Here is a 54501-nt window from a genome sequence, read left to right on the forward strand (position 1 = left end):
TAGACCAATTGATAAGAATGGGTTGTGAGTGTTGCACTTGATTTGACAATTCAGGCACTTTTTTGGTTCAGTAATTCCATGACCCGGTCGTACGACGCGTTCCCACGTTCCATCGTATTGAATAACATCCCAACCGCAAACATTGGCCAAACCATCATCCCTAAGTAAGTGATGAACGAGACCAAGTTACCGATCGTAATCACGTGATTGACCACGTAGAGGCCACCTAAAATAATGGTGGCTGCGTAAGAAACCGCAATGATAATGGTAATCGCCGGGTCAAAAAGTGAATCTAACGTATTAACGTGACGGTTGATTTTAATCGTTTGATCGATTTGTTCATTAAAATCATCCATATCCGCCTGTTCCTGGCCCAACGCTTTGATGACTTTGATCCCGCTGATACTCTCTTGCGCCTTGTTATTCAACCGTGAAAAGGCAGCCTGTGAGGATCGAAACGCCACGTGGATTTTCTTTCCAAGGTAGCGGGAAACAACGGCTAGTAATGGGAATGGGACTACCGCAATCAGCGTTAGTCGCCAATCGATCAACATCATCATCGCAATCAGCGTTGTGCCACCGGTAATAATGGAATCAGCAAATTGCAAAATTCCACCTCCAGCGACCCGCTCAATCGCCGTTAAGTCGTTGGTCGCGTGGGCCATCAAATCACCCGTCCGGTACTTTTGATAAAAAGTCGCGTCCATTTTCATAAAGTGCCAAAATAAACGCTCGCGTAACGTCCGTTCCAACCCAGCTGCACCGCCCCAAATCGCATTACGCCATAAGTAGCGGGCAAAGTACTGGCCAACCGCCGCAGCCGCAATAATCCCCAAATAGACCGTTAACGAGTGCGCCGTTAAGTTATGCTGGTTGATTCCGTCGACCACGTCACCAATAATACGTGGGGGAATAATGCCAATAATAGCAGTCAAGATTAGACCCAGAACTCCCGCCAAGTAGAGTTTCCACTCCCGGCGAAAGTACCAGCCTAGTTTCATAAATATACTCACTGCGCACCTCTCAATCATTTATTAAAATTAAATTAGACAACCATTAATAGTAACATACTTTTTAAATTATCCTCACTAATATGCTTGACCGCAAAAAAGGACCGGGCAGTCGCCCGATCCTTCATTACAGCTTGTAATTATTTGCCAGCTTTCATCTGAATTTCAGCTTCAGCGGGAACTTGAAGGTTCTTCTTTTTCAAGAAAACCATCGAAGCCCACAGTAGCACTAAACCTAAAATTGCAAAGATTGCGAGTACCCCAATCGATGACCAGTAGATTCCGTTACCCCAGCCACCCGTTAAGGATTGCCGGAACGCTTGAATCGAGTAAGTCAATGGCAAGAATGGATGAATTACGTTGAAGAAGTGGTTCGTAATTTCCATTGGGAAGGTCCCACCTGAGCCACCAAGTTGAAGCATCAGGAGAACCATCGCCAAGAACCGCCCTGGGTTATCTAGTAACATCGACAGGAACATGACAATGAACATGGAAGCCAACGCAATCATGATCGCCGTTAAGAAGTAACCGCCCATACTGATTGGCTTCAAGCCAACAATCAGTAAAGCAACACATTCTATGATGGCCATCAAGACAGCAACTGGTGCACCAACAGCGATTTTACTCAAGAACCACTGGGTTGGTGTCCCATCATCATCGGCAATCCGACGAATTGGGTAAGCAAAGTTGAAGACAATTGCCCCAACGTAAAGTGCTAACGACAAGACGTATGGTGCTAATGCGTGACCATAGTTTGGTACGTAGCTATAGTTAGAATGCGTTAAGTTTGAAGGTGCGGCAAACATATTCGCGTTAGAACTCGTCAACGGTGTGCCGTTGATCGTATCGGCACCACTTTGTAACGATTTTGCTAACGTTCCGTTTCCGTTCTTAACCTTCTTGTTACCGGCAAGCAACTTAGCCGAGTTTTGATCTAATTGGTCAGCACCATCGGCTAACTGTTTTACCCCACTGGTCAATTGACCAGTACTGCCTTGGAGGGTTTGCAAGCCGGTGTTTAATTGACCAGCACCATTATCTAGTTTTTGAACCCCAGTTACTAAGGCTGGAATCTGACCGTTCATTGTGTTCAAACCACCAGATAACTGTTGGACGCCGCCAACTAATGCTGGAACCTTGCCGTTCAACGTGACAAGACCGCCAGTAACTTGGCTAGAACCTGATAGCAATTGTTGAACACCACCAACTAATGCTGGGACCTGACCATTTAACGTTGTCAGCCCGGTCGTAACTTGTTTTGAACCATTTGCTAGCAAGCCAATTGATGAAACGAGAACGGGTACTTGACCGTTTAAATCGGAAGTCCCGGTAGCCAACTTAGATGCACCACCAGTTAATTGACTAGAGTTGTCCGTTAACTGCTTAGCACCGGCCGTTAACTGATTGATACCAGTGGTTAAAGCTGGTACTTGACCGTTCAACTGGGTTAACCCGCCTTGGAGTTCCCCCGCGCCAGCGTTCAACTTAGCAGAATTACCGTTTAGCTTAGTCGTTCCACTGGCAAGTCCAGCCGCACCATCAGCAACTTGTTGGGTTCCAGCTGTTAAGGCCGTTGTGTAACCCGATAACTTATCAATACCACTGGTCATCCCAGGAACTTGCGCATTCATCTGTGTCAAACCAGTGCTGAGATCAGACGTCCCCTTCTGTAATGCGGTTAACCCGTTTGTGACCTTGGTTGAACCCGCATCAAGGCTGGATACGCTCGTTGCCATCGTATTGACATTAGTAATCAATGCGTTGACCCCAGTTTCAAGTTCCTTGAAGCTAGCTAATAGGCTAGTTTGTGAACCAGTTGTCGCCGCAGTATTAGCTTTCATCATCGTTTGAATTTGACCCATCGTGGCTTTCAAATCCGTTGCGGCTTGCGTCTTAGCGGCGTCATTATTAGTTTGACCAACACCGGCTAAACTACCTTCCAGTGCCTTAACCTGCTTATCCGTCAAACCTTCAGAATCCTTTAAGCCTTCAATTTTAGCGTTGATTTGGCTCGTCAAATCGGTTGTGTTGGTCGTCGCCGTTAACGCGGTAACGTCCTTTTGTGCGGTGGCCATTAAGCCAGCCACTTTACTCGTATCCGTGGTATTCTGAGCGCTGGCCATCAATTTGTCGACGGATGCCAAGGCTGTTTCCATTTGGGCCATGCCAGTTTGTAATTCTTGAATCTGTTGCTGGCTTTCTTGGCTCGTGCTAGCCGCTGCCAACTTATTCAAGCCGTCAGAAACTTCGGCACTCCCACTTTTCAGTTGACCCAAATTCGTATTGATGTCGTTGGAACCAGCCGTCAGTTTGTTAACTGAATCTGGTAATGCGGCGGTCTGCTTCTTTAAATCTGAGACCCCAGCATTAATTCCTTGAGCACCAGTATTGGTTTGCTGAGCACCGGCATTTAATTTACCCGCGCCCGTGGTGGTTTGCGCAACCCCAGCCGTGTAATCTTTCAAACCACTAACTAATGCCGTTGAACCGGCCGTTAAGCGGGTCACACCAGAGGAAAGTTCCCCGGTCTTACTATTGATCGTCCGTAAACCGGTTGAAACCGTGTAAACACCGTTCGTGTAATCCACGATTCCGACTTTCAGTGCCTTAGCACCATCGGCTAATTGAACCACACCATCGGATAAGGCACCGGTTTTGCTGTTTAACGTGGTTAAGCCGTTGCTGACCTGTGTCGAGCCACTCGTTAATTGACTAACGCCGCTCGCTAACTGACCAGTTTTTCCATTTAATTGGCTGAGTCCCGTCGTAACTTGACCAGAACCATCCGTCAATTGACTGACGCCACTGGCTAACTGACCAGCACCGCTATTCAGTTGGTTAGCACCATTGGCGAGTTTGGAAACGCCACTTGCCAACGGGCCCGTTTGACCATTTAATTGATCTAAACCAACCTTCAAAGCGCTACCGCCGTTTGCCAGCTGCGCAATCCCGGCTGGTAATTGTTGAACCTTCGTGTTTAACTCAGTCGTCCCATTTTTTAACGTGTGAACGCCCGTCGTATAAGTTGTTAACCCATCTTGAAGTTCAACGCCACCATCTTTAAGCTTCGTGGCCCCATCCGCTGCTTTTTGGTAGCCTTTGCCGGCAGTCTTAACCTGTTTAAACATGGCTAAGGCGTAAGCTTTGGTTACTTCTGAACGGACATTAGCATTTAACTGAGTGGCCCCAGTATCACTAATGACCTTCCCAATGTAGTTCAGCGAAGCGTTGGTGGAGTAATGCAACTTCATCTTTTGCGGATTAGTGCTCGTGACCGTCGTCGCATGCTTCGAAAAATTGCTTGGAATCGTGACGACCATGTAGTACTTACGATCTTTCATCCCCTGTTTGGCTTTTTCCGCCGAAACGAAACGCCAACCGAGTTGTTTATTCTTTTTAATGTTGGTAACCATTTGTTCACCAACTGCAAGCCTTTTGCCTTGATAGTTAACTGGCTTATCGTTGTTAACAACAGCCACCGGTAAATGCTTGGTTTCCCCATAAGGATCCCAGACAGATGTCAGAAAGAAGACACTGTATAAAAACGGGATCAAAATCATAACTGAAACTGAAATCCATAAAATTTTGCTATGACGAATGGACTTCCATTCATCGCGAATCATTTTCACTGACCTGAAACCTTCCTTCAAAGTAATTAAACTGAATGTTGCTCAAGCGAGAACACCGTTGCTAGTGTTGCCCGAATCGTGGCTTGGGTACTTTCGGCTTGACCATCACGTCCGCTGTTACTCAACCATTGCACAATACTCATGACGACCCCACTTACCAGATACGCCGTTAGATCTGGATGTTGAGACTGGCGGATCGTGATAAACACCCGATCCGTTTCCTCCGTCTGCGCTAGGGTCACAAAACAATCATTAATGACCCGCTGTGAACGGCTATTGTCACCCTCTGGATTCGTTACTAACAAATGCCGTAATATCTGCGTGTGGGTGCCGATAAAACGGGCCATGATTGCCGAACCAGTTGCGTCCGTGCGCTCCGCGGCTAGTAACTCTTCTAAAGCGTGCATCACCATTTGGTAAAGTAAATCGAACTTATCAGTGTAGTACCGATAAAAACTACTGCGATGTATAAATGCCTGTGTACATATTTGTTCAACCGTAATTTGCGAGATTGAACGTTGCTCCAACAATTGGTACATCGCCCGCTGTAAATCTAGCTCCGTACGAATTGAAATTATAACCACTCCCCTTTTAAATTCTTATACTGAACGCAAAAATATAGTTCCCGTAAATCACCGTTACACCCGCGCTTCAACCATTAAGCTAGTGCTAGTCACAAAACTAGCGTCTTCAAATTAAGTTGACCGCCATGCGCTTCTGAATTCTTTTATTCGAATACACGAATGCTTATGTCGTAAAAACACCGCTGCACCTAGACGCAACGATTTTTCATAACGATTCAATTAGCGTAAGTACGGTTTTAACTCTAAATCAGCCTTCAACGTATGAATCAAATGTTCCACTTTGTTTAGCGGCGCATCAAAAGTAATGTGATAAAAGTTCCGCGTCCCTTGATGTTCTACCGAAACAAAATGATGATCCTTCAACGTCTTCAGTTGATGGGAAACTGCTGGTTGCGAGATATGCATGATCTTAGTCAACTCGCCCACGGTCAACCCGTGTGCATGTTTAGTTAGTTCAATCATAATCTGCTGCCGACGTTCATCCGCTAAAACTTCAAAAATCGGAATCGTTTCGCGGAATTCCTTGAGCGCTTCTTCACTGCTAACCATGTTTTACGGCCTCCCTATATTCTTTCATTCTAATATTTGAATGTATCAATGATAAACCATTTATTTTTCATTTGCAACACCCTTTTGTTAATGTCTGATTTCAATACAATTCCATAGTAATAGTCTTCACCACGAGGTAGAAAGCGGTCATACTAATGGTCTTTAATCTACTAGCTTTGGATAAAGTGAATGTAGTTTTACCCGGGCATCCTTGGTCGTAACTTGCCAATCTGCGGAGAGCTTCTTTTCATTCCGTTCGCGACACCAAGTTTCTAATTCTTGTCGTAACTTGCCAATTTCTGGAATGCGTCGGTTAAGACATTGTCGTGTTAATAAGTTCAAGCCAACTTCAGCTATATTTAGCCAACTACCATGTTTGGGTGTGTAATGAATCTCAAGTTTACTTGCTAGGTGTCGTGCTTCGGCTGGTTTAAATCGCCGGTACAATGATCCGAGTTTATGGATGTTTAAGTTATCCATCGCTAATACAATTTTTTCAGCCGTTGGATATAATGTATCAACCAACCACTTGATAACCTCCGCAAAGTCGCGTTAGGAATTTATTAAGGTAGGTCGTTTGTTTATCAGATAGTGTGATGTGGTCTCTAACTGGTCTAATGTTTGAAGTCATAGGAATATCCTTTTACTACAATATCGGCAGACTACCATCATGAAAGCTACGTCTCACTAGTACCAAGCGTAAAAAGATTTTAATTTATTCCCGCCAGCAATATTATTTTTAGCCAACATTACAAACGTTGTTTAACGAACACAACCATTTTTAATGTAAGCGTTTACACTACTGCCGTTTTCCTGTATATTTCAAGGTGTACAACTAATTAATCCATAACTAGGAGGATGCATTATGAGTGGTACCTGGGATGCACGTTACGCTGCTGAATTTTTTGGTACTTTAATGTTAGTTTTATTTGGGAACGGGGCGGTTGCCAACTCGTTTCTAAAAGCCACCACGGCTAATGGTGACGAAGGGCAAGCGAATGGGGGTTGGATCTTCATTGCGTTTGGCTTCGGCTTCGGGGTCATGCTACCAGCGATGATGTTCGGCGCCATTTCGGGTTGTCATATTAACCCGGCAATGACGATTGCCCAAGCCTTAGCAGGAATCTTTCCGTGGTCACATGTGGCCGGTTACTTATTCTGGCAGTTTGTCGGCGCGATCGTGGGGCAATTATTAATCGTGGCAATCTATGCCCCACATTACAAACGTACCGATGACGCGGGTCGAATCTTAGCGACCTTTGCGACTGGCGACGCGACTGATAGTAAGTTTAATGGCTTTGTCACTGAAACGATTGGGACGGGTTTCTTGGCATTCGGAGCAATGGGCCTTTACCGGGGCGTCTTTTTCCACAACAATGTGGATATTGCCAACATTGGAGTCGGGCTGTTAATCATGACAATGGTCATTGCTTTAGGTGGTGCCACCGGGCCAGCCTTGAACCCCGCTCGAGATCTGGGTCCACGGCTCGTTCACGCCATTTTGCCAATTACCCACAAAGGCTCTTCTCACTGGGACTACAGTTGGGTACCCGTGCTCGCACCAATTACCGGCGCCATTATCGGTGTTTTCACTTATAAAATTTTCTTTGGGTTATAGCATTTATTCAGGAACGACAAAAACCGCGATTACTCGCGGTTTTTCTTTGTCCTTAAATTAAGCTTCACGTTGCTTTGCTTCCGGCGCTGGCTGTTTCGCGGCATGCAACACTAATACCCGCTGACAAGCAATTTGATGAGTGTTGATTTGGACCGGTTGATCAAGTTGAGCTGGTTAGTCGTTCAATTATTGCTATTACCAAATGCGATTCACCAAAATACGATGGTACTCAACTATTCAGGTTACGCCCTGATTGCGCTAATTCTCATCATTTACCTTAGTTGATGCTTACCGGGGCGTTGTTCACCAACTGGACCGGTGCTTTATCGGGATCGATTTTGTCACCTTAATTGCCGTTAGTTTGCTTTTACTACTATAATCTAAGCCGCCCGCTCATCAGTCGGGCGGCTTTTTACGGCACAAAAAAACGTCCAACCACGCAGTTGGACGTCTCAAGGGTAATTAGTACTAACAATCAAACAAACGATTGGTTAGCAATAACGTGGTTGGGAGCCGACGTTATTGTATGGAAAAATCACAGGCACTTGGGAAGGAACCCGTTCATTCAGGTCTTTACAAACGCTACTTGTTAATATAATTGAGAAAAATAGCAATTAACGGCGGTTAAGCAACGTTTATGCTATCAGTATAGCGCCTATCCTATCGTTTACCAGTCTGCTTTGGCCCGGTTGTCTTGGAATAGGACAATTTTCATAGATTGTACCAGTCTTTCATTTAATTGTTCAAGTGCTTCTTAACGTACTTATAGCCGTAGCGGTAAAGCTCTTTTTCCACTTGCTTAGAAGTCGTCGGCTTTTTAGAATAATGCCGTGATTGAATAGTATTAGCACTGCTGTTCACTTTATCAGCCCCAGCAACTTGCATGGTACTATCAGCCTTGCCCCGGCCAGTCGCATAGTCAAAGCTGACCCCGGGCTCAACGTTCCAGATATACACGTTAAAGTTAACGCTGCCGTCAGTTGACACTGCTTGAGACCAATAGCCCCGTGGCATTAATTCGTCGCCCCGAAAGACCGTCGTCACTTTATAAATGACCTTCTTCCCTTGTTCCATGGCCGTACGCACCTGATCTTCATAAATCTGCATCGTCTTTTGGTTCGAGTACGCCGTTTGCGTTGCCAAGTTTTTAGGATTGTCCAAGCTACCATCCTCCCCTGAACGGTACTTCCCGGTATTGGTCAGGTTAAATGACAACGTGTAGGCAATCAGATGGCCACGGTTTTGCGGGTAAACCCGCTTCCCATTGACCTTGATCGGTTGGTTATGCCAACCAGTCGGACTCCACGTCTGCGCAGTCCGACCAGCTGACCGACCTAAGTTAGCTTTACTCAAATAAGCGGTATCCGTCGTGGTTCGGTTGAGCCGGTCCAAATTACCGTAGTCAATTTTGGAATTCTTCCATTGACTCGCTTTTAAGGTACTTTTCCCACTATTAACCTTAATGGCCGCTGCCCCACCAGACTGATAAGTCATTTTAGCTAACTGTTGATACGTTTGTTGCTGATTGCCAGCTGTCTTTGTCTCACCGGCAGTCGTTGCCGACTGACCTGATTCGGTATTAGTCGTGCTAGTGACCGTACTACAGCCACCCAGTAATAACCCTAAACTCATTACGCCCGCTGCCAACGCGCGTCGTGTCCATTTTCTCATGCTCTCTTCGCCCCATCTTTTTTAGAATACTCCTATATCATACCGTACTTTTGATAGGGGAACAAACGTTTTATTTTTTCTGAATTTTAAATTTAATCCGCCAAATTGGCCTAAAAAAAGGTAACCACCAAATGTAGTTACCTTTCTAATCATTCATTAAAGATTGAAAATTAAATTTAAAGATTGATTACTGTTGTATCAATATTTAGACTAGTACAGATTCACTACTTATGAGTGAGTCCGGTTATCAAAATAGTAAGACTGCTTTGAGTGCAGTCGGGTAGTCTTGGTGTGCTGTGTCGGCAAGATTGGCAGAAGTTTCTTATCTGCCAATCTTGCAGGGCGATTTAAAGACGCGAGTTATCGGCTTTGAATTGAGGGAGCAGACCGCACTTCGGCTGCGACCGTCCCCCATAGCACACCAGGGCTACCCGACGGAGCGGATAATTTAGGAATGACTGTCACTACTGTAACGGTGTTAATAACAGTTTTGGACTTTTCAACCTTTAAGCATTTATTATAAACGCTAGCTAGACCAGTCTTGTTGACCAATTTTTAACTAACATTATTTTATTGATTCAAATCATGACGGACACCCAGTGCTGACCACCAATGGTGCGCTGGCTTTGATTTTGGTGCACAAAAGCCCCAGATGTTAACGGCCAAACCAATGACTAATAAGACTAAGGCGACACCCATAATGTGGTGTAACCCAGTATGCAAAATCGTCCGCATGGCGGGCAATAGGTGCGCCGGCAACTTGCTAGCGCTGGTCGCGTCACTGAGCTCATTCATCATGTTCATCGTAATTTGTCCACCCGACTTAGCGACCCCCGTCGTTAACGCGTGGTTCAACACGATACTATAAATCGACGCCATAAACGTCTGACCAAGCATCCGAACTAATAAGCTAAACGACGTCGCAATCGGTACGTCTTGGTGGCGCGCCTGCTGCTGAACACTGACTTGCAATACGGTAAAACAAATTCCAATCCCGCATCCCTGAAACGCACTCGCCAACAATAAAAAGCCGTAGTTCGTCTGACGCCCAGCCAAAGCTAGTAGGCCACAGGCAATCAACATGCCCCCAAAGCCAATCATCACAACGGTTCGGGTCGACCACCGACGTTCCATGTTGCCACTCCACTGCGCCCCCAAGAAGTTCGTCACGGAACCAGGAATCTGAGTAACCCCCCCGATAACGGCCGTCGTTCCAAGGAGCCCCTGTGCCCACATTGGCACGTAGACGTTAAACCCAACGAAGAAACCGTAAATGAGGAAGAACATGACAAACGCCGCCAATAGGTACCGATTTTTAAAGAGTCGCAACGGAATAATCGGATCACTTGCCCGGCGTTCGACCATTGTTAGCGCAACTAGTAGGCTAATGGCGAGTAAAATAATCAATCCAATAATAGCGGCTGGTAGCTTGCCAATCATTTCAATGCCGACTAATAGACTCACGAGGCCACCGCTTAGTAAAACGGCGCCCAAGTAATCGACCTTATCCGTCGCGGGTTTAACAGCTGGTGCCCGGTATAGCCACTGAATAATGGCAATCGACGCCAACCCAATCGGCACGTTAATGTAAAATACCCAGTGCCAACCAAAGTTATCCACAATAAAGCCACCGACTAATGGGCCAATAATTGCAGCGGTACTAAAGCTGGCCGTCACGTAGCCAAAGACTTTTCCACGCTTGACCGGATCTTTGTAAATCTCAGCGTAGATGATATAGGGAATTGCGGTCATCCCGCCACTCCCAATCCCCATCACGGTCCGCGCCGCAATGAGAAAGATAATATTTGGTGCCAAACCTTCAAGGAGGGCACCGAGTACAAAAATCAACGTGGAAATTTGATAGGCAGACTTATTGCCAATTCGTTCCCCTAACTTACTCCAGAGTGGCGTCGTTACCGCACCACCCAATAGGAATACCGCAACGATCCACCCCATTAGCTGCAGCCCGTGCAGGTCACTAATGATGGCCGGCAACGCCGTACTAATAATGGTACTATCTAAACCGTTCATTGCGTTGGATAATAGCAACGCAATCGTTACGATCATAATGACTTTTTTCGACACCGAAATTCCTCCAAAATATGTAAAAACTGATTGTAAAATAAACACCTTCTTTTAGCCTACACTACTTTTCTGAAGGTGACCACGGTCTTTTCAGAAAAGGCCACAAAAAAACACCCCGTTCCGGCTGAAGGAACGGGGTGTCAAATCTAAAGCGTGTTTATTTTGTTGTTGTCGAGTGGCTAACTCAACAAATTGAGTATAAAACCTGAAACCCGTTACAGGTCAAGCACTTTTTACACGTAGCCATTCATTTTTATTCAAGGCGTACGCCATCACATGAATTAGTTCGCCAGTCGGTAACGTAAACGTTTGGAGTTCCCCTTCATCACGCATGCCTAATTTTGCCATCACTCGCCCAGAACGCGGGTTCACGCTCGCATAGTGCGCTTCGATGCGGGTCAGCCCTAGATTTTCAAATCCGTACGTCATCATTTTTTGACCGGCTTCTGCGACGTAGCCGTGGCCCCACGCTGCCGGGCTCAGTGCATACGTCAGTTCACCCGTTTGCGCATCGACGTGAAACTCGTAAAACCCGATTAATTGGTGATCCCGTTTACGTTCCAGTCCGAAGGTTGTCGTCGAATCTGCCAAGAAGTGAGTCTTAAAGGCATCGTCGAACTCAGCCGGCGTCTCAAGCGTGCGATAGCGCAAATAAGCCACCACTCGGGGGTCTAAAATCATCGCTTGCAACGCATCGTGATCACTGGCCCGAATTGGGCGAATCAATAAACGTTCCGTTTCAAATTGCATCTCAGTATCCTCTCTTAGTTCCACTTAATTTACTTTGTCAGTATAGTCATAAAATGGCAAATGTAAATTATTTTGCCTGTTTTCAATACGACTCGAATCGCAAAAAGAGGGGCTCAAGAAAAAATTCTCAAGCACCCTCTTTTTGCGATTTCAGGATTCCTTAACCGATGGACCCTTCCATTTCAAAACTAATCAAACGGTTTAATTCCACCGCGTATTCCATTGGTAACTGCTTCGTAAATGGTTCCACAAAGCCCATAATAATCATTTCAGTGGCCTTTTGTTCCGAAATCCCCCGACTCATCAAGTAATAGAGTTGGGCTTCTGAAACTTTAGACACCTTCGCTTCGTGTTCCATAGAGACATTACCATTCAAAATTTCATTATATGGAATCGTATCACTGGATGATAAGTCATCCATAATGATGGTGTCACATTCAACGTGGGCAAAGGACCCGTCGGAGTGGCGACCAAAGCGCACGGTCCCCCGATAATCAACTGCACCACCATCCTTAGCAATCGACTTTGAAACGATGGACGACGTCGTATTCTTCGCGTTATGGATCATCCGCGCCCCGGTATCCTGATCAACGTTTTGACCAGCCACCGCGATTGACAACATCGTGCCGTGAGCGCCCTGACCATTCAAATAGACGGATGGGTACTTCATCGTAATTTTAGAACCTAAATTACCGTCGACCCATTCCATCGTGGCATTTTCCATTGCTTGAGCGCGCTTCGTCTCCAAGCTGTACACGTTGTTCGACCAGTTTTGAATGGTCGTGTAACGGCAAGTCGCATTCGCTAAAACATTAACTTCAACGACCGCGGCGTGCAAACTGTCTGAATCGTAGTTGGGTGCGGTACAGCCTTCCACGTAATTAACGCTGGCCCCTTCGTCCACGATGATCAAAGTTCGTTCAAACTGGCCGGTGTTTTCCGCGTTAATCCGGAAGTATGACTGGATTGGCGTCGTAACCGTCACACCCTTTGGCACGTAAATAAACGTCCCACCAGACCAAACCGCACAGTTCAACGCAGCGTACTTGTTCGTGTCAGCCGGAACGAGTTTCCCAAACCACTTTTTAAAGAGTTCCGGGTACTTTTGAAGGGCGGTATCGGTATCCGTAAAGATGATTCCCGTCTTTTCAAACGTTTCTTGCATCCGGTGATAAACTACTTCGGACTCATACTGGGCACTTGAACCCGCGAGGTACTTACGTTCTGCTTCCGGTACCCCTAAGCGATCAAACGTCTGCTTGATTTTATCCGGCACATCATTCCAGTCACGGTACTTTTTGTCGGTCGCTTTCTGGAAATATTTCATGTGCACTAAATCCAGACCGCTCAAATCTGGCCCGACTTTAGGTTCTGGTAATTTCTGATAAATTTTATAAGCCTTTAACCGGTAATCTAACATCCACTGTGGTTCGTGTTTTTCGGCTGAAATCTGACGAACAATGTCTTCATTCAAGCCTTCCCCCGTTGAATAGACCGGCGTCACATCGTCGTGAAACCCGTATTCATAACTCTCCGTTCCAGCGGTAACTTCTTGGGCCTTATTTGGTTTTGTCATCAGCGTCATCCCCCATCGTTAATAATTGATCCGCGGCGTGCCACGCAAGCGTTGCACACTTGATGCGGGTCGGAAATTCGGCAACCGTTGCTAAGACCGCGGCGTCGCCGAGTGCATGCTGATCAGCATCATTCAACGAATCACCCGTAATCAAATCTGAAAAGTCGGTTAGCCGTTTTTGGGCTTCTGTAACGGTTTGCCCTTTTAAAACGTCGGTCATAATGCTAGCTGACGCCTGTGAAATGGTACACCCACTGCCCGTAAACATAATCTGATCAATAACGTCATCCTTAATCAGCATCTGAACATTGATTTCATCCCCACAAGTGGGATTATGCAGTGTGACCGTCTTCGCATTCGGAAGCGTCCCAAAGTGGTGTGGCGCCTGCGCATTCTCCAAGATCACGGTCTGGTAGAGGGCTTTTAGTCTTAATAAACTCATGATTCAAAGAACTCCTTTACCGATTCCAACGCCGTTAAGAGCCGATCCACGTCATCGGAATTATTATAGAGGCCGACACTCGCACGAACGGTCGCATTAACGTGCAAATAACGCATCAACGGTTGGGCACAGTGGTGACCCGCTCGAATTTCCACCCCAGCTAAGTCTAGTCCGGTCGCAATATCGTGCGCGTGAACGTTGTCGACATTAAACGCAACAACGGGGCCGTGTAATTCTGGTGACTCTGGCCCGTAGACGGTGATGCCCGGCATCGCAATCAGTCCAGTTAAGAGCTGCTTGGTCAGCCGCTGTTCAATCGCTTGCGCCGTGTCCAACCCGACACTCTGCAAGTAGGTCAGTGCAGCACCTAAGCCAATGACGCCACAAATATTCGGCGTCCCGGCTTCAAACCGTTCTGGAATTGCAGCAAATTCAGTTGTTTGCCAGTCAACATCACTGATCATCTCGCCACCAAATTGGGCGGGCGTTAATTGGGACAATAAGTCATATTTACCATATAACACGCCCACTCCGGTTGGACCATAGATTTTATGCGCTGAAAAGGCATAAAAATCCGCGTCGAGGTCCTGCACATCAACTGCCATGTGGGCAATTGATTGGGCACCATCGACAACCAAGATGGCGTTCTGAGCGTGGGCAATTTGGGCCAACTGCTTGATTGGGTTCGTCACACCTAAGACGTTTGACGCCTGTGCAACCGCCACCACTTTGGTCTTTGCCGTAATCTGTTTGCGCGCATCCGCTAGGTCTAACTGACCATCCGCCGTTAACCCAATGTACTTTAAGGTCGCACCCTTCCGGTGGGCCAACTGTTGCCACGGCACTAAGTTACTGTGATGTTCCATCACGGTCACGACGATTTCATCGCCGGCCGTCACGAACTGCTCACCGTAAGTTTGGACCACCCAGTTCAGACTATCCGTCGTTGAGCGGGTAAAAAAGACCTCTTCGCGTCGTGCAGCATTGAGCCACTGCGCAACTTGGTCACGAACAACTTCGTAACGGTCCGTCGCTTGTGCGGCTAACGTATATACACCCCGGTGAACGTTCGCGTTGCCGTGTGCATAAAAGTCCGCCATTGCATCAATAACCGCCTGTGGTTTTTGGCTGGTCGCCGCGTTGTCCAAATAAGTTAATGGTTCATCATTAATTTTAGTTTGTAAGATTGGAAAATCTTGGCGATACTCATTCGTTGTCATCTGCTAATCGCCTCTCAATCAAGTTCATAAGACTCTTGCGTAGCCGTGGTGAACGTAACTCAGTCACTACGCCAGCTAAGAATCCGCGGATGACTAAGCGTTGTGCGACTGGTTCGGGAATGCCCCGGCTCAATAAGTAGTACATTTGTTGCTCGTCAACCCGGCCAACACTAGCCGCGTGACCCGCTTCAACGTCGTTTTCATCAATTAATAAGATTGGGTTTGCATCACCACGGGCTTCTGACGATAACATCAGTAACCGGTTCTCTTGATCTGCTTTCGAGCCGTGCGCACCGTGTACAATGTGACCGATACCGTTAAAGATCAACGTAGCTTCATCTAAGATGACGCCCCGTTGCACAATGTTGGCCACCGAATTAGGGCCGTAGTTCGTGACCCGGGTATCCATCCCCTGTGTCTGTTGCTGATTAGCCACCGCAATCGTCTTCACGTTGGCTTCCGAGCCGCGACCACGCAGTTCGGTATCAAAGTCAGCAATCACTTGTCCAGCATTCATTTCCGCAAGTTCCCAGTTCAAATGGGCATCTGGGCTGAGCACCCCACGCCGGTTCAAGTAAGCCGTTGTATTAGCCGCCAAATTGTCAATACCAGCAAAGCTGACGTGACTGTTGGCACCCGCCACGACCTCCACGACCATGTGGACAATTGCGGCGTTCGTTCCCACGCTACCTAAGCGTTGGACAATCTCAACCTGACTACTTGGTTCAGTCACAACTAAGTTATGCTGAACAAAATTTTGTGATTGCCGTTGATCGACTAATTGCAAAATCTCTAACGGTTCCTTGAGGACTACGTTAGCGGGCACGTAAAGAAAGAAGCCGTTGGTCATCAGCGCTGCGTTTAGCGCCGTCAACTTATCACTGTCAGCCTTGAGTGCCTGATTAAAGAGATTGGCTTTGACCAAATCACCATGTTCACGGATAGCCGTTTTCAAGTCGCATAAAATAACGCCTTGCGCACGTGCGGCTTTTGGCAAGTTAACCCGCACCGTGGTATCGCCCAAGCTGTAAAAGTTGGTCTGTTCCCCACGAGCACTGAGGTCGGCGGTCACTTCAGGCTCATCGCTCACTTGTGGTGCGGTGACGTCGAGTAGTGGCCAAGAGCGATAATTGATTTTTTCAAACACTGGTAGGGGTAACGTCGCGTAGTTCGCCACGGCCTGCGTACGTAATTTCGTCAACCAACCAGGTTCTGCCTGCGTTTCACTATAGTCTTGAACGCCGGCTAACATCGTTGCTGTTTGCATCATACCGCCCCCTACTCGTCATCCGTCAAAGAAACGTCAAGGTGCAGTTCATCACGCAAACCTGCGTAACCTTCCGCTTCCAACTTGTTTGCTAAGTCGGCGTCGCCGGTTTTCACAATTCGGCCACCCATCATGACGTGTACGTAGTCGGGGACGATGTAATTCAATAACCGTTGGTAGTGGGTAATCATGAGCGTCCCAAAATCAGGATTTTTGAGGGCGTTAACCCCTTTAGCAACGACTTGTAACGCATCAATATCCAAGCCAGAGTCAATTTCGTCTAAAATGGCAAATTTTGGTTTAATCATCAAGAGCTGTAAAATTTCGTTGCGTTTCTTTTCACCGCCTGAGAAGCCTTCGTTTAAGTACCGTTCAGCCATTTCATCGGTCATGTTTAATAGTTCCAAATTATGGTCTAAGTCAGCCAAAAAGTCCGTGACGCTGATTGGATCATCCTTATCACGACGCGCGTTTACCGCAGCTCGTAAGAATTCAACGTTAGTAACCCCTTTGATTTCAGCTGGGTATTGCATGGCTAAAAATAGGCCAGCCCGCGCCCGTTGATCGACCGTTTGACTTAACAAGTCTTTACCGTCTAACGTCACAGAACCACTGACAACGTGATACGCTGGATTCCCCATAATCGTTTCCGATAACGTTGATTTTCCCGTTCCGTTCGGACCCATGATGGCATGAGTTTCCCCCGTATGAAGCGTTAAATTAACACCCTTTAAAATTAAGTGTTCCTGTTCGTTTTCGGTTACACTGACCTTTAAATCTTTAATGACTAGTGTTGACATGTCGTTACCCCATTTCTTCCAAATTACACTACATTTAGACTGTCATTTATGTAAAAACACAACTGATAGTGTTCGTAGCTATTAATCTTAGTATACGTTATTCCGCACTAAGATGGTGATTCAATTGTGGTCAAACTTTTGAACCCGATTTCATCGGGGCTGACAGCGGTTTCAATTCAATGCATATGAAAACCACATTCAAAAACTAACACCACCCCGTAATGACTAAACACCGGGTCGCAATCATTCGCACTTGGTGTAAATGACTGCAAGTCCCTTTCCTTGTCCAGTACCCAAATTATAGCATGCCAAGTCCAATAAAGTGAACGAGCTTTTCATAAATGGTAGCGGTTTTCAAAAATCAATCGACAAAAAAGGAACTCACCTAAGCGAATCCCTTTTGATCGGTTTGCAAGTCTGAAACTTGCTTCATTATGTGCCTCGTCATGGACCCAGCCCATCCCGAGAGGTATTTATGCTTACTAGACTTAAGATTCACCCAACTGAGCTACTTTCCATCGATGCTAACCAAGCGTGATGTCCTGAAAAAGTAAACCGATCCGGCTCCCAACTATGAATCAACCTAGTCAAGCGTATGTAAATTTAAATTAGCTCACATATCTGACGTAAGTATAACGAGCTGGCGTTGCGTTTAGATAACACGAAGATTACAAACTTGTTACAAACGGTATAATTCAGTTATCAGTTGGGTCAAAGCGATGAAAATCAACCTTTAATAAGCTAATTAATCGCAACCAATAAATCAACGATATAGCGTTATTTTTACGAACATTTTGGTTTTATATCATTAGTACGTTCGTATATATTTTAAATAAACCGTAGTCCCTGATCAACCCGTTGCAGAATCACTTTCCGCCGTGCACCCGTCAGGAAGAAAATCGTCAAGCCACCAAATACCACGAAGGTTAGCCCAATCGTTTGCCATTCAAACGCACCCGGTACGGCCATCGTCTGTGATCCAGAAGCCATCATACTCAGGCTATCGACGGCTGCGTGGATCGCCATCGGGACAAGAATACTGCCAGAGTACAAGTAAGCAACCGCTAGGAACCAACCTAATGTCGCTGCAAAGACAATCTGTTCACCCGTTGCCGACAACGACTGCCCCACAAAAGCGTTAGTAAAGTGCCAAAGCCCGAACAAAGCACCACTTAACCCAACGCTCCAAGCTAATTGAAACCGCCGTTTTTGAAAAGCTGCCAATAACAACGTTAAGACAGCGTAGCGATAGAGCCACTCTTCGGCAATTCCTGGCTCTAGTCCACTCAAGAACATCTTCCAAGTCGCATTGTGTAGACTAAAGTCCCACTGCGTGAAGGTCGTCGCCCAATTAGCACCGGTGCTAAACGCATTCCACAGGCTAAAAAGAAGACCCGCTAATATAATTAAACTAACCAAACTTGTTTTTGCCTGGTGATCAAAACGCCAACTGACGCCGTGAAATCCCCACGCCCGCATCAGTACGGCAACGGTCAGAACAAACCCGACGGCACCTAAAATCCCCGTTTCACCAATCATATTAAAGGCAGCCGGTACTTTTAATACCGGTAAGACAAACAGGGTAATTTGGGCACCAGTTAAACCGCTAAAAATAGCTGAAATCAGAACCAAGATGCGGCCAACTAATGATTGAATCTTAGCCGTGACCACGTAACCAATCGGAATAAAACCGACAACTAAGTACGCCATCCCCACGGCGATTAACCCTTGTTCGTCCAATGGTGTTAATTTGATAACCAAATCAATTAGGTTTCCCACCATGATTGGTAGCAACATGAACTGTAAGACCGTTTGAACGTAGTAATTAACGTGGCGCAGACGCCGCCAATCTTGCTGTTGATCCTCAATCGCCGGCCATAAGGCATTTAGAAGCCAAATAATCATCAACATCCCGCCACCAGGAAAGGCGACCCCTTGGTTAGTCAGCAACAGCTGAATCAGCGTAACCACTAATATAAGGACTAATTGCCCAATGTACCAGCGACGTAACATTTGATCAAATTCTGGCGCCATATGCAAAAATCCCCCCATCTCGTATGTATTTATCATACCAGACTGGGAGGATTTATTAGTGATGAAAGTCACCAACTAGATTTTTTACTAAAGATTGAAATTCAAACGCGTCATAATAGTTAGCATATTAACCGTTGTAACTGAAATAGCTACTACGTTAGGCAGAATTGGTGTGCTATGGAGGACACCGGATTTACAACCTAATTAATATAAGTCTTCAACGCGTCCCTGCGTTGCTTCGTGGGCCAAGTATTCATCGTAAGTTGTATCCCCACGATCAACGACCCCTTTCGCACTAACTTCTACGATGTGGTCGGCAATCGTTTGAATGAACTCGTGGTCATGGGAAGTGAAAATAATGGCACTGTTAAACGCAACTAACGCGTCGTTTAAGGCCGTAATTGATTCAAGATCCAAGTGGTTGGTTGGGTCGTCTAATAATAAGACGTTGGCCCGGCTTAACATCATCTTAGATAACATTCCCCGGACTTTTTCGCCCCCGGATAACACATTGACGGGCCGTTCAACGTCACTACCAGAGAAGAGCATCTTACCCAAGAAGCCCCGTAAGAAAGTATTGTCACTTTCTTCCTTCGAAGCAAACTGCCGTAACCAATCAATGATTGGCATGTCACTACCATCAAAGGCTTCATTAATATCTTTTGGTAAGTAAGTCCGTGCAGTCGTTTGTCCCCAAATAACCTCACCACTATCTGGTTTCACGTCGCCAGCAATAATTTGCATCAACGTTGTCGTGGCCAAATCGTTCCGGCTAATTAAAGCGGTTTTTTCCGTTGGGCGTAAGGTAAAGCTAATATTATCAAGAATTTTGACGCCTTCAATGGTCTTCGAAACGTTTTCGACCCGTAATAAGTCGTTACCAAGTTCCCGTTCAGGGGTGAACTTGATGAATGGGTACTTACGTGACGAAGGTTTAATATCGTCTAACGTAATCTTTTCAAGTTGCTTCTTCCGTGAAGTGGCCTGCTTCGACTTCGAAGCGTTGGCACTAAACCGCGCCACGAAAGCTTGTAATTCTTTAATTTGATCAGCTTTTTTCGCATTGGCATTGGCTTGTAACTTGGTGGCTAATTGGCTTGATTCCATCCAGAAATCATAGTTACCAACGAACAGCGTGATCTTACCAAAGTCGACGTCACACATGTGCGTACATACTTGGTTCAAGAAATGCCGGTCATGGGAAACAACGATGACGGTATTTTGATAACTGGCTAAAAAGTCTTCTAGCCAGCTGATCGATTGGACGTCTAACCCGTTGGTCGGTTCGTCCAATAACAATACGTCAGGATTACCAAACAAAGCTTGCCCCAACAAAACTTTAACCTTCTGTGGTTCAGTTAGTTCGCTCATCTTCATGTGTTGCATCGATTCATCGATACCCAAGTCTTGTAACAGCTGGTCAGCTTCCGATTCGGCGTTCCAACCATCCATTTCGGCAAAGTCGCCTTCAAGTTCAGCCGCCCGAATCCCATCTTCATCACTGAAATCTGGTTTCGCGTATAACGCATCCTTTTCAACCATGATATCGTAGAGCTTTTCATGCCCCCGGATAACCGTAGCTAAAACTTCTTCATCTTCAAAGGCAAAGTGGTTTTGGTTCAGGCTGGACATCCGCTCGTTAGGTCCCATGGATACTGACCCCGTCGTTGGATGAAGCTTACCTTCCAAAATCTTCAAAAACGTTGATTTTCCCGCCCCGTTGGCGCCAATGACACCATAGCAGTTTCCTGGCGTAAATTTTAAATTAACATCTTCATAAAGTTTGCGAGTTGAAAATTGCATACTAACATTACTTACGGTGAGCATTTAAATACCTCTACTTTTTTTGTCATGAGTTGTAACATACAGAAAAGAGGTCGGGATTAAACCTCCCAGCCTCCTGTGCCGTTAATCATATAAGTAAATAGTAGCACGGTTACCGCAACTTTGGCAATCAAAACCATTGCTAGTTTTCAGAAAACTAGTGTGATATTTCCAAAACTGCCCGTTCAATGTAGTTCAACACACCACTATCCAAGTTCGTCCCCGTGACCGCCGTCGCGTTTGCTTTCACACTCGCCGGCGCATTTTGCATGGCCACGCCCGTCTTGACATAATGGAACATTTCTAAATCATTGGTGCCATCGCCAAACGCGATCATTTCACTGGGAAGAACGTGCAAGCGTTCTCCCAGTCGCTTCAACGCGCGACCCTTGTGCATGCCCGGTTGAATCAGGTCCATACTTCCCTGTCCACCAGAAACTGGGACGGCGATACCAGCTAGTTTAGGCTTTAATTCATATACAATTTGATTCGTCTTTTCAGGCGCACAAATAATATCGAACTTCACGACCGGATCCGTGACCGCGTTCAAGTCCGTACACGTTTCTAGTTGATAATAATAATCTCGCATTTGCGCAATAAAGTTGGGGTTGGCGTGTTGTGACACGTGTACCGTTTGGGTCCCACACAGCGCAATCTGTAATTCCGGGTACGCACTAAGAACTTTCAGGATTTGGGCCGTTGCTACTGACGTAAACGTTTCAGCGCTGAGTCCCACCCGTGCGTTCATCAATTCGGCACCGTTACCCCCGATAAACCACATATCCGGATAGTCCGCGAAATAATCCGCTAATTCGCTGGCTTGGTGCCCACTGGCAATAACAAAGTAAATGCCACGTTTGTGTAATTCTTGGTAAATTTTAGCAAACCGTGGGCGATCGTATTCCCCGTGATTATCCAAGAATGTCCCGTCCATATCAGTTGCAATTAGTTTTATTGTCATCTATAAATCATCCATTCTATGTAAGCCTTACCACCTAAGGTTACCGATAAAAGTCCGTAAGTACAACCCCCTGCACTTTAAAATTAAAAAAAGAGCTCCGACTGACAAAGTCGCAAGCTCTAAATCTAAATTATCTTTTAACCGATCCGGAGGTTAAAACGCCCCACCGCCGGAACCGCCCCCAAAGCCACCGGAACTACCGCCTGAGAAGCCACCGGAGCCTCCAGATGGCGAACTAGCACTGTCCGAAGCTCCAATCGCACCACTAAAGCTATGATCGATAATATCGGAGAAATCAAAGTTAGCCCCGCCATTACCGTAAAACAGTGGGTAGTAAATCACTAATCCCGCGGCTAAGGCTTCCGTTCCAAAGTCAATGGCTAATTGGGACGTGACCTTGTCAGCCAAGCCAAATACCGCTGCGTAAGGCAATAATTGTTCCCATAAGATTAAGTCGCCCACTTCCGCCGTGTTAAAGTGGCCGATATCCTTAAGCGTGCGCCGAAGCCCACTAATCTGGTTAATCTGCTGTAAACCTTCGTCGGTGTTAAAGACGACCCGTTGCCGACGTAACGCCCACGCAATCCAGAAAGCAATCGCAACGACGAGTGCGACACCGCCCATCATCATCGCAATCGTTGGACTAACGAGTAGCCCCAAGCCACTAACGATTGCTCCAGCAACGGTCACAATGATGGCCCCACTTACCGAGTACTGGCGAATATTATAGTTAGTTTCATCCTGAAACGGCGCAACCGCTTCATCAACTTCTCGTTGCCAATTGCCAAACCAACTTCGCATCCGGCCCTTTTTATCACGATCACCGTAGGCTTTTAATGCGCTTAAACTCAAAACGCCATCGGGTGCCACCGTCGTAAAACAGTGTGCTAAAAAGCTGTTACTGATTGGCTTTAATTTCGTCAACACAACGACTGGTTTACGGCGCCCAGTTTCCGTCGTGATTTGAAGTTCATGCTCAGCCGCTGCTCGTAAGATTTCACCCGTCAGCCCCTTCGTATCTGGCGACCTATTTTCCAATAGCGCCTGCGCCACTGCGGGGGCGACTGTCGGGACGTCAAACGAGTGGTTGATTGGAATGGGTTGTTGATGCCGGTTAGCTGGGTGGTTATGAAACCACCAGATGTAACTAACCACCAGAACTAACCAGACTAACCCGGCCAGCCCAACAACCAGTTGCTTAATTAAGCGCGCACGTTGCCGCTTTTGATTGGCTTGTTTAGCCAGTTGTGCTTCTTGATTTTGCACCGCGGCCAGCCTTTTTTTCGAACTCGTCTTCTGATTAGTAGCCGTTACACTGGTTGGAAATACTAAATGACTTTCAACAAACTGCTTTGCGGGGTTCCGTTTAACCGTCATTATGACCCGGCCCCGCTTACGATCCACCGTGGTGTGTCCACTCAACGGACCGTGCGTCCAAGCTTGAAGTTTTCCCACGTCCTTTTCAGGCAATTGAATGGTCACTTTCACACCATGCAACGCCACGTCCCAGCCACTACCGATGACGCGCCAATTCAACTCCGCGGTATCCGCATAGTTGGTGACCACACCGTAAAGTCGGTACTGATAACGCACCTGTAACTTATCATTATTACGCGCTCGCTGATATAACTTAACGCGCATCCGATCAGCATTTTGGGACAATTGATAGGTGTTATCGGTGCCCGCATCACTTTTACGCGCCGTTTTCGATGAACCGTTATTCAGGCGCGTCGTCACTTTTTCTAACTTAGCGCCCTGAATGCCACGCAAATCCTGAACGTTAAATACACCATGGTAGTCGTCATCAAAATCATAGCGCATCGTCTGTGTCACCTGCGCACTACCATCCTTTTGCACGTCCACCTTCACGTGATAATTATCAATCCGATAATCCGCATGGACATTCAACACAAGCGCGAACCAGCTCACCAATACGACGACGCTCATCATCAGCAATTCGCCACTAAACCGTTTTCTTTTACGCATGGCCTCATCCCCCTCAACTTCTCTTTAGTTGGTTTTAAGTTTACCATACAGCTGATTGGGACGGGAAACTTGGTCTGCTACATCAAATTTACTTATGCCAAATAAACTTGATTAATGCCTGATCAACTTGGGTGTTTTCATGTAGCTTGCTGTGTTGCGCGTTGGCGCCAAGAATCCGTTTTTCACGGTACGATTTTGCCCGTGCCGCTACTAAGTACCGTAGCGATTGTGATGAAGCGTTGCTGACCCGCCCATCCGAATGGGTACCGTCATTCTTATCGCCATAAATATTAAGGACATCGATCTGTCCCTTAGGATACCGCTGACGTAACTTTAGTAACTGGCGATAGCTACGATTCATCTTAGTTGGTTGCCCGTTTTCTTTGAACTTCACCTGATTAGGCTTGTCATCCATCCCTAAGATGCCGTTAAAGTGACCCGCGATGTCGACTTGCTTTTTGACTGGCGGTAAATCCTTATCCTGACCATATTGTAGCAAGTAGTACGCGATTGCCATGTTGCCCATCGAGTGCCCAACAACGTTGATAGCTTTAATGTGGTAACGACGTTGTAAAGCCGTGATGACGTTTTTAACCCACTGCCCTGATTGCCGATAATTCGTATTTTGGTTATTCGTAAACCCGACCTCGACAATCGGGTGGACATTTCCCGGTTTAAACGTCCCCTTTAACTGAACCCGACCATCATCCGCAACGACAGCTTGAACGACCGTTCGTGTCACGCCCGCGCGAACCGCCGCGTTGGCCATGTGCGTTTCCGCGTTGATACTGCTCCCATAACCATGGAAAAACAAGGTTGGCACGTACGCACCGTTAACATGACTAACCTTATTTTTAGTCGTCCCCCGTGCCTGACACCCGCTTAATAATAAAACCATACCGATAATGATCCCTAACCATTCAAACCGTCTCTTCATGACGTTCCCCCACTTGCTTTTCTTGATATCGGTTTCATTATACATTTTGGCCTTGCTTTTCAAAAAAATAAGCACATCTTCAATGTGTAACTTATTTGCAAGAACATATTATTTAGCACAGGCGGGTAGGATTGGTGTGCTGTGTCGGCAATATCAGATAGCGTTTTAGGCTGTCTGATATTGCGGGGCAATTCAAAGACGCGGGCTATCGGCTTTAAATTGAGGGGCCAGACCGCACTTTGGCTGGGTCCGCCCCCCATAGCACACCAGTTCTACCCGCCGGAGCGGCTAATTTAGCCAACGCCAGTATCGCTGTTACAGCATTGGCAATAATTTTAAAAGTAAAAAGCACTTTCCAGAAATTTTACATCTCTAAAAAGTGCTTTAACTTAAACTGATTTAGTTTGATTCAGATGTGGCAACGCTAGGAAAATAACGAGTCCAATTAAGAATAGGATACTTAATGAGGCGGCACCAATCGTCGACCGACCAGTCATCTGGGTCACAATTCCTACGAGCACTGGTCCCATGACGGCTGAAAACTTGCCTAAAATATTATAGAAGCCAAAGAATTCGCTCCCACTCTTCTTAGGAATTAACCGACCAAAGTACGACCGACTCAGCGCCTGAATACCTCCTTGGCTCGTTCCCACTAACACGGCGAGCACCCAGAAATCCGTCACCGACTGTAGATGCAGGGCGTAAAGGCAAATACCCAAGTAAATCAAAATGCCTAACAAAATTCCCGTTCGCGTTGAGGTTTTATTAGCCAACCAACCGTATAGTAACGAGAATGGGAAAGCGACTAGTTGAACGACTAATAGGACCAACATTAACGTCGTGGTCGTGATCCCCATGTCCATACCAATGGAAGTGGCCATGGTAAAAATCGTATCGACCCCGTCAATGTAGAAGAAGTAAGCCACCAAGAACCAGGCCGCTGCCCGGTAATTGCGAATATGTTTTAACGTCGTCCATACCCGCTGAAAGCTAGCCCGAACTGGATGCGCATTCGGGGCTAACGCGTACTTCTGGTGAACATTTTTCAACAATGGAATGTAGAAGATGATCCACCAAACCGCCGCGAGGACAAAGCTCCACCGTGCGACCCCGTAACTTGATAACAGCCCAAAGCCACTGGTTAATTGCAAGACCAAGAATAGGATGAAGGCTAAGACACCACCCAAGTAGCCAAAACCGTAACCATATGAAGATAGCCGGTCCATCTGGTTATCCGGGGCAACGTCCGTTAAGAAACTGTCGTAGAACAAGTTTCCGCCGGAATATCCGATAATCGATAAAATATAAATTCCGAGCAACCACTTCCACGCACTGGGCGGCGCAATGCTTAACCCTAAGGTCATTAGCATCCCGACCATCGAAAAAATGTTGAGCATCCGCTTTTTAGCACGCGGATAGTCCGCCAGCGCCCCTAGAACTGGCGCTAGAATTGAAACGAGTAGCGTCCCAATACTATTCGCGTAGCCCCAGTACGCCGTTGCATTAGCAGGGGTGACCCCACTGGCTTGCGCGACCGCCTTAAAGTAAACCGGTAAAACAGCGGTCGTCACAATGATGCCATAACCAGAGTTGGCCCAATCATAAAAGATCCAACCCCACTGTTGCTTATTAAATTTCATTCAAGTTCCCCTTAACTAAATATGCCGTTTAAACTGTGTCCGGGCATCGGGCCGTCAAAATGCAGACCGAGTAACCGGGCAAAGGTTGGTGCTTCGTCAACTAAGTTAGCCTTTTCAATCGTAACGCCCGCCTTAACCGCTGGCCCGTTAAAGAGTAACGTGGTTTGATAATCTGGCTTGGTTGGGTCGTACCCGTGAACACCGTGGTAACGATCTGGTTGGCCTAACGTCGCCGGGTGGACTGGTTCAACAACTAATGGCCGCCGACTTTCATCGGTAAAGTAATAGCCTTCCTTGGCTTCAACCATCAATGCACACGCGGGGTCCGCCCCACGTTTGGCGGCGGCCTGCCCATCAATCACGGCTTCAACGCCTTCAACTGAACTGACAAGTTCTTTTAACGCGTCAAGCTCACTGAAATTGCGCGTATAAATATACGTTGACCCGTCGGCCGTTTTAGCCATGACTTGCCAATCATCTTCAAACGTCTGGTCTTGCCGAGGCGTCAACCAGCCACGCTGTGCAAATAACGTGTTGAGATGGATCATGTGGTCAACGTTGATCTGATAATGGTCGCCCAGAATCACAAAGTTCGTATCGTCAAAGGTCCCCGCCGCTTTAGTCGCGTTAATGACTTGCCCAACGTGTCGATCCAACCGGTGCAACGCTTGCATCGCCTCTTTAGATCGCACGCCATAACGGTGCCGCATACTATCCATATCAACCAGATGCAGCATCGTCAAATTAGGCCGTTTATTAGTCAGCGTATCAACCGCACACGCCGTGATAAAATCATCCAACTGGGGCTGTTTAATTCCCCGACGAAGATGCCCATACTTATGGTTCATCTCTAATAAGAATAATGGCGAACTCGCTTTGATTGAGACGAGTACTTGGTTCGTCCAGATTCGGTTTGGAAAAATTTCGGCCAAATTATATGTAATCTTACTCCCCGCAGTAACGGGCCATAAAAAGGCCGCCGTCGTCATTTTTTGTTGCCGTGCCAAATCATAGAGCGTTGGCACTTTCACATCTTTTTGGTACCAATACCAATCAGGTGAACGTCGCTTGGGCTGAATCTTGGTATTGTTCACAATTCCGTGCACGTTCGGATACTGGCCAGTGATAATGGTCGTATGTGATGGGTAAGTCAGGGTTGGGTAAATCCCCGTAACGGATTTGACCCATGCGCCCCCCGTCATCAACTGGTTCAACACCGGTAATTCCGCCTGATGTTCGCGTAAATCTCGGAATCCAAGTGCATCCAATGAAATGATGACTAAGTGCTGGTTGGTCGCCATAATAAATCGCTTCCTCTATTGATTATTCGTACCTAAAATTATACCGCAGAATTTTGCGCCACGTCATGGGTAAATTTTATCCAACCCAAATAACGCGTCTGGGACAAACTCAAAAAGCCAATCAGAAATTTTCTGGTTGGCTTCTCCTATTACTATGATTGAAACGTACGCCAAAAGGCAATTTGTTCTACTCTGCTCAAACTTTATACGTTTAAAATTCCCCGGCCAGTAGTCCTTCTTGTTGCAACCACTGCGTTGCTAAGTTGACCCACTGACTTGCCGCCTTATTTAAGTACTTAGACTTAGTTGGCTTCTCAGTCACGTGGTTAGCCAACGCTAAACCGTGAATCCCGCTACCATAAAGGTGGTATTCTACATCAACGTCATTTGCCATCAGTGCCTGAACGTATAACATCGAGTTTTGCGCCGGGACCAATTCATCAGTCGCCGTTTGCCAGACAAACGCCGGCTTAGTCGCCTTAGAAACCAATTTTTGGGCCGCCCACAGCTGTTCGTCCGCGGTCACCAATTTTTTATCAGCGTCGCTGGTTGGAAAGCCCGCGTTCAAATCAATAACCGGATACCCCAAAATAACGGCAGCGTGTTCTCCAGCATAATCATCCAGACCATATTGTTGACGCAATTCAGGATCAGTTGCGACCGCGTTATATAAGGCCACCACGTGTCCCCCCGCAGAAAAGCCCGTCAAAAAGATCCGGTCAGTAGCGACGTGGCGTTTCTGCGCATGCGCCGTGACCCACGCGATGGTTTGCGCTACTTGTTGTAAAGCCCACGGGTAAACTGACTCGTCTTCGGTTTCCAACTGATAGTTGAGTATGATCGTATGCATACCTTCCGCGTTAAACCGGGTTGCAATTGGCGCCTCTTCCCGTCCAGAATGGTAAGTAAAGCCACCACCCGGACAAATGATCATGACTGGATAGTCCACGTTCTCTTCAAAATCTGAGATTTGATCAAGCCAGTATGCAGTCACCTGAAACGGGTGCTGGTTTGCACTTAATGTTTGGTGTTCTACTTGCATCATGTTATCCCCCATATTTCCATCGAATTAATTACTACGTCCATTATAAAGAAAGCGTTTAACCCCTGTCAATTTTATTCGAACAAATTTGAGAATTTATTCGTTTATTTATTAAACAGGCAAATAATTTGTTATAATGGGTTCAACAATAACAACGCTTATGAGGGTGACAACATGGAAAAAGTAACGTTTGAAACCATCTATCAAACTTTGAAAAAACGGATTCTGGCAGGAAAATATAGTATTAAAATGCGTCTGCCAATTGAAGACGACTTAATTCAAGAATTTAACGGCAGTCGCTACGCGGTGCGCAAAGCCATTAAAAAGCTGGCTGCGGAAGGCCTCGTTTACAGTGTTAAAGGCCGCGGTGTCGTACTACTGGAGCACTCACCACAGACACAGAAGTTCAACCTAGACCTTGGTAACACCAACGGGGTCAAGCAACTAAACAGTGGCCGCGCACTCACGTACGAAACCAACGTGGTCAGCTTTAAACAGGTCATGGTCGATCCAGAATTGAGCGCTAAGACGGCCTTTGAAGTTGGTATTCCAGTCTATGCGATTCAACGTTTGCGACTTATCAACGGTACCCGGGCCGTCATTGATATCAACTACTTTAACGCCCAGTTAACACCGGGAATTACGCCCGCAATCGCTAAAAAATCAATTTATCACTACCTGAAAAAAGATCTCAAAATCAAAATTGCCGTCGTTAAACGGATGTTGCGGGTCGATTCCGCCAGCGAACTCGATATTGCGCATCTAGATTTAGGGCAAAATAACTGTGTCGGTAACATGATCAGTATTTCCTTTAACGATGACGGCCGTCAATTTGAATACACCGAATCACACTTCATTCCTAATGAATTTAACTTCAACCAATTGATTCGTAACTAAACCTTACCAACCGTTCGACCACCAATGACGAAAACGTTATTGGTGGTTTTTTCCGTCCTATTAAGCTTTAGACCAATTTGAAAATTAACCCTAGTACGCTTTTAAAATTAATTGAAATTACTTTTAAAAATATATTCGAATAAATATTGACTATTAATGTCAATCATTTATAATAATAGTTGTAAAAGCTAATGGGGGTTAGCGATTACACCGCTCAGTCGAGTGGACAGAACGGGGTCAAAGGATTAGGCATGGTCATGGAGTAAGAATGATTCGGTGTCACTAGACCAATTAATGTCTGGTGACTTTTTTTATTGGCACTTGAATTCATCAAATAAACAGTAGCCGTGACGACACCGTTGGGATAAAAAAGTGGTTCCCACAAAATGTGGAAACCACTACTACCATCACTAAAATCAGAATGGTCATTATTTTTAATGAGCAGACGCCCTTTTGCGCTTGCTTAAACGTTTTGCTTACGACGTAACCCATACACTGCTAGAACTAAGCTGCTTGCTAAGGCAATCCCAGCTAAGCTAAGCCATTGAGCCTGACCTTCATCCGTTTGTGGTAATCCTTGCCCATGTGCAGCTAAGGCACCAACCACTTGGGTACGTAAGCCTTCCAACTTAGTCACTAAACGATCGTTATGTTGTTCCTTGGCCTGTTGAATCGCGTAATCAATCAGATTTAACAACGTCTCTTCTTCAGCTGCTTGCTCATTAACCGGTTCCTTTTGAATCTCGTCAAAAGCCGTTTCTAGTTCGTCAGCTGTTTCATCCGTGACGGCATTGTTATCAATTTCTTTTTCAACTTCGTCTTCAATCTCATCCACGATTTCATCAGGATCAACACCTTCATTGATCTCTTCGTCGATTTCTTCTTCAAACTCTTCTTCAGGTTCCTCAACTTCGTTAGGTTGTTCGGGCGTTTCGACGTCACCCGGTTCTTCAGGTTCACCAGGCTGTTCCGGTTCCTCAACATCCCCTGGTTCTTCAGGTTCCTCGGGTTCTTTCGGTTCTTCAATGTCTCCTGGCTCTTCCGGTTCACCTGGTTCTTCGGGCTCTTTAGGTTCCTCAGTCTCACCAGGCTGTTCTGGTTCTTCAGGTTCCTCGGGTTCTTCAGGTTCCTCGGGTTCTTCAGGTTCCTCGGGCTCCTCAATCTCATCTGGCTTTTCAGGTTCTTCCGGTTCTTCAGGCTCACCAGGTTGTTCTGGTTGTTCTGGCTCTTCCGGTTCCTCAACGTCCACCGGTTCCTCTGGTTCGGGATCTTTTTTGTTATCAACGTTATCTTGTAAATCCCAACGGTGGGTTTCAGCGTTAACAACGACTTTATCCGCAATGATGTTGCCATCAACATTTTGGTTAGCATCAACTTCCGCCTTAGGAGCTAAGACGCTTCCTTGGAATGGCCGGTCGATTGAGATGACACCCGTAGCTAATTGATCGCTTGCCGTTGAATCGTAGAAGTTCCACAATAAATGGTTATCCCCAAAGTCTTCAGTTTCCTTGTTATCACGACCACTGCCATCATCGTAAATGACCTTAATTTGCGAATTGATATGGTAATCTTGATTACCCTCGGTGTCCACGTTAATGATGACCGTGTTCCCATCCTTATCGGCGGATAACCCTTGGATCGTTAGCGGCGTGCTACCATTTAGAACGTCCGCTGACAGGTTAATGATAATATGACCATTTTCATCAGGCTCTAGGTCGGTGATATCAATGACCCGATTATTCATATCACTGAAATGACTGTTCGTGTAATTAACGTGTGGTTTCTGATTGCTCATGCTACCACTTAGTTTTTCTAACTTAGCAAATTCCTTATCAAAATCAAGATAAACGTTGCCGTTTTTATCTTGATAGACTTCTGAAGCAAGTAGGTGATCAATATCGGTCCCATTTATCTTTGGCCGGTTGGGGTTCGAAATGTCGATATCGACATTCTGACCGAAAATAACCTTATTGACCCGGGTATCACCGGCGGAAACAAATGAACTGTTCGCAATATTATCAATGTTTTGAATATATGAAATATCTTTATCCAATAATTCTTCAATAATATTGGTCCCAAAGTTGACTTTTCCTGAGAGTGTCCCGACAGCAATATTTCCGTTCGTATGTGCATTCAGTTCAGCTTCGCGTGCAAAAATATGAAATTGAGAAGAAATCCCTAGAATGTTATGTAAATCTGCATAATCGTCTTCAACGTTTCCACCATCTTGAACAGCCTCATTATCAGCCTTAACTGAATCCGTCGCTTTAACCGGTTGCGGCGTGGTATCCGGTGTTTTTGACTCCTGATCAGCTGAAGCATCTAATTTCTGGTCCGTTGCCATGGGCTTTTTATCCACGTGACTACTTTGTGACGTTGCGTCGTCTTTATCACCGGTCTCACCGTTTGTGTCACTACCTTCTGAATCGCCTTGCTTAACTGCATTGGGATCAGTTTTAGGTGCTGACACCGTCTTGGTTTGTTTTGCACCGATTGTTTTAGTTTGTTGTTCTGACGTCATATCGGCATCGTTTTGTGACTGTGATAACCGATTCGAATCTTGTGACGACGCTTTCGACTGACTTTCACTGCTTACCGAACTAGAACTAATGCTTTCAGCATTTTTGGCACCGTTGTCATCCGCACGTGCCGTTAATGTCGCGCCCCCTAATGCTAAAATGATTGCGCAGGCAAAGGCCCAACGACGACCAATTTTATACATTTTAAAATGCGTTTGTTTCTGTTCCATTATCAATCCCACCCATAATTATTTTTATCAACATTCCTTCGATTCATCTCTATTTTCACGCAGTTTCAGTCAATCTTCAACCTCGATAATAATATATTTTATATTCTTTCAGAAACCATTAAAGTGTCCTAAGTGTTGATGTATCAACGGTTTATCCGTTTAACCATTTTAACTCAATCCCCATTGCTATCCTGATAACATCAATTAAGTTTTGCCGTTTGATCAGCAATTTTCAGAAAACAAAAACCGTTCAGGAATTTTAACTATTCCCGAACGGTTTAACCGATGATTATAATCGAAACGCACACCCAAAAGCAGTTTGCACCGCCCCTTGACTCACGCTCGTTTGCTTAGTCTTCTTCAGTTTTAGCAGCCGCTTCAGTTTTGGCAGTTGCTTGCTGCATTTTACCCAGTACGCCGCGGGCAATTGGCCCTACGATCAATAACTGTAACGGTAACGCAACGATCAAGTTAAAAATCCAAGTATGGCCGTACGTTGCAAGAACGTGTCCCCCGGCCAGCTTACCTTCCACCGTAATCCCAAATAGGGACATACAAGTTACCATGCCGAGTACCATCAAAACGGAAATCGTGATTCCGATTAAAACGGTCCTTTTACGCATGTAATCATTAATGATATATTTGAAAGCTAATCCTTTGGCAATTGGTCCTACGACCAATAAATCTAAGATGATAGCAACAACTAAACCAAGCGGGTACCCACTTAAGATTGCCATGATTAAACCATTACTAAAGCCCTGCGCCATCGCAACGTTATACGCTGTCATAACCAGCACCATCAATCCTGCCATAATGGCTGTAAACACAACTTCTTCTTTTAAATTCCGTGGCATATATAAACCCTCCTAGTTTGTGTATCGAGTGTTCACTATAGCACGCCGAATTGTCCGTTCGTAAGTTACGTTTTGATGATAATTGTATTAAAAAAGGCGGAGAATCGCTTCCCGCCTGATAGTTCGTTTAACTGATTTTGTATGCTTAATTGACTAACAATGATTAGCCATTGCGACATCATACTTAGTCCGCAACGTACTGACCAACCACGGTTAACTTTTTGAGAACGCCACGGCCGTGTGGTGATTTGGTATCAATGATGTCCGTCAATTCTTGACCAGCCAAATTACCATGATGCTTGCCACCCGCCCAAGCAGCAACACCCGTCACGTCATAAACAACGCCATCAACGGCAACGTAGGCCGGTTGACCAGCTTGACCATCGTACTTTGCTAATTCAGTTTGATTAAAAGTCTTACTCATTACAAATCACTCCTTCACAGTTTAAACTAAGCTTAAACTGGACTGCCAAGTAAAAGCAAGTAATCCGCTTTCAAATCCGACCTAATCCTATTTGTTTTTACTGATAGCAACGACGCCCACTCAGTTTTACTTTCGACCTAAAGCTGAGCCAAAAGATCACACCTAACTATTCGACCACGTAATCAGTTCGAACCGTACTCAAATGCACTACCGGTCTTTTCCATATTGATAAGTCACATTTCAGCAACACCGGATTCCAAACCAGTATTGCTAACCAATTAATCTAAATGTCACCCACCAACCATCAGCGACGCTAGCAAAACCGTCACAAACTAGCGACCTTGTGAACTAGCGCTGACCAAGTTCGTTAGCACTGCCCCAATGGTCTTTGGCCATTCATCCTTAGCCACTGCAATTTTTTAAACTACCGGCAGTTTAATGCTTAAAGTCGATAGTCCAGTCATTACGGCGGCCCAATATTTTTAGCGGCCCGACTTTTCATCAGTCCCCACAAGTGTCCCATCATTTCACTCCCTATCAATTGACGCCCAGCTTACATTGAGCAATTAATCACAATACATTCAAATTCACTCAATGGCTAGTTTAATTTTATTATAAAGACATTTTCATCATAGACTTTACCATATTCTTCGTAAATTGGCAGTGTAATCCACTAACATTGTTAACTTTTACACTTGTTATCGTTCATTCGTAAAACCAATGAACAAACATTTCTAGCAACAACCCAACGGCAAACTTTCCGGGGGCAACTAATCCAGCGCTCTCATTAGTTCTTTAACTTAACCGGGCGTTCGTAAAAAAAACGCTATATTTTTAAGTTATCCCTAACTTTTATTTAATGATTGGTTAAATGAAGCTACAATGTAACCAGTTTTTAAAGAAAGGCGGTTATATTATCATGAACAGCACTCCATTGAAGAAGCGGCAACACAAGCTTATTGAGTACGCTAACGGTCCTTCACTAGAAGAAATCAACGGCACAATTAGCGTACCCAAGGACATCGGGTTCTGGCGAACACTCCTTGCCTACTCGGGGCCTGGTGCTTTAGTGGCAGTCGGTTATATGGATCCCGGGAACTGGTCCACTTCCATTACTGGAGGTCAAAACTTTTCATACCTGTTAATGTCCGTGATCTTGATCTCAAGTTTGATTGCGATGTTGCTCCAATACATGGCGGCTAAACTTGGTATCGTGACACAGATGGACTTGGCCCAAGCGATTCGTGCCCGCACGAGTAAATCCCTTGGGATCGTTTTATGGATTTTAACCGAATTTGCCATTATGGCAACGGACATTGCGGAAGTCATCGGTGCCGCAATCGCCCTGTACCTTTTATTCAAGATTCCCTTAGTCATCGCAGTCTTCATTACGGTCTTTGACGTATTACTCTTGCTATTATTGACCAAAATTGGCTTCCGTAAGATTGAAGCCATCGTCGTCTGCTTAATTCTCGTTATCTTGTTAGTCTTCGTTTACCAAGTCGTCCTTTCAAGTCCCAACTGGGGGCAAGTCTTTGCTGGTCTGGTTCCTACTAGTGAAACCTTTTCCAACAGCCGGACAGTTGCCGGCATGACACCGCTAAGTGGCGCCTTAGGTATTATCGGTGCGACCGTCATGCCCCATAACTTGTACCTGCACTCAGCCATCTCACAAACCCGGAAGACTGATCACCATGATGAAGAGGCGGTTGCGCGGACCGTTAAATTTGCCAGTCTCGATTCCAACATTCAATTAACGGCCGCCTTCTTTGTCAACGCCCTACTCCTTATCACGGGAGTGGCCGTTTTCAAAACGGGTGCCGTTAAAGATCCTTCATTCTTCGGCCTGTATCAAGCCCTCTCAAACACTGCATCCCTTAGTAACGGTGTTCTAATTAGTGTCGCTCGGTCTGGTATCTTGTCATCGCTATTTGCCGTTGCCCTGTTAGCTTCCGGGCAAAACTCCACGATCACCGGGACCTTAACTGGTCAAGTTATTATGGAAGGCTTCATCCACATGCGGATGCCACTCTGGTTACGGCGGTTAGTCACCCGGTTATTATCCGTCATTCCCGTCCTGATCTGTGTGTTACTGACCAGTGGCAAGAGTGCGATTGACGAGCACGTGGCACTCAACGATTTAATGAATAATTCTCAAGTCTTCTTGGCCTTTGCACTGCCATTCTCAATGCTACCGCTACTAATGATGACCGATAGTTCCGCTGAAATGGGCCAACGGTTCAAAAATAGCTGGTGGATCAAGGGGCTCGGCTGGTTCTCAGTGATTGCGCTAACCGGGTTAAACATGTACGGTCTCGCGCCACAAATTGCTGGGTTCTTCGGTGATAACCCAACTAAGTCACAATTGGCATGGTCTAACTGGATTGCTGCTATTTTGATTGCAATTATCATTGCCCTACTCGCATGGACAATCATTGAATTACGGCGTGGCAATCAGCAGTACTTGGCACGCAAAGAACAATCTACTAGCGAATCCTAGCCAAATGAAAAAGGCGTTGCGATAAAAATCACAACGCCTTTTTCATTTATAAATATTAGTATTTGATATTTAAACAGCGCCGCCTAATAACGACCCCATGACAAAGGTGACAAAAGCCGTGACCAAGCCAATCGTAATGTTACGCAACACCACTTTGCGAATCGAGATTGCCCCCCGTTGCGCACTAATTGTCGCGTTTAACGTTAATGCAATCACCATGGCAATCAGCGTGTTCGTTAATCGCCATGCTGGCGTTGACAAACTGATGGCCAAAAGTGGAATCAGGGCCCCCAGCATGAACGAGACAAATGACATAACCGCCGCATGTAACGGATTCATTAAGTCGATCTCTTGAATTTTAGTCTGATAAGCTTCAGAGTTTCGAGATTCTGGTGCGATTTGATTATTTAAACAGCTGACTTGAACGTCTTTTTGTGCACTTACCGAGACGTATTCGCCACCAGCCATGGAGCAAGCGCCTGCAAGCATTCCAGAGATCCCACTGATAAACAATGTTTGATTGCTCATATTTGCGCCCACCGCGCCCAATACAATTCCTGAAACCGAGATAATCCCATCGTTTGCCCCCAAAATACCGGCGCGCAAGACGTTCAGTCGATCCCAAAAGTGAAAGTAGCGCGTCTGAAAACGTTTAATAATTGTTAACATTGTTATTCAATCCTTCCATATCCCCAGTATGATGCCAAAAAGGGTTGGGGCACGTGCTCCAACCCTTTTTGTTTAACGATCGTGTTTTTGCTTATCGTGCCTAGTGTCATTTTATTAGTTTTACTTGAATGTTGATAATTGAGCAAATTCAAACCGGCATATAAACAGCCATCTTTGAAAACGCTGTCATACCTTAAGCCTTATTATACACGACTAATTTGCTTAACGCACTAGCTTATCCCAAATAACCACTTGACCACTAGCTAACGACTTAGGGACGTCGATAATTCGCTGATTAGAACTTCCACGAAATTGCAATTTTAGGTCCATTTTGTCTTTCAAAAAGCGCCCATCGACTAGAATATCAATTAATGACAACATTTTTAATTTATCTTCAGAATCCTTTTGTAGCTCTTCCCACGTATAGCCGGACCACGACCAGATGTCCTTATCATGGCCAAATTCTTGGCGGACGCGTTCGCAAATTCGAATCCCAACTTGCGTATTTAAGAACGGTTCACCGCCTAATAGTGTCAATCCCTGAACATAATCTTGACTTAAATCTTCAATGATTTGGTCTTCCAAGTCTTGGGTATACGGTTGCCCATAATGGAAATTCTGCGCAGCGACGTTGTAACAACCCGGACAATGAAACGGACAGCCACTCAAATAGAGACTACACCGGACCCCTTCACCATCAACAAAATTAAACGCCTTATAATCAGCAACGTATTGTTCACTTAAGTCCTCTGCCAGCCATTCTTTGGGCATCGGATTGTTTGGTCCTTTCGTAGCGCGCGGCATTCTTAATCATCTCCGAAGACATATTTTTAGCACGGGACGCGATTTCAACGTGACGCCCGTGAACCATTGGGCGCTGTTGCGGATTACCTAAGTATCCACACGTCCGTTTAACAACATCACAATATTTGGGGTCATGGTTGCCACATTCAGGGCAAACAAACCCGCGGGCGGTTGCGGTAAACTCGCCCTTAAACCCACATTTAAAGCACTGATCAATCGCCGTATTGGTCCCTAAGTAGCCCACGTGATCGTAAGCCCAGTCCCAAACCGCTTCTAGGGCTTTCGGGTTTTGAGTCAAGTTAGGATATTCACAGTAGTGGATGAAACCACCCGAAGCGTATTTTGGAAAACGTTCTTCCAACGTGAGCTTTTCAAATGGTGTTGGGTGCTTGCGAACATCGTAGTGAAAACTATTCGTGTAGTACTCCTTGTCCGTAATATCAGCGACCTTACCGAATTTAGCAATGTCATCACGGCAGAACGTGTCCGTTAACGATTCAGCGGGTGTGGAATACAAACTGTAGTGATAGCCACTTTCCTTAGCCCACTGCGCACACTTGTCCCGCAACGCCTTAACCACATCTTCGGCAAACGTTAACGCGTGCTCATCTTTTTCCCAATCCGGGCCAAAGAACGTCGTGCAAACTTCGTATAAACCGATGTAACCTAAGGAAACCGTCGCCCGCTGATTCTTGAAGAGGTCGTCCACGTTCCCACCGGCAGGTAGCCGTTTGCCAAACGCCCCGTACATGTAAAGTAACGGTGCGTTTTCGGGCTTAGCTTCCTTCGTACGTTCAACGCGGTAAGCCAACGCTTGGTGACACGTCGCCATGCGTTCGTCAAAAATTTCCCAGAACAAGCCCTGATCCCCATGCGCGGATAAGGCAATCCGTGGCAAATTAACGGTCACAACGCCCAGGTTCATCCGACCGGAGTTGACTTCACGGCCATTTTCATCTTTCCAACCTTGCAGGAAGGAACGGCACCCCATTGGTGTCTTAAAGCTCCCCGTCAATTCTTTGATTTTATCGTACATCAAAAGATCGGGGTACATCCGCTTAGTGGCACACTCAATTGCCAACTCTTTAATATCGTAATTAGGATCATCAGGACTTAAGTTAAGTCCCCGCTTCATGGTGAAAATCAACTTAGGGAAAATTGCCGTCCGTTGTTCCTTACCAAGCCCCTTAATCCGAATCTGTAAAATGGCCCGTTGAATTTCACGTTCAATCCAGCTCGTTCCCAGGCCAAAGTTAACCGTCGTAAACGGCGTTTGTCCCTGTGATGAGTAGAGCGTGTTGATCTCGTATTCCAACGCCTGCATTGCATCATAAATGTCTTTTTTCGTTTTTGTCTTGGCATAAGCGTTCCGCTGATCTTCAGCGACCCACTTTTCAGCATCCTTCATGTGCTTTTGGAAGTTGATTTCAGCATAGGGTGCCAACAACTGATCCACCCGGTTAGCGGAACACCCGCCATACTGAAGGGATGCCACGTTGGCAATAATCTGGGCCATTTGCGCCGTTGCCGTTTGAATAGAACGCGGCGAAACGACCTCGGCATTGCCAATCTTATAGCCGTTTTTAAACATTCCGTCAAAATCAATCAAGCAACAGTTGGTTTCAGGCGTGACGGGTGAATAGTCCAAGTCGTGCCAGTGCAAGTCACCACGTAAATGGGCCTTAGCCACAATATCTGGTAGCATTTTTAGCCCGAGTGCCCGGCTAGCTGCGCCGGCTTCAAGGTCCCGTTGCGTATTAAAGACGGTACTATCCTTATTGGCGTTTTCGTGAACCACGTCGGCATCCCGATTAAACAGTTTTTCAATCCGCCCCTTAACGTTCGTTGCGGCCGCAAATCTTTCCTGCTCCGCAATAAAATAATCCTGATACCGCTTGGCAGCATCCGTGAATCCGAGGTCGTTAAAAATGGCGATGAGTGCGGGACGTAACTCACGCGTTTCCACCTGATCGGATTGGTGATAGTGCGCCACAATCGCTTCTTTTACCGCTTCTTGGTCCTTGGGATCCTCTAATAATTGTGCCAAAACAAAGTTAATTTTATAAGGGTGAAACTTGGTTTGCGTTCCGCCCCGTTTGATTACGGGTAAGGTTCTTAATTGGTCTAAAATATCACCTGTTGACGTTGTTAACATGCGTATCCCCACTTTTTAAATTTATAGTTTAAAGGTTGACCTTGATAAACTGGTCATCATTGCCGCTATGATAACGATTATCGCTATTGGGGTCTTTTCAGCCTTTAGTTTATGTATCATTAAAGTACCGCTACAACCAATGGTACTAGTTGTTGTAAGTAACACTATATATAGTAGCCTATTCTGGCCAAAAAGCCATCCTAGGTCAGGGGCCTTAAATTTATTTGTGCTCAACAAACGTCCTTGCTAACAACGTTTGCTCATTCTAAGCCACTTTTAAAATTATCTTTTGTATCATTTCGTATATAAAATGGGAATTTTTAATCAAGTTCGTTAACCATCGAACAACGTCTGTTCCCGTCTGCTTTCAATCTTTTTTCATAGTGAAATTTAGCGGGATTCAATCGTGCTAAATTAGTCTTAAAACAATTCAATTAAAAATGACCCAACCAAAGTATAAAAATTAATCGCATCAGTTTAACTTAACTGTCACTTTCGTTATAATAGAACTTATGTCTTAATAACGGGAATTAGGACGCTGGAGGAGATTATGTATGCAAAAAATATGGGGATTCGGAATGGCGATTGCACTAACCGGATTAATTGCAGGGTGCCAATCAACACCCCGTCATACGGTTCGCACGGTGCAAACGACTAAGTCAACGGTCAACGCAGTCAGTCGTTATAGCGCCGCCGACTTTATGGGGCGCTGGGTCAGTCCAAGACCAGCGACAAGTGTCTACTTAAACACACACCATCAATTGGTCATGTTCCGCCGCAATCAGCACACGATTCGGGAACACTTCACTATTAAACTGGTCAATAACCGGGCGACTTTAACGGTTAATAATCACCACGCAATTAAATTAGATTTAGATGATGCTAATAATATGACCATACACCAAAATAACCTGACGACGAAATTAACTAAGGATCCCAACTGGTCAGCACAACGCAGTGAGATTCCAACTAACCGAACCGTCGCTCTAAAAAAATCTAGTCTGACCCCTGCGTTTAAACCTAGCTACTAACGCACCGCACGGGTTAGCAAAAAAACGTTTGCGAATTTTTATCGCAAACGTTTTTTAATTCCACTATTTTTAATTTTTAGGTCAAAAGACAATTCACTAATGACTATCCAACGCTTTTTCAGTCCGCATTTTATCGGAAAAGCCAAAGAAGTAAACGGCCACCATGGCAATCAAAAGCGTCCCGTAATGAGAAATCAAGTAACCATAAAAATTACTACCAATTCCAACGTCAGGTGTAATAAACGCTGGAAATCCAATTAGAGCACCGGATAACGCGTAGTTATTGACCCGTAGTAATCCCGTCAATAATCCACCTAACGCACTGGCAATGCTGCCGACAATGAAGACCCGCTTATACTTCAAGTTGACCCCGTAAATTGCCGGTTCGGTAACTCCACAAAATGCTGAGACGGCCGCAGCTAATGATAATCGTTTTAACTTACGATGGCGGGTCTTTAAAGCAACGGCTAACGCGGCACCACCCTGCGCGACCATTGTCACTGAAATGAGTGCGTTTAAGTAACTGTGACCATTAGTCGCCAAATCGTTGACCACAATTGGGACGAGGCCCCAGTGCAACCCAAAAATCACCATCAACTGATAGAGGCCCCCAACGACGAGTCCGGATAGTGCGGGACTGAAATTATACGTCGCAAGGATGGCGTCGGCTAAGACCTGACTGACAACCGTCATCAGGGGACCGACGATTCCCAAAATCACTAACCCTAAAACTAACGCTTCGATGATTGGTGAAAAGACGCCCCGTAAAGCAACTGGCAACAGTTTTTTCAACCCTTTTTCAACGTAAACACCTAACCAGGCCGCAAGAATAATGGGAAAGACTGAGGCGGAATAAGTCATCAGGTGGACTGGCAATCCAAATACCGTAATTTGAGCAGTCGCCGCCTTACCTGCCGCACTAATTAACGACGGGTAAACTAGAATTCCCCCGACCACCGCTAAGACAATGGGATTCGAGCCTAAGCGTTTCGCCGCTGTAAACCCTAAGATAATCGGCAAAAAGTAAAACACCGCGTCGCCCACCGCGTTGAGTACCATGTACGTCCCATCCGTTGGGTTCAAAATTTTGAATCCCGTAAGTGCCGCCAGAATCCCCTTTAGAATCCCGGAACCCGCTAAGATACCGATCACCGGAATCATCGAAGCGGTCATCACGCCAATGAGACTGTTCAAGCTTTGTTTAATTACCCCTAACAACGATTTCGACTTTTGCTTAGGTGGTTCGACCACGGCTTCAGTGTTCTCACCCATAAATTGCGGTCCTAATTGGGCCATCACAGCATCGTAGACGTCATTCACGGCGGACCCAATCACCACTTGCAACTGGTCAGCCGCGTGCGCCACGTCAATCACTCCCGACAATTCGGTCAACTGGGTCCGCTGCACCAATGTCTCATCTTTCAAATAAAACCGTAGCCGCGTAATACAGTGGATCACACTGGTGACGTTGTCTCGTCCACCGACCCCTTGAATAATTTGCGTCGCTAACTGAGTGTACGCTCCCGTTTGTCCAGTAGCCGAACTTGTCATGGCTGGTGAAGCTTCTTCTAAAGTCGTCACCATCGCTACCGGCACGTGCGGTTGCACCAACCCCGCTTCTGATTTTAAGAAAAGCTGCGCCTGTAGGGCCGTACTATTAGTCACAACCGTTATAACGGTCGGTACTTTATGTACTTCCTTGATCATCGTCAAATCCATTCTCACCAGGACTTGTCCCGCCACAACTTGCTCGCCCACTTTGACCATGAGTTCAAAAGGACGACCATCAAGTTCGACCGTGTCGATACCCAAATGTAATAACACTTCCACCCCAGTTACCGTTCTAAGACCGACCGCGTGCTTGGTTTTAGCTACCATGGTCACTTTGCCACTGACCGGTGCGTAGACTCGTCCATCAGTTGGTTCAATCGCAAAGCCAACCCCCATCAGCCCCTGCGAAAAGACTGGATCATCCATTACTTTTAACTCATGTAACCGTCCCGCGACCGGCGCGCACAGCGTTGTCATAACTGTTTCTGCCGCCATCTTGCTCATCCTCCATTTTTTGAACTTGTTATCGTTTTATTTTGATCGCACTACTATCTAAATTGTTTTCTATTAAGCAACCAGCTTTATTACTTTGGTTACAGCCCGCTCGATTTGATTTTAACGAACATTTCATACTTTGAACACCATTTCACATTTATTGATAGGTCACCTTACTAACTAAGAACTTGCGCGATGTCACGTAAAACTTCTATAATGAAAGCATTATCAAGAGGAGGCTTTTTCATGATCAAACCCGTTGTCCACGACCCAGCGGCGTTACAAACACCAGCGCAAGCTGCGACCCGTGCTGATTTGCCAACCGTTACCAACTTACTAGACACACTTTCAGCGAATAGCGATTCCTGCGTTGGGATGGCCGCCAACATGATTGGCGTCAACAAACGCATCATTGTCGTTCAAATGGGACCATTAGCCGTTCCAATGATCAATCCTCAAATCATTAACAAGACCGGATCTTATCAGACGAGCGAAGGGTGTTTATCCTTAAGCGGTGAACGGCCGACAACGCGTTATCACCAGATTACGGTCAAGTTCGTTAACCAGAATTTTGCCCCCCAACAACAGACTTTTCGTGACTTCGTTGCCCAAATCATTCAACACGAAGTCGATCATTGTAACGGTATCCTAATTTAATTTTCCACAGATTGGACGGATTTTGATGGCAACTCTTAATGACAATCAACAACCAGCCGTTGATAACTTAGCTAGTCAACGACGACACCTCGCACACCACGCACTAGGAACTGATATCGACTTGACCTTACTCGGTAGCGACCGTTCGGACTACTTAACTCAAGCCTGTACCCTCATCGACCAGTACGAAGACCGGCTAACGGTCAACCGGTCGCATTCCGAAGTCATGGCGATCAATCAAGCCGCGGGACAACACCCCGTACAAGTCAGTGCTGCGACCTACAGCCTCGTTAAGCGAGCAGTGCAACTCAGTCAGCAGCACTTTGGCTTCAATGCGCTAATTGGCCCACTCGTCAAACTTTGGCGAATTGGCTTTTCAAACGCCCACGTTCCTAGTGACGCGGAAATTCAGGACCGCTTACGACTCGTCGATCCCCAGCAAGTGGTGTGTCACGACGCCGATTTCAGCGTGTTTTTAAAAGTCGCTGGAATGGAGCTGGATCTCGGTGGTATCGCGAAGGGCTACATTGCCGATCGCATTCAGGACTACTGGGAAGCCTTTGGGCAACGCGCCGGCATGATTAATTTAGGCGGAAACCTATTGATGTATGGCGATTCGCCCTTACACGCTGACGGTCAGTGGCGGGTCGGCATCCAAAACCCACTGACACCCCGCGGAAATGCGATTGCCAGTGTTCAAATAGGGCCTTGTTCAGCCGTTACGAGTGGCATTTATGAACGTCACTTGGAATTTAACGGGAAATCCTACCATCATATTCTGGATTCTAAGACGGGCTATCCGCGTCAAAATGACCTTGAAAGTGTCACGATCTTTTCAAAAGCCTCCATTGACGGTGAGATTGAAACGACCCGGTTATTCTTTGCCGGCGGCCCACTTCCCGACTGGGGTAAAGACCGCCCAGACTTGTACGGCGCCATCTTCGTTAATAAGCAACGCCAGCTAAAAATTGTTGGCTTGCCCGTTGAACGTGTCACCATCTTGGATGACAACTTTTCCATTCAGTAAAGTTACCGGTCACAAATGGACTTAAAGTTCATCATTTTAAACACAAAGAACGCTTTGAGCTGTGCATGGCTCAAAGCGTTCTTTGTTGTGATCATTCTTTAATTTGGAAGTGAAGTAATTAGTGGCGCTTACGGAACACGACTAGTCCGGCCATTAACCCGGCTAGTGCGAGTCCCCATCGTTGCGCGCGTGGGGCAACTTGTTCATCAGTCTGTGGTAACGTTTGCCGTTTAGTCCCCATCGTGGCTGGTTTTGATGCGGGACGGCGCTTCTTTAAGTCCCGTTTAGAATGCTGGAACTGCTTTATGGCTAAAGGTGCCTTGCCACTCGGATTGGTTAATTTCGAATTGGGCGTTGGTACTGGTTGGGAATCCGGCGTTGGCTCCGGATTTGGTTTGGGTTTTGAATCTGAGTCTGGTTCAGGTACTGGATCGGCCTCTTGTCCCAGATCTGGTTCCGGTGCTGGTTCTGGCTCTGGCTCTGGCTTTGGTTCAGGTTTGGGCTCTGGTTCCGGTTCAGGTTCGGGCTCTGGCTCTGGTTCCGGTGCTGGTTCAGGTTCAGGTTCCGGTGCTGGTTCAGGTTCAGGTTCAGGTTCAGGCTCAGGCTCCGGTGCTGGTTCAGGTTCAGGATTCGGTTCAGGATTCGGTTCAGGTTCTGGTTCTGGTTCTGGTTCCGGCTCCGGCTCTGGTTCCGGCTCTGGTTCTGGTTTCGGCTCTGGTTCTGGTTCTGGTTCCGGTGCTGGCTCTGGTTCCGGATCTGGTTCCGGTTCGGGTTCCGGTTCTACAGGAACCTCTTCCCGTTCATAAATAAACGTCACTTCTTGTTCACCATTGCCATACTGTCCGTATTCGTTCCCATCAACGGCCGTCAAGTGCCAACCTTCAATGGTTACATGCGCCACCGTATAACTAGTCCCTAACTTACCCTCGAGCGTTTGACTGGGACGTAACGGCTTGTTATCCGTATCAACATAGTGCACCGTCACTTTTCCAATTCTCTTACGGTAGTTGAGCACAATGTTGACATCCTGATCGCCAAACTTTCCCGTTAGTTGGCCGTCTGCTGCCGTTAGCTCTTGACCATCCTGTTCCGCAGAAACAAAGTCGTACCCCGGCATAACTGGAACGTCAATCGTCCAATCCGATCCGGGGACTCCGGTTGGGGCCGTTACCGGTACATCGGCAATGGGCTGTCCATCTTCATCCTTAGCTTCGACCGTCACTTTATGCTTGGTCTTTTCCAGCACAAACGTGACCGTATTTAATTGCTCGCCAACAATCCAATTAGTGTCTCCCTGAACGGTTTTAAGACTGTAACCTTTCTTGCTCAGTTCCTCGAGGGCGGCGGTCACTTGCGAATTTTTTGTCAAGTCCTGGGTCTGCCCGATTTGATCAAATAAGTTTAACGCTTGCGTCAAGGCGTTGCCGTCTTCATCGACAAAATTAACTTGGGCGTTGCCAGCCTGATCATCAATTAAATAATGAATCACAACATTGCCATTAAACGGATACGACGATGTTGACCCGTTAATCCCCACCGTCTTAAATTGCATCACTAACATGCCTTGCGGGGACTGGAAGTTTTGCCACTCAATTTCATAATCGTTAAGGTTAACACCGGTCGCCGTCGCAAATTGCGTTGACGGTGTTAAGGCAACCCGGTTCCCGTTAAGATCAATGATGTAGGCCGACGTTGTATACTTGCCCGTCTTTGGGTCAACGTGGATGCGAATTGGCGGCAAGTTGATTTGCTGGTTCCCCACTGGGTATCCTTCGCCATCCAGTGACTGAACCGCATCGTGAATCACACTAATATCACTGACATAGTTATGTGAAACTGACAGTTCTTTTAAATGCCGCATCCCCGCAATGGGCGTCAGATCACTGACCGACGTATCCTGGAGAATCAGCTCGGTCAAATCCATGCCTTGTAACGCACTAATGTCTTTCAGCTTACTCCGTCCCCGATTATACGGATAACCATGGTCGTCTAAAGCATCCAAAGAAATCGTAACCGTAAACCGTTTGAGATTTTTAGCGTACTCTAGTCCTTTTAAGCTCTCTAAATTTAATGACGCATCCAAATACGCCTTATCGTCACTTTGGTAATTAATATCCGTCGACCAATTATCATCCAGGTCCGCTAACATTTGTTTAGTAATCTGACTAACATCTGTAAGCTGTAAATGCTGATTGTGTTGCAAATTATACAAGACGATGTACTGCAGATTTTTATCCGGCATCCACACATTAATATCTTCGGGTGCTTCCGTGGTGCGAGCAAGGGGCACGGGTGCGGTTGCCGCGGGAGCCGGTGTCTTGTCCTGTTCGTCAATCAAACTGTCCGTGTCAGTTTCTGAGTGTTCTAAAACCGCTGCTGAGTCCGGTACCCCCTCATTATCTGATTCATGATTAGCTGATCCATCCGCAACCACTTGCGCTTCAGAATCGCTTTGTTCAGTAACGTTCGGTGTCTCCGCTTGTGACTCAACAACTGTCGCGTTAGACGCTGATACCGACTGGTCAGAAACTGGTGCCACGTCGTTTCCTGCTAGATTAATATCGGAATCGGTTTCATTCGTCCCCGTACGGGTTGATTGGGTTTGATTGCGCGATGTTGTGAGTGTAATGGTCTTGTCAAAACTGCTTTCATCAGTTTTAGCGCTTACAGTATCCTGCGTTTCGGTCATAGGTTCAGTCGTGTCCGCTTGAACCTCCAATTGATTGTAAACACCAACCATCAGGATTGTTGCTCCTGCAGTCAGCCATTTTTTACCACTTTTGTACATTTTGTAATGAACCTTTTCAGAATTCATATCAGGGATAAACTCCTTTCCGTGTTGCCTATTTTTTATCGCACATCGGAGTATACGGGAAGCATCCTAATTCGTAAAGTACCCAAATTAAGCAAAAAGCCACTCAAGCTGATTTTTCGTCAGTCGTTGAGTGGCACGCGTTATTTTCTTAAGTGCTTATAAATCGCGTTCTAATCGGTCTACAATGGCTCGCACATCATCGGTTGTCTTTGTTTGCATTAATTCGTTACGAATTTCAGCTGCGTGCCGCATCCCGCGGACGTAAATTTTAAAGAACCGTTGTAAGGGTGCGAAGTGTCCTTGTAAACCTAAGGCAACAAATTGATCATATAGATCGACTTGGTAACGTAAGAGTTCTAATAAATCCTTAGCGGAATGTTCTTTAGGCTCCGCTTCAAAAGCGTAGGGATTTTGGAAAATTCCACGCCCAATCATGATCCCATCGACACCTGGGTGCTGTTCAGCTAACTGAATTCCCGCTTGATAGTCTAGGATGTCCCCATTGATTTGCAATAACGTATCCGGTGCGATGGTGTCTCGCATCTGAACCAAGTTATCGATCAGCTCATAGTGGGCTGGGACCCGACTCATTTCCATCTTAGTCCGCACGTGTACGGTTAAAACGGGAACTTGTTGTTTCAATAAGAATGGAATCCACGTCTCGTATTCTTCAACTGCGTCAAATCCTAACCGGGTCTTCACGCTGACGGGCAAATCTGCCTGCCGGGCGCCTTCGATAACTTCCTTGGCCCGATCGAAATGGCGGATAAGGTCACTCCCGCTGTGGTTTTTAATCACGGCCATGTCTGGGCATCCCATGTTTAAATCAATCGCCTGATAGCCTTTACGAGCAACTTCGTGTGCCGCTTTGACGAAGTCTTCCTCCGAATTTCCCCATAGTTGCACAATTGGTTTCGGGTTTTCGGTAGGATCGACATAAAGTCGTCCCAAGGTCGTAAATTTGGCTTTGGGGTGGGTAATGCTTAAAGCGTTGGTAAATTCCGTATAAAATACATCTGGTGCGGCTGCCCGCATCACGACCCGCCGAAACACGGAGCCGGTGACCGCCTCCATGGGCGCTAAACTAAAAAACGGGCGGTGCGCTGCTTTTGCTTCTTTGACAACACCTTGCCAATAAGCCGACTGCGTCATATTATTGCCATTCCCTTCTAAAACATTTCTCTGTTAACACAATAAAACTATCATAGCGATTATTGCGAGTTCTGTACAATATTTTAATTGACCATCCCAAAATTGAAAGATACAAATTGGTGACTTAATGGCCTAGCCTGATTGCCACTAGTCCTTTACTCTTATAGTATTGGCCACAAAAAAAGGTAACGGAAAATGCCTTCCCGTTACCGCTAAAATAGCAAAATTGATTAAAATCGATTATTTAAATAATAACAAAGCTAACATTAACAGTCCCACCATCAATAAGATGTTTAAAAATTCGGTCCGTAAGTTAGTTAACTTCAGCGAGCTGAATGTGACACCGGCGCCAGCATCCATATATCTGAAGAAAACCCCACTAAGTACGATACCAACCATTAAGACAACTAAAAACAATACTCCCGTCATCAACATTACAAACTCAACTCCTCATCCGGTAAAATTTTAGGCCCCTTTTCAGGCCACATTTATTGTGGACCTGCCCCCCTTTTCAAGCAAGTTTTTTCGGTTAAAAACACCGGCTTCTTAGCATTTTTTTATTAACAAAATCGCACCCAATTGAGCCACAAAATTGTGCGTGTTAAAATAAGCATTAACCTTAATGAACGGATGAAAGTGTGATTACGATGACCATTAATGATCTCCAAGCGTTTACCATGGTGTACGAATTGCGCCACATTTCTAACGCTGCCGTGGAACTTCACCTCTCACAATCTGAGCTATCTAAACGGATGCACTCACTAGAAACTGAATTAAACATTAAGCTACTTGATACTTATAATAAACGGAATCTTAAAATCACACCCGCGGGCGAAACCTTTTATCATCACGCGCAAAAAATAATTGCCGATTACGAACAGATGCTTCAAGATCTAGCTACTAACCGGCCAACAACCTTCAAGCAACTCACAATCGGCTCGATACCAGTCTCTGGACAGTACAACATCGCGCAAAGGATCGGGGTATTTGACCAACAACACCCGGAGATCGACCTTAAAGTGATTGAAGGCGAAGGTCATCAAATCGTGACCCAATTGCTGGCCGGCAAGTTGCAAGCAGCCATCATCCGGGATACCCAAACTTACCAGCTTCAACCAACGGATTTTGTCAAACAAACCTTACAACAAGATGAACTGATGATTATCCTGCCGGCAAACCACCCGCTGGCGACACAGTCGACGATTCGAATCAAAGATCTCGCACATCAAAAAATTGCGACGCTGCCACCAGGTTCAGGTGTTTACGAACCTATTACCCAGCTCTTTGCACGTCAGAGCGTCACACCCCAGTTTTTCTTTGAAAGCACCCACATCGAAACCTTGCTCAGTATGCTGGGACAAAACAACGTCACCTTGCTGTTTAAGCAGTCAGCACTCCCCTTTATGACCGACCAGTTCGTTATGCGGTCGTTAGCCATTCCATTCATGAGTCAATTAACCTTTGTGTATCCACAGCGCAGTGGCAACCAACTACTGACTGATTTGATTGACTCTTTAGTGATTAGCCGGCACACCAATTAATGAAAAATAGTCAGTTATCAGATTGGAAACACTTACTAATCTGATAACTGACTATTTTTCGCCTTAACTATCAAAAGCTAGCATTGAATTAATTCCAACATGACAACCGTATTTAGCGAAGGCGGACAGAAACAATATGCTGTGTCGGCAATAACAGCCGGCGTTTTCTTAGCCGGGAGTTATTGCGGGGTGACTCAAAGACGTGGTTTATCGGCTTTGAATCAAGGTTCCAGACCGCACTTTGGCTGGAGCCGTCCCCCATAGCATATCGTTTCTGTCCGACGAAGCGGTTTGAAAACACTTATTTCAAATACTTCTTCCAATCCGGCACTTCTTTGAACTTGGCCCGTTCAAATTGGTCCTTCATATCGAACGGAACGGTTCCATCGATGACTAACTTTGAACTCATGCCGCGGAAGCGAATGGACTTTGGATCGTATTCGGGGCGTTCGGATGGATCCAGTGGATGATTGCGCATCCCGGGCAAGACCATTAAGTCTTGATCAGCTTGAAAGCGGGTATTCATCGTCCAAATCACATCGTTCATATCAAAAATATCAACGTCTTCATCCACTAAGATGACCGTCTTTAATTCTTTAAACGCGGCAAACGCCAGTAAGGCAGCTTGCCGTTGAATCCCTTCGTCTGCTTCGTTTTCCTTATGAATTTGCATAATGGTCATTAACTTCCCACCACCAGCGGGCGGATTATAAACATTCGTGACCTTACCAGGAATTGCACGGTCAACCAGCTGTAAGATACTAGCTTCGGTCGGAATTCCCGCCATGCTGACGTGTTCTTCCGAAGGGCCAATCACACTCTGCATAATCGGATGCTTACGGTGTGTGACCGCCGTGACTTTAATGACTTGTAACGCGGGGTTCGCATCTCCATCGTACCCTGGAAATTCGGGCATTGCTTTACCCGTATGGGTGTTGATGTCCTCTTGAATACGCTCATTCGGCATGATGTAGCCTTCCAGCGTAAATTCAGAACGCGCGATTGCCTTTTCATCAACCGTCAGACCGTCCACTAATTGAACGGCTTGTTGCCGAATCGCACCCGCAACGCCTAATTCGTTATAACCAAACGGTGTGGTCGGTGGCTCAAAGGTTGCCCCAATGGTCACTGCGGGGTCTAACCCAATGTTGATCGTAATGGGCATGGGTTCATTCACTTGCTCGTACTCTTCCGCAAACGCCCCGATGTGCCGACCACCAGGCATGATGTAAATGCCTAACGTATCCTTATCTTCTAAAACCATCCGGTGAATGGTCACGTCACTCTTAGACTTATCGCGATTGGAGCCCAGTACTACGCCAACCGTAATATAAGGTCCCGCATCAACTGGCGTATTAGTCGGTGCCGCAACGAGCTTTCGAATATCAAAACCTTCGTCCGTGGCCTTATAGACAACTTCATGCGCTGGAGCTGCATTTTCAGTGACCGTCTCTGGTTCAATCGGGTTCGAAACGGACTCATTTAAAAACTGTCCTAACGTTTGGTAGTCGTGGTGAAACATTTTACCGACCCGCCGCCGACTTGCCATCAAGCCGATTAGAACCCGGGTATCCGGGAATCCCTTGACGCGATTAAACATCATCGCTGGGCCTTCCTTAGTTGGCCGTTCAACGGTTCCACCCGCGCCAATGTAGCGGTAGACACCTGCAAGTTCAGCATCCGGATCGACTTCAACGTTTGTTTCATGATAACTCTGCGGATCATCCTTGATTTCATCAAGCACCCGTCGTAAATCCCATGGTTGTTCCACTATTAAATCATCTCCTCATTAGTTTACAAGTTCATCATACGGCCAGACCCAGAAAGCTTCAATTCGAAAACGGACCGCCTATTATTCGCTAATCGAATATCAGACAAGATCCCTTACTCAACAAAAAACGGGCGCATGAAAATTTTCACGTGACCGCCTTGGTACCACCTCAAAATCTAAATTATGGCTATGATCTATAATATCGCATTAATTTTCGCTTACACTGCCGGGCCGCTTGATAAAGGCCCACCATTGTAGCAATCAAGCTGCCCGCCGTGACAATGGTTTGCATGATTGGTTTTAACCGCATTGGGTTCACTCCCTTAAAACTGTGATGGGTCCGTGACAATCTCATTGTCCGCCCGTCGGCCAAGTGCCATCAACTGACTTACTAGTAAATTTTGAGTTGCCGTCAATCGTAACTGCTTTGAAAAAATCGTATACGTGATGTAATTCGCCAAACGGCTAATCAAGGGTTCATCGATTTGTGATTGCCCCGTCAAATCGTGCTCACTCAAAAATAACGCCTGTCGAATTTCTTGAAAGCCGTGTGCGTCAGCCGTTGCCAACGTTTCAGCTAACGCCCGTATAATCCCCCGTGCTTCATAACTCATCCTTGTTGCCACCCCTCTTGGTTCAATTTTCAGTATAGTCTTTTTCAGAAAAAAATGAATGCTGCTTGCACCACTATCGACGAGGTGTAAACTATTAATGAGGGGGAATCAACGTGTCAAAAGAAACAGATCAAGCAAATGTAACCGCATTACTTAAAGCCATCAGTACGGCTTTTCAGGACCCACAAGTTCAGGGTGATGCAGATCTCAGTGCGTTATTAGTTAAAAATTCCAAACGACTGAGTGCATCGGGGGACTATCACAAGGCCGCTGCTGATTTAAATCAGGGCCTGCGCTATTGGGGAATGGCTCACTTACACGGCCCTAAGGTACTCAATGACCTTTACCAAGCCACCATTGACGGGACGCGTGGTCGGGCTTACCAGCGCCAACCAACCGGGTTCGACAACTAAATAATCTTTAGTACTGCTCATAACAAAACCGACCGTTGAAAATGACATCATTTTCAACGGTCGGTTTTGTTTTCTTCGGGCATCACACCCATCTAACTAGACCACTTCCAACTGTAGTTGTTGTGATTCGACCCATTTAGCCGCAAGTAATACTCGGTATAACCCAACTGAGATCACGGCTGGGATAACGACACCCGTCACTAAGTAGACCATAAACATGTTCATATTTGTTGACGCTAACGTGATTGGGGCAATCAAGGAATTTAACCCCAACCCAGCTAACTTGTAACTCGTGGAAAAATGAAAGACCAGGGTTGCAATGGGAGCTGAAACCACGGCGGCAATCATTGGTGGGATGGCTAACCGGGGATTCACAAGCAAGTTAGGAAATTGCACTTTTGGTGTAATGATCCCCTGCGCAATGTTTGCACCCAAATTATTTTGCCGAAATGACATTATAGTGAAGCCCACGAATTGTGCCGTTGTTCCGATCAAGGCTGCCCCTGAAGAAACGGGATCTAGCATCACCGCCACGGCTAAGGCCGCTGACGAAGCGGGCGTCATCAAGAACAGTGCCCAAGCTAAGGAAACGGCCATCGAACCGATCAACGGGTTGACCTTCATCGAAGTGGCAATGAACTGACTCAACCAAACTAAGGCTGGCGTCGTGACCGCCGCTAAGCCCAAGCCGACAACCGATCCGATAAAGGTCGCTGCTAGCGGCACGAGCATCATGTCCAGCGGTGTTTTCCCCGTCAAATAATTACCAACGAGTACGGCAACTAACCCGGCGGCAACCGCTGAAATGGGTTGCCCAGTCGTAAAGACCGTACTCTGCGCCGCTTGCGCCAGTGTATGTCCGGTCGCCGTCACGCCGTTCGTAGTCGACTGTGAGAAGAACACCGCGTTGGCCCCAATGGTTGAAGAAATCATGGCACTAAACGTAACCAACGTGTTGCTTTTGAGCATCGTCGCGATGGCGACACCGAACGCTGGCCCTAATAAAACTTGGGCGATGGCGCCAACTTGATAGAGTGCGCCCCAATGTAAAAAATTAGCCAATGATTGCAAAAGTAATCCAATTCCCAAACAAACTAAAATGGCATTTGAAACTCCGGCGGATACCTTATAAACGTAATCCATGGTTGTCATCTTATGTGTCGCTTCTGCAGCGTGTGTGTTTTCCATATGTATGCCTCCGTTTTAATTAATAACAATTAGATTAGAAATATGTGAGAATGCTATTATTTTGCCATTACTTATGAAAACTGTCAACCCGTTTTTCATAATCAGTTTAAACACTTTGAATTAAAAAGAAAATTCAGTCTTTCATGCCCACTAATCCCTTAAATACTGAGGAAAATTAAGTCTAAATAAATCGTCCAATAAAAAAATCACGCCTGCACTAGTCCCTGTCAAGTTGACAGATGAAATATTATAAAGTTAAATCTGTCTC

At 46.1% G+C, this 54501-nt stretch carries 42 protein-coding genes and 1 pseudogene; 9 read left to right on the forward strand and 34 right to left on the reverse strand.

Annotated elements, in window-relative coordinates; translation table 11 throughout:
* Window positions 1-53: 53 nt before the first annotated feature.
* The 5 genes and pseudogenes from IV64_RS00660 to IV64_RS00680 form a co-directional block, all read right to left on the reverse strand.
* Window positions 54-1013: pseudogene (locus IV64_RS00660) on the reverse strand (ABC transporter transmembrane domain-containing protein); the annotation flags it as partial.
* Between the two features lie 137 nt (window positions 1014-1150).
* The gene (locus tag IV64_RS00665; protein ID WP_455363807.1) at window positions 1151-4639 is read right to left on the reverse strand and encodes a YhgE/Pip domain-containing protein; all 3489 of its coding nucleotides are present in this window, start codon (window positions 4637-4639) and stop codon (window positions 1151-1153) included.
* Between the two features lie 26 nt (window positions 4640-4665).
* Window positions 4666-5223 (reverse strand): TetR/AcrR family transcriptional regulator, encoded by a 558-nt coding sequence (locus IV64_RS00670; RefSeq protein ID WP_237757285.1) that lies wholly within the window; start codon window positions 5221-5223, stop codon window positions 4666-4668.
* A 219-nt stretch (window positions 5224-5442) separates the two neighbouring features.
* Window positions 5443-5772: an ArsR/SmtB family transcription factor gene (locus IV64_RS00675; RefSeq protein WP_057705236.1), complete on the reverse strand. Its 330-nt coding sequence runs from the start codon at window positions 5770-5772 to the stop codon at window positions 5443-5445.
* A gap of 162 nt (window positions 5773-5934) precedes the next feature.
* Window positions 5935-6306 (reverse strand): transposase, encoded by a 372-nt coding sequence (locus tag IV64_RS00680; protein WP_083491523.1) that lies wholly within the window; start codon window positions 6304-6306, stop codon window positions 5935-5937.
* Window positions 6307-6637: 331 nt separating this feature from the next.
* Between IV64_RS00680 and IV64_RS00685 the strand changes: the two genes are divergently transcribed.
* Window positions 6638-7390 carry an MIP/aquaporin family protein gene (locus tag IV64_RS00685; protein WP_057705238.1) on the forward strand — a complete coding sequence of 251 codons (753 nt, stop codon included), beginning with the start codon at window positions 6638-6640 and terminating at the stop codon, window positions 7388-7390.
* Between the two features lie 135 nt (window positions 7391-7525).
* Window positions 7526-7675 carry a hypothetical protein gene (locus IV64_RS14245; RefSeq protein ID WP_157060959.1) on the forward strand — a complete coding sequence of 50 codons (150 nt, stop codon included), beginning with the start codon at window positions 7526-7528 and terminating at the stop codon, window positions 7673-7675.
* A gap of 450 nt (window positions 7676-8125) precedes the next feature.
* Here the strand turns inward: IV64_RS14245 and IV64_RS00690 are convergent, their stop codons facing one another.
* From IV64_RS00690 to IV64_RS00765, 16 genes are all read right to left on the reverse strand, one after another.
* Window positions 8126-9061 (reverse strand): DNA/RNA non-specific endonuclease, encoded by a 936-nt coding sequence (locus tag IV64_RS00690; protein ID WP_057705239.1) that lies wholly within the window; start codon window positions 9059-9061, stop codon window positions 8126-8128.
* Between the two features lie 570 nt (window positions 9062-9631).
* Window positions 9632-11146 carry an MFS transporter gene (locus IV64_RS00695; protein WP_083491524.1) on the reverse strand — a complete coding sequence of 505 codons (1515 nt, stop codon included), beginning with the start codon at window positions 11144-11146 and terminating at the stop codon, window positions 9632-9634.
* Between the two features lie 222 nt (window positions 11147-11368).
* Window positions 11369-11896 (reverse strand): GNAT family N-acetyltransferase, encoded by a 528-nt coding sequence (locus IV64_RS00700; protein WP_057705240.1) that lies wholly within the window; start codon window positions 11894-11896, stop codon window positions 11369-11371.
* 160 nt (window positions 11897-12056) lie between these two features.
* A complete protein-coding gene (gene sufB, locus IV64_RS00705; protein ID WP_057705241.1) occupies window positions 12057-13472 on the reverse strand; it encodes a Fe-S cluster assembly protein SufB in 1416 nt (471 codons plus the stop codon).
* A complete protein-coding gene (sufU, locus tag IV64_RS00710; protein WP_057705242.1) occupies window positions 13456-13914 on the reverse strand; it encodes a Fe-S cluster assembly sulfur transfer protein SufU in 459 nt (152 codons plus the stop codon). The genes sufB and sufU overlap by 17 nt, the downstream gene beginning before the upstream one ends.
* Window positions 13911-15134, reverse strand: coding sequence for an aminotransferase class V-fold PLP-dependent enzyme (locus tag IV64_RS00715; RefSeq protein WP_057705243.1), 1224 nt, complete (start codon window positions 15132-15134; stop codon window positions 13911-13913). Before IV64_RS00715 ends, sufU begins: the two co-directional genes overlap by 4 nt.
* A complete protein-coding gene (gene sufD / locus IV64_RS00720) occupies window positions 15121-16401 on the reverse strand; it encodes a Fe-S cluster assembly protein SufD (RefSeq protein ID WP_057705244.1) in 1281 nt (426 codons plus the stop codon). Before sufD ends, IV64_RS00715 begins: the two co-directional genes overlap by 14 nt.
* A gap of 11 nt (window positions 16402-16412) precedes the next feature.
* The gene (sufC, locus tag IV64_RS00725; protein WP_057705245.1) at window positions 16413-17201 is read right to left on the reverse strand and encodes a Fe-S cluster assembly ATPase SufC; all 789 of its coding nucleotides are present in this window, start codon (window positions 17199-17201) and stop codon (window positions 16413-16415) included.
* Window positions 17202-18029: 828 nt separating this feature from the next.
* The gene (locus IV64_RS00730) at window positions 18030-19235 is read right to left on the reverse strand and encodes a CPBP family intramembrane glutamic endopeptidase (RefSeq protein WP_057705246.1); all 1206 of its coding nucleotides are present in this window, start codon (window positions 19233-19235) and stop codon (window positions 18030-18032) included.
* Between the two features lie 204 nt (window positions 19236-19439).
* Window positions 19440-21062 carry an ABC-F family ATP-binding cassette domain-containing protein gene (locus IV64_RS00735; RefSeq protein WP_057705247.1) on the reverse strand — a complete coding sequence of 541 codons (1623 nt, stop codon included), beginning with the start codon at window positions 21060-21062 and terminating at the stop codon, window positions 19440-19442.
* 154 nt (window positions 21063-21216) lie between these two features.
* On the reverse strand, window positions 21217-22020 hold the full coding sequence (locus IV64_RS00740; RefSeq protein WP_057705248.1) for a Cof-type HAD-IIB family hydrolase: 804 nt from the start codon (window positions 22018-22020) through the stop codon (window positions 21217-21219).
* Window positions 22021-22173: 153 nt separating this feature from the next.
* A complete protein-coding gene (locus tag IV64_RS00745; RefSeq protein WP_057705249.1) occupies window positions 22174-24006 on the reverse strand; it encodes a DUF2207 domain-containing protein in 1833 nt (610 codons plus the stop codon).
* Between the two features lie 88 nt (window positions 24007-24094).
* Window positions 24095-24943 carry an alpha/beta hydrolase gene (locus tag IV64_RS00750; RefSeq protein WP_057705250.1) on the reverse strand — a complete coding sequence of 283 codons (849 nt, stop codon included), beginning with the start codon at window positions 24941-24943 and terminating at the stop codon, window positions 24095-24097.
* A gap of 389 nt (window positions 24944-25332) precedes the next feature.
* Window positions 25333-26583 (reverse strand): MFS transporter, encoded by a 1251-nt coding sequence (locus IV64_RS00755; protein ID WP_057705251.1) that lies wholly within the window; start codon window positions 26581-26583, stop codon window positions 25333-25335.
* An 11-nt stretch (window positions 26584-26594) separates the two neighbouring features.
* Window positions 26595-27884 carry an alkaline phosphatase family protein gene (locus IV64_RS00760; protein ID WP_057705252.1) on the reverse strand — a complete coding sequence of 430 codons (1290 nt, stop codon included), beginning with the start codon at window positions 27882-27884 and terminating at the stop codon, window positions 26595-26597.
* Between the two features lie 211 nt (window positions 27885-28095).
* Window positions 28096-28926, reverse strand: a complete 831-nt coding sequence (locus IV64_RS00765; protein ID WP_057705253.1) for an alpha/beta hydrolase — start codon at window positions 28924-28926, stop codon at window positions 28096-28098.
* A 174-nt stretch (window positions 28927-29100) separates the two neighbouring features.
* Here IV64_RS00765 and IV64_RS00770 point away from each other — a divergent pair, with 174 nt between their 5' ends.
* A complete protein-coding gene (locus IV64_RS00770; RefSeq protein ID WP_057705254.1) occupies window positions 29101-29823 on the forward strand; it encodes a GntR family transcriptional regulator in 723 nt (240 codons plus the stop codon).
* 463 nt (window positions 29824-30286) lie between these two features.
* Here IV64_RS00770 and IV64_RS00775 read toward each other — a convergent pair whose 3' ends face one another.
* The 3 genes from IV64_RS00775 to IV64_RS00785 form a co-directional block, all read right to left on the reverse strand.
* Window positions 30287-32572 carry a collagen-binding domain-containing protein gene (locus IV64_RS00775; RefSeq protein WP_057705255.1) on the reverse strand — a complete coding sequence of 762 codons (2286 nt, stop codon included), beginning with the start codon at window positions 32570-32572 and terminating at the stop codon, window positions 30287-30289.
* Window positions 32573-32922: 350 nt separating this feature from the next.
* A complete protein-coding gene (locus IV64_RS00780; protein ID WP_057705256.1) occupies window positions 32923-33426 on the reverse strand; it encodes a DUF2798 domain-containing protein in 504 nt (167 codons plus the stop codon).
* 184 nt (window positions 33427-33610) lie between these two features.
* On the reverse strand, window positions 33611-33850 hold the full coding sequence (locus tag IV64_RS00785) for a cytochrome b5 domain-containing protein (protein ID WP_057705257.1): 240 nt from the start codon (window positions 33848-33850) through the stop codon (window positions 33611-33613).
* Between the two features lie 919 nt (window positions 33851-34769).
* On the opposite strand from IV64_RS00785, the gene IV64_RS00790 reads away from it, so the two are divergent.
* Window positions 34770-36350, forward strand: a complete 1581-nt coding sequence (locus IV64_RS00790) for an Nramp family divalent metal transporter (protein ID WP_057705258.1) — start codon at window positions 34770-34772, stop codon at window positions 36348-36350.
* A 69-nt stretch (window positions 36351-36419) separates the two neighbouring features.
* Here the strand turns inward: IV64_RS00790 and IV64_RS00795 are convergent, their stop codons facing one another.
* The 3 genes from IV64_RS00795 to nrdD form a co-directional block, all read right to left on the reverse strand.
* Complete coding sequence (locus IV64_RS00795; RefSeq protein WP_057705259.1) at window positions 36420-37019, reverse strand: VIT1/CCC1 transporter family protein; 600 nt, start codon at window positions 37017-37019, stop codon at window positions 36420-36422.
* Window positions 37020-37241: 222 nt separating this feature from the next.
* The gene (nrdG, locus tag IV64_RS00800) at window positions 37242-37790 is read right to left on the reverse strand and encodes an anaerobic ribonucleoside-triphosphate reductase activating protein (protein WP_404411284.1); all 549 of its coding nucleotides are present in this window, start codon (window positions 37788-37790) and stop codon (window positions 37242-37244) included.
* Window positions 37756-39978, reverse strand: a complete 2223-nt coding sequence (nrdD, locus tag IV64_RS00805) for an anaerobic ribonucleoside-triphosphate reductase (RefSeq protein ID WP_057705261.1) — start codon at window positions 39976-39978, stop codon at window positions 37756-37758. Before nrdD ends, nrdG begins: the two co-directional genes overlap by 35 nt.
* Window positions 39979-40532: 554 nt before the next feature.
* Here nrdD and IV64_RS00810 point away from each other — a divergent pair.
* Window positions 40533-41009, forward strand: a complete 477-nt coding sequence (locus IV64_RS00810; RefSeq protein ID WP_157060960.1) for a hypothetical protein — start codon at window positions 40533-40535, stop codon at window positions 41007-41009.
* Between the two features lie 96 nt (window positions 41010-41105).
* Here IV64_RS00810 and IV64_RS00815 read toward each other — a convergent pair whose 3' ends face one another.
* Entirely contained in the window at window positions 41106-43055 is a 1950-nt protein-coding gene (locus IV64_RS00815) for a PTS sugar transporter subunit IIABC (protein WP_420843331.1), read from the reverse strand.
* Between the two features lie 246 nt (window positions 43056-43301).
* Here IV64_RS00815 and IV64_RS00820 point away from each other — a divergent pair, with 246 nt between their 5' ends.
* Window positions 43302-43712, forward strand: a complete 411-nt coding sequence (locus tag IV64_RS00820) for a peptide deformylase (protein WP_057705264.1) — start codon at window positions 43302-43304, stop codon at window positions 43710-43712.
* 25 nt (window positions 43713-43737) lie between these two features.
* Window positions 43738-44739: an FAD:protein FMN transferase gene (locus tag IV64_RS00825; RefSeq protein ID WP_083491525.1), complete on the forward strand. Its 1002-nt coding sequence runs from the start codon at window positions 43738-43740 to the stop codon at window positions 44737-44739.
* Window positions 44740-44857: 118 nt separating this feature from the next.
* On the opposite strand, the gene IV64_RS13995 is transcribed toward IV64_RS00825, so the two are convergent.
* The 3 genes from IV64_RS13995 to IV64_RS00840 all read right to left on the reverse strand — a co-directional run bounded on the left by IV64_RS13995 (window position 44858) and on the right by IV64_RS00840 (window position 49141).
* A complete protein-coding gene (locus IV64_RS13995; RefSeq protein ID WP_083491526.1) occupies window positions 44858-47554 on the reverse strand; it encodes a MucBP domain-containing protein in 2697 nt (898 codons plus the stop codon).
* A 156-nt stretch (window positions 47555-47710) separates the two neighbouring features.
* A complete protein-coding gene (locus IV64_RS00835) occupies window positions 47711-48706 on the reverse strand; it encodes a tRNA dihydrouridine synthase (protein WP_057705265.1) in 996 nt (331 codons plus the stop codon).
* Between the two features lie 240 nt (window positions 48707-48946).
* Window positions 48947-49141 (reverse strand): hypothetical protein, encoded by a 195-nt coding sequence (locus tag IV64_RS00840; protein ID WP_057705266.1) that lies wholly within the window; start codon window positions 49139-49141, stop codon window positions 48947-48949.
* A 212-nt stretch (window positions 49142-49353) separates the two neighbouring features.
* Here IV64_RS00840 and IV64_RS00845 point away from each other — a divergent pair, with 212 nt between their 5' ends.
* Window positions 49354-50247, forward strand: a complete 894-nt coding sequence (locus tag IV64_RS00845) for a LysR family transcriptional regulator (protein WP_057705267.1) — start codon at window positions 49354-49356, stop codon at window positions 50245-50247.
* A 301-nt stretch (window positions 50248-50548) separates the two neighbouring features.
* Here IV64_RS00845 and IV64_RS00850 read toward each other — a convergent pair whose 3' ends face one another.
* Window positions 50549-52021: a UbiD family decarboxylase gene (locus IV64_RS00850; protein ID WP_057705268.1), complete on the reverse strand. Its 1473-nt coding sequence runs from the start codon at window positions 52019-52021 to the stop codon at window positions 50549-50551.
* 320 nt (window positions 52022-52341) lie between these two features.
* On the reverse strand, window positions 52342-52632 hold the full coding sequence (locus tag IV64_RS00855; protein ID WP_057705269.1) for a hypothetical protein: 291 nt from the start codon (window positions 52630-52632) through the stop codon (window positions 52342-52344).
* Window positions 52633-52745: 113 nt separating this feature from the next.
* On the opposite strand from IV64_RS00855, the gene IV64_RS00860 reads away from it, so the two are divergent.
* Entirely contained in the window at window positions 52746-53045 is a 300-nt protein-coding gene (locus tag IV64_RS00860) for a bacteriocin immunity family protein (protein WP_057705270.1), read from the forward strand.
* 96 nt (window positions 53046-53141) lie between these two features.
* On the opposite strand, the gene IV64_RS00865 is transcribed toward IV64_RS00860, so the two are convergent.
* Window positions 53142-54233, reverse strand: a complete 1092-nt coding sequence (locus tag IV64_RS00865) for a PTS sugar transporter subunit IIC (protein ID WP_057705271.1) — start codon at window positions 54231-54233, stop codon at window positions 53142-53144.
* Between the last annotated feature and the right edge of the window lie 268 nt (window positions 54234-54501).

It is taken from the genome of Lactiplantibacillus xiangfangensis, from assembly GCF_001438845.1.
Lineage (GTDB): Bacteria > Bacillota > Bacilli > Lactobacillales > Lactobacillaceae > Lactiplantibacillus > Lactiplantibacillus xiangfangensis.

Coding starts and splice junctions, on each gene's coding strand:
- IV64_RS00675 (WP_057705236.1), bottom strand. CDS start 5,772: ATGGTTAGCAGTGAAGAAGCGCTCAAGGAATTCCGCGAAACGATTCCG.
- IV64_RS00685 (WP_057705238.1), top strand. CDS start 6,638: ATGAGTGGTACCTGGGATGCACGTTACGCTGCTGAATTTTTTGGTACT.
- IV64_RS14245 (WP_157060959.1), top strand. CDS start 7,526: ATGAGTGTTGATTTGGACCGGTTGATCAAGTTGAGCTGGTTAGTCGTT.
- IV64_RS00690 (WP_057705239.1), bottom strand. CDS start 9,061: ATGAGAAAATGGACACGACGCGCGTTGGCAGCGGGCGTAATGAGTTTA.
- IV64_RS00700 (WP_057705240.1), bottom strand. CDS start 11,896: ATGCAATTTGAAACGGAACGTTTATTGATTCGCCCAATTCGGGCCAGT.
- sufB (WP_057705241.1), bottom strand. CDS start 13,472: ATGACAAAACCAAATAAGGCCCAAGAAGTTACCGCTGGAACGGAGAGT.
- sufU (WP_057705242.1), bottom strand. CDS start 13,914: ATGAGTTTATTAAGACTAAAAGCCCTCTACCAGACCGTGATCTTGGAG.
- IV64_RS00715 (WP_057705243.1), bottom strand. CDS start 15,134: ATGACAACGAATGAGTATCGCCAAGATTTTCCAATCTTACAAACTAAA.
- sufD (WP_057705244.1), bottom strand. CDS start 16,401: ATGCAAACAGCAACGATGTTAGCCGGCGTTCAAGACTATAGTGAAACG.
- sufC (WP_057705245.1), bottom strand. CDS start 17,201: ATGTCAACACTAGTCATTAAAGATTTAAAGGTCAGTGTAACCGAAAAC.
- IV64_RS00730 (WP_057705246.1), bottom strand. CDS start 19,235: ATGGCGCCAGAATTTGATCAAATGTTACGTCGCTGGTACATTGGGCAA.
- IV64_RS00735 (WP_057705247.1), bottom strand. CDS start 21,062: ATGCTCACCGTAAGTAATGTTAGTATGCAATTTTCAACTCGCAAACTT.
- IV64_RS00740 (WP_057705248.1), bottom strand. CDS start 22,020: ATGACAATAAAACTAATTGCAACTGATATGGACGGGACATTCTTGGAT.
- IV64_RS00745 (WP_057705249.1), bottom strand. CDS start 24,006: ATGCGTAAAAGAAAACGGTTTAGTGGCGAATTGCTGATGATGAGCGTC.
- IV64_RS00750 (WP_057705250.1), bottom strand. CDS start 24,943: ATGAAGAGACGGTTTGAATGGTTAGGGATCATTATCGGTATGGTTTTA.
- IV64_RS00755 (WP_057705251.1), bottom strand. CDS start 26,583: ATGAAATTTAATAAGCAACAGTGGGGTTGGATCTTTTATGATTGGGCC.
- IV64_RS00760 (WP_057705252.1), bottom strand. CDS start 27,884: ATGGCGACCAACCAGCACTTAGTCATCATTTCATTGGATGCACTTGGA.
- IV64_RS00765 (WP_057705253.1), bottom strand. CDS start 28,926: ATGCAAGTAGAACACCAAACATTAAGTGCAAACCAGCACCCGTTTCAG.
- IV64_RS00770 (WP_057705254.1), top strand. CDS start 29,101: ATGGAAAAAGTAACGTTTGAAACCATCTATCAAACTTTGAAAAAACGG.
- IV64_RS00775 (WP_057705255.1), bottom strand. CDS start 32,572: ATGGAACAGAAACAAACGCATTTTAAAATGTATAAAATTGGTCGTCGT.
- IV64_RS00780 (WP_057705256.1), bottom strand. CDS start 33,426: ATGCCACGGAATTTAAAAGAAGAAGTTGTGTTTACAGCCATTATGGCA.
- IV64_RS00785 (WP_057705257.1), bottom strand. CDS start 33,850: ATGAGTAAGACTTTTAATCAAACTGAATTAGCAAAGTACGATGGTCAA.
- IV64_RS00790 (WP_057705258.1), top strand. CDS start 34,770: ATGAACAGCACTCCATTGAAGAAGCGGCAACACAAGCTTATTGAGTAC.
- IV64_RS00795 (WP_057705259.1), bottom strand. CDS start 37,019: ATGTTAACAATTATTAAACGTTTTCAGACGCGCTACTTTCACTTTTGG.
- nrdG (WP_404411284.1), bottom strand. CDS start 37,790: ATGCCCAAAGAATGGCTGGCAGAGGACTTAAGTGAACAATACGTTGCT.
- nrdD (WP_057705261.1), bottom strand. CDS start 39,978: ATGTTAACAACGTCAACAGGTGATATTTTAGACCAATTAAGAACCTTA.
- IV64_RS00810 (WP_157060960.1), top strand. CDS start 40,533: ATGCAAAAAATATGGGGATTCGGAATGGCGATTGCACTAACCGGATTA.
- IV64_RS00815 (WP_420843331.1), bottom strand. CDS start 43,055: ATGGCGGCAGAAACAGTTATGACAACGCTGTGCGCGCCGGTCGCGGGA.
- IV64_RS00820 (WP_057705264.1), top strand. CDS start 43,302: ATGATCAAACCCGTTGTCCACGACCCAGCGGCGTTACAAACACCAGCG.
- IV64_RS00825 (WP_083491525.1), top strand. CDS start 43,738: ATGGCAACTCTTAATGACAATCAACAACCAGCCGTTGATAACTTAGCT.
- IV64_RS13995 (WP_083491526.1), bottom strand. CDS start 47,554: ATGAATTCTGAAAAGGTTCATTACAAAATGTACAAAAGTGGTAAAAAA.
- IV64_RS00835 (WP_057705265.1), bottom strand. CDS start 48,706: ATGACGCAGTCGGCTTATTGGCAAGGTGTTGTCAAAGAAGCAAAAGCA.
- IV64_RS00840 (WP_057705266.1), bottom strand. CDS start 49,141: ATGTTGATGACGGGAGTATTGTTTTTAGTTGTCTTAATGGTTGGTATC.
- IV64_RS00845 (WP_057705267.1), top strand. CDS start 49,354: ATGACCATTAATGATCTCCAAGCGTTTACCATGGTGTACGAATTGCGC.
- IV64_RS00855 (WP_057705269.1), bottom strand. CDS start 52,632: ATGAGTTATGAAGCACGGGGGATTATACGGGCGTTAGCTGAAACGTTG.
- IV64_RS00865 (WP_057705271.1), bottom strand. CDS start 54,233: ATGGAAAACACACACGCTGCAGAAGCGACACATAAGATGACAACCATG.